The sequence below is a fragment of the Mycolicibacterium vulneris genome, from assembly GCF_002104765.1.
GTDB lineage: Bacteria > Actinomycetota > Actinomycetes > Mycobacteriales > Mycobacteriaceae > Mycobacterium > Mycobacterium vulneris.
In genome coordinates this window covers 1-54,803 of the sequence record NZ_NCXM01000019.1, presented here as the reverse complement: position 1 = coordinate 54,803, position 54,803 = coordinate 1, and the positions used below count along the sequence as shown (strand labels likewise).

61 protein-coding genes and 3 pseudogenes (1 of these 64 running past the window's edge) are annotated in these 54,803 nt (G+C 67.9%); 48 read left to right on the top strand and 16 right to left on the bottom strand.

What is annotated here, in order from left to right; genetic code table 11:
• On the top strand, positions 1-1,024 hold the 3' portion of the coding sequence (mftG, locus tag B8W69_RS18470) for a mycofactocin dehydrogenase MftG (protein WP_085291243.1). Its footprint begins 416 nt before the window's first position; only the last 1,024 of its 1,440 coding nucleotides appear in the window; its start codon lies beyond the left edge, outside the window; it ends in the stop codon at positions 1,022-1,024.
• Here mftG and B8W69_RS18465 read toward each other — a convergent pair.
• Positions 1,018-2,607 (bottom strand): MFS transporter, encoded by a 1,590-nt coding sequence (locus tag B8W69_RS18465; RefSeq protein ID WP_085291242.1) that lies wholly within the window; start codon positions 2,605-2,607, stop codon positions 1,018-1,020. The two genes, mftG and B8W69_RS18465, sit on opposite strands and share 7 nt — an antisense overlap.
• Positions 2,608-2,753: 146 nt before the next feature.
• Here B8W69_RS18465 and B8W69_RS18460 point away from each other — a divergent pair, with 146 nt between their 5' ends.
• The 14 genes from B8W69_RS18460 (at position 2,754) to B8W69_RS18390 (ending at position 12,611) form a co-directional block, all read left to right on the top strand.
• On the top strand, positions 2,754-3,353 hold the full coding sequence (locus B8W69_RS18460) for a TetR/AcrR family transcriptional regulator (RefSeq protein ID WP_181447437.1): 600 nt from the start codon (positions 2,754-2,756) through the stop codon (positions 3,351-3,353).
• A 428-nt stretch (positions 3,354-3,781) separates the two neighbouring features.
• Positions 3,782-4,087 carry a 30S ribosomal protein S10 gene (gene rpsJ, locus B8W69_RS18450; protein WP_003873519.1) on the top strand — a complete coding sequence of 102 codons (306 nt, stop codon included), beginning with the start codon at positions 3,782-3,784 and terminating at the stop codon, positions 4,085-4,087.
• Positions 4,088-4,100: 13 nt separating this feature from the next.
• A complete protein-coding gene (gene rplC, locus B8W69_RS18445; protein ID WP_007773591.1) occupies positions 4,101-4,754 on the top strand; it encodes a 50S ribosomal protein L3 in 654 nt (217 codons plus the stop codon).
• The gene (gene rplD, locus B8W69_RS18440; protein WP_085291240.1) at positions 4,754-5,434 is read left to right on the top strand and encodes a 50S ribosomal protein L4; all 681 of its coding nucleotides are present in this window, start codon (positions 4,754-4,756) and stop codon (positions 5,432-5,434) included. Before rplC ends, rplD begins: the two co-directional genes overlap by 1 nt.
• Positions 5,435-5,737, top strand: a complete 303-nt coding sequence (gene rplW / locus B8W69_RS18435) for a 50S ribosomal protein L23 (RefSeq protein ID WP_007773589.1) — start codon at positions 5,435-5,437, stop codon at positions 5,735-5,737. It begins immediately after the preceding gene.
• 27 nt (positions 5,738-5,764) lie between these two features.
• Complete coding sequence (gene rplB, locus B8W69_RS18430; protein ID WP_064950228.1) at positions 5,765-6,607, top strand: 50S ribosomal protein L2; 843 nt, start codon at positions 5,765-5,767, stop codon at positions 6,605-6,607.
• Positions 6,608-6,624: 17 nt separating this feature from the next.
• Positions 6,625-6,906: a 30S ribosomal protein S19 gene (rpsS, locus tag B8W69_RS18425; protein ID WP_007773585.1), complete on the top strand. Its 282-nt coding sequence runs from the start codon at positions 6,625-6,627 to the stop codon at positions 6,904-6,906.
• Positions 6,903-7,430, top strand: a complete 528-nt coding sequence (gene rplV, locus B8W69_RS18420; RefSeq protein WP_085291239.1) for a 50S ribosomal protein L22 — start codon at positions 6,903-6,905, stop codon at positions 7,428-7,430. The genes rpsS and rplV overlap by 4 nt, the downstream gene beginning before the upstream one ends.
• A complete protein-coding gene (gene rpsC, locus B8W69_RS18415) occupies positions 7,430-8,269 on the top strand; it encodes a 30S ribosomal protein S3 (protein ID WP_085291238.1) in 840 nt (279 codons plus the stop codon). Before rplV ends, rpsC begins: the two co-directional genes overlap by 1 nt.
• A gap of 3 nt (positions 8,270-8,272) precedes the next feature.
• Positions 8,273-8,689, top strand: coding sequence for a 50S ribosomal protein L16 (gene rplP, locus B8W69_RS18410; RefSeq protein ID WP_007773582.1), 417 nt, complete (start codon positions 8,273-8,275; stop codon positions 8,687-8,689).
• A complete protein-coding gene (gene rpmC / locus B8W69_RS18405; RefSeq protein WP_007773580.1) occupies positions 8,689-8,922 on the top strand; it encodes a 50S ribosomal protein L29 in 234 nt (77 codons plus the stop codon). The genes rplP and rpmC overlap by 1 nt, the downstream gene beginning before the upstream one ends.
• Positions 8,922-9,269 (top strand): 30S ribosomal protein S17, encoded by a 348-nt coding sequence (gene rpsQ, locus B8W69_RS18400; RefSeq protein ID WP_085291237.1) that lies wholly within the window; start codon positions 8,922-8,924, stop codon positions 9,267-9,269. The genes rpmC and rpsQ overlap by 1 nt, the downstream gene beginning before the upstream one ends.
• Positions 9,270-9,321: 52 nt before the next feature.
• A complete protein-coding gene (locus tag B8W69_RS18395) occupies positions 9,322-11,682 on the top strand; it encodes an arylsulfatase (protein ID WP_085291236.1) in 2,361 nt (786 codons plus the stop codon).
• Complete coding sequence (locus B8W69_RS18390; RefSeq protein ID WP_085291235.1) at positions 11,682-12,611, top strand: DUF4436 domain-containing protein; 930 nt, start codon at positions 11,682-11,684, stop codon at positions 12,609-12,611. The genes B8W69_RS18395 and B8W69_RS18390 overlap by 1 nt, the downstream gene beginning before the upstream one ends.
• Positions 12,612-12,617: 6 nt before the next feature.
• Here B8W69_RS18390 and B8W69_RS31480 read toward each other — a convergent pair.
• Positions 12,618-13,132 (bottom strand): annotated as a pseudogene (locus B8W69_RS31480) (substrate-binding domain-containing protein); the annotation flags it as partial.
• Here B8W69_RS31480 and B8W69_RS31475 point away from each other — a divergent pair.
• The 12 genes and pseudogenes from B8W69_RS31475 to rplO all read left to right on the top strand — a co-directional run.
• Positions 13,103-13,330, top strand: a pseudogene (locus B8W69_RS31475) (DUF8686 domain-containing protein); the annotation flags it as partial. The pseudogenes B8W69_RS31480 and B8W69_RS31475 overlap by 30 nt on opposite strands.
• Positions 13,331-13,351: 21 nt before the next feature.
• Positions 13,352-14,242 (top strand): formylglycine-generating enzyme family protein, encoded by an 891-nt coding sequence (locus B8W69_RS18380; RefSeq protein ID WP_085291234.1) that lies wholly within the window; start codon positions 13,352-13,354, stop codon positions 14,240-14,242.
• A 372-nt stretch (positions 14,243-14,614) separates the two neighbouring features.
• Positions 14,615-14,983 (top strand): 50S ribosomal protein L14, encoded by a 369-nt coding sequence (gene rplN / locus B8W69_RS18375; RefSeq protein WP_003403649.1) that lies wholly within the window; start codon positions 14,615-14,617, stop codon positions 14,981-14,983.
• Entirely contained in the window at positions 14,984-15,301 is a 318-nt protein-coding gene (gene rplX, locus B8W69_RS18370; RefSeq protein ID WP_064877073.1) for a 50S ribosomal protein L24, read from the top strand.
• Positions 15,301-15,864, top strand: coding sequence for a 50S ribosomal protein L5 (gene rplE, locus B8W69_RS18365; protein ID WP_064950238.1), 564 nt, complete (start codon positions 15,301-15,303; stop codon positions 15,862-15,864). The genes rplX and rplE overlap by 1 nt, the downstream gene beginning before the upstream one ends.
• Before the next feature lie 4 nt (positions 15,865-15,868).
• Entirely contained in the window at positions 15,869-16,054 is a 186-nt protein-coding gene (locus B8W69_RS18360) for a type Z 30S ribosomal protein S14 (RefSeq protein WP_007167851.1), read from the top strand.
• 85 nt (positions 16,055-16,139) lie between these two features.
• Positions 16,140-16,538: a 30S ribosomal protein S8 gene (gene rpsH, locus B8W69_RS18355; RefSeq protein ID WP_065056829.1), complete on the top strand. Its 399-nt coding sequence runs from the start codon at positions 16,140-16,142 to the stop codon at positions 16,536-16,538.
• A 23-nt stretch (positions 16,539-16,561) separates the two neighbouring features.
• The gene (gene rplF, locus B8W69_RS18350) at positions 16,562-17,101 is read left to right on the top strand and encodes a 50S ribosomal protein L6 (RefSeq protein ID WP_085291233.1); all 540 of its coding nucleotides are present in this window, start codon (positions 16,562-16,564) and stop codon (positions 17,099-17,101) included.
• A 2-nt stretch (positions 17,102-17,103) separates the two neighbouring features.
• On the top strand, positions 17,104-17,511 hold the full coding sequence (gene rplR, locus B8W69_RS18345) for a 50S ribosomal protein L18 (protein WP_085291232.1): 408 nt from the start codon (positions 17,104-17,106) through the stop codon (positions 17,509-17,511).
• A gap of 37 nt (positions 17,512-17,548) precedes the next feature.
• Positions 17,549-18,223 carry a 30S ribosomal protein S5 gene (gene rpsE, locus B8W69_RS18340; RefSeq protein WP_064877068.1) on the top strand — a complete coding sequence of 225 codons (675 nt, stop codon included), beginning with the start codon at positions 17,549-17,551 and terminating at the stop codon, positions 18,221-18,223.
• Positions 18,220-18,438: a 50S ribosomal protein L30 gene (gene rpmD, locus B8W69_RS18335; RefSeq protein ID WP_065029918.1), complete on the top strand. Its 219-nt coding sequence runs from the start codon at positions 18,220-18,222 to the stop codon at positions 18,436-18,438. Before rpsE ends, rpmD begins: the two co-directional genes overlap by 4 nt.
• Positions 18,435-18,878 (top strand): 50S ribosomal protein L15, encoded by a 444-nt coding sequence (gene rplO, locus B8W69_RS18330; protein ID WP_085291231.1) that lies wholly within the window; start codon positions 18,435-18,437, stop codon positions 18,876-18,878. Before rpmD ends, rplO begins: the two co-directional genes overlap by 4 nt.
• Here rplO and B8W69_RS18325 read toward each other — a convergent pair.
• On the bottom strand, positions 18,875-19,462 hold the full coding sequence (locus B8W69_RS18325) for a TetR/AcrR family transcriptional regulator (protein ID WP_085291230.1): 588 nt from the start codon (positions 19,460-19,462) through the stop codon (positions 18,875-18,877). The two genes, rplO and B8W69_RS18325, sit on opposite strands and share 4 nt — an antisense overlap.
• A gap of 88 nt (positions 19,463-19,550) precedes the next feature.
• Here B8W69_RS18325 and B8W69_RS18320 point away from each other — a divergent pair, with 88 nt between their 5' ends.
• Genes B8W69_RS18320 through B8W69_RS18310 form a run of 3 tightly spaced genes read left to right on the top strand, consistent with a single transcriptional unit; the run spans position 19,551 to position 23,610 of the window.
• Positions 19,551-21,017 (top strand): flavin-containing monooxygenase, encoded by a 1,467-nt coding sequence (locus B8W69_RS18320; RefSeq protein ID WP_085291229.1) that lies wholly within the window; start codon positions 19,551-19,553, stop codon positions 21,015-21,017.
• 23 nt (positions 21,018-21,040) lie between these two features.
• Positions 21,041-21,973, top strand: coding sequence for an alpha/beta fold hydrolase (locus tag B8W69_RS18315; RefSeq protein WP_085291228.1), 933 nt, complete (start codon positions 21,041-21,043; stop codon positions 21,971-21,973).
• A complete protein-coding gene (locus tag B8W69_RS18310; protein WP_085291227.1) occupies positions 21,970-23,610 on the top strand; it encodes a GMC family oxidoreductase in 1,641 nt (546 codons plus the stop codon). The genes B8W69_RS18315 and B8W69_RS18310 overlap by 4 nt, the downstream gene beginning before the upstream one ends.
• On the opposite strand, the gene B8W69_RS18305 is transcribed toward B8W69_RS18310, so the two are convergent.
• Positions 23,607-24,533: an LLM class flavin-dependent oxidoreductase gene (locus B8W69_RS18305; protein ID WP_085291226.1), complete on the bottom strand. Its 927-nt coding sequence runs from the start codon at positions 24,531-24,533 to the stop codon at positions 23,607-23,609. The genes B8W69_RS18310 and B8W69_RS18305 overlap by 4 nt on opposite strands.
• Positions 24,534-24,571: 38 nt before the next feature.
• Here B8W69_RS18305 and sppA point away from each other — a divergent pair, with 38 nt between their 5' ends.
• A complete protein-coding gene (sppA, locus tag B8W69_RS18300; RefSeq protein WP_085291225.1) occupies positions 24,572-26,347 on the top strand; it encodes a signal peptide peptidase SppA in 1,776 nt (591 codons plus the stop codon).
• Between the two features lie 6 nt (positions 26,348-26,353).
• Here sppA and B8W69_RS18295 read toward each other — a convergent pair whose 3' ends face one another.
• Genes B8W69_RS18295 through B8W69_RS18285 form a run of 3 tightly spaced genes read right to left on the bottom strand, consistent with a single transcriptional unit; the run spans position 26,354 to position 29,163 of the window.
• Entirely contained in the window at positions 26,354-27,265 is a 912-nt protein-coding gene (locus B8W69_RS18295) for a class I SAM-dependent methyltransferase (protein ID WP_085291224.1), read from the bottom strand.
• 22 nt (positions 27,266-27,287) lie between these two features.
• Positions 27,288-28,202, bottom strand: coding sequence for a class I SAM-dependent methyltransferase (locus B8W69_RS18290; RefSeq protein ID WP_085291223.1), 915 nt, complete (start codon positions 28,200-28,202; stop codon positions 27,288-27,290).
• A 10-nt stretch (positions 28,203-28,212) separates the two neighbouring features.
• Positions 28,213-29,163, bottom strand: coding sequence for a class I SAM-dependent methyltransferase (locus B8W69_RS18285; RefSeq protein WP_085291222.1), 951 nt, complete (start codon positions 29,161-29,163; stop codon positions 28,213-28,215).
• 121 nt (positions 29,164-29,284) lie between these two features.
• Between B8W69_RS18285 and B8W69_RS18280 the strand changes: the two genes are divergently transcribed.
• Together B8W69_RS18280 and B8W69_RS18275 are read left to right on the top strand one after the other, a co-directional pair.
• Positions 29,285-29,794, top strand: a complete 510-nt coding sequence (locus tag B8W69_RS18280; protein WP_085291295.1) for an SDR family NAD(P)-dependent oxidoreductase — start codon at positions 29,285-29,287, stop codon at positions 29,792-29,794.
• A pseudogene (locus B8W69_RS18275) lies at positions 29,791-31,040 on the top strand (zinc-dependent alcohol dehydrogenase). The gene B8W69_RS18280 and the pseudogene B8W69_RS18275 overlap by 4 nt, the downstream one beginning before the upstream one ends.
• On the opposite strand, the gene B8W69_RS18270 reads toward B8W69_RS18275, so the two are convergent.
• Together B8W69_RS18270 and B8W69_RS18265 are read right to left on the bottom strand one after the other, a co-directional pair.
• A complete protein-coding gene (locus B8W69_RS18270; RefSeq protein ID WP_085291221.1) occupies positions 31,019-31,672 on the bottom strand; it encodes an L-fuculose-phosphate aldolase in 654 nt (217 codons plus the stop codon). The pseudogene B8W69_RS18275 and the gene B8W69_RS18270 sit on opposite strands and share 22 nt — an antisense overlap.
• The gene (locus tag B8W69_RS18265) at positions 31,669-32,649 is read right to left on the bottom strand and encodes an NAD(P)-dependent oxidoreductase (RefSeq protein ID WP_085291220.1); all 981 of its coding nucleotides are present in this window, start codon (positions 32,647-32,649) and stop codon (positions 31,669-31,671) included. The genes B8W69_RS18270 and B8W69_RS18265 overlap by 4 nt, the downstream gene beginning before the upstream one ends.
• Before the next feature lie 30 nt (positions 32,650-32,679).
• Between B8W69_RS18265 and B8W69_RS18260 the strand changes: the two genes are divergently transcribed.
• Positions 32,680-34,050, top strand: a complete 1,371-nt coding sequence (locus B8W69_RS18260; RefSeq protein WP_085291294.1) for a xylulokinase — start codon at positions 32,680-32,682, stop codon at positions 34,048-34,050.
• 9 nt (positions 34,051-34,059) lie between these two features.
• Positions 34,060-34,728 carry a GNAT family N-acetyltransferase gene (locus B8W69_RS18255; protein WP_085291219.1) on the top strand — a complete coding sequence of 223 codons (669 nt, stop codon included), beginning with the start codon at positions 34,060-34,062 and terminating at the stop codon, positions 34,726-34,728.
• Here the strand turns inward: B8W69_RS18255 and B8W69_RS18250 are convergent.
• The 3 genes from B8W69_RS18250 to B8W69_RS18240 form a co-directional block, all read right to left on the bottom strand.
• A complete protein-coding gene (locus B8W69_RS18250; protein WP_085291218.1) occupies positions 34,725-35,657 on the bottom strand; it encodes a class I SAM-dependent methyltransferase in 933 nt (310 codons plus the stop codon). The two genes, B8W69_RS18255 and B8W69_RS18250, sit on opposite strands and share 4 nt — an antisense overlap.
• On the bottom strand, positions 35,654-36,586 hold the full coding sequence (locus B8W69_RS18245; RefSeq protein ID WP_085291217.1) for a class I SAM-dependent methyltransferase: 933 nt from the start codon (positions 36,584-36,586) through the stop codon (positions 35,654-35,656). Before B8W69_RS18245 ends, B8W69_RS18250 begins: the two co-directional genes overlap by 4 nt.
• A gap of 115 nt (positions 36,587-36,701) precedes the next feature.
• The gene (locus tag B8W69_RS18240) at positions 36,702-37,616 is read right to left on the bottom strand and encodes a class I SAM-dependent methyltransferase (RefSeq protein ID WP_085291216.1); all 915 of its coding nucleotides are present in this window, start codon (positions 37,614-37,616) and stop codon (positions 36,702-36,704) included.
• A 278-nt stretch (positions 37,617-37,894) separates the two neighbouring features.
• Between B8W69_RS18240 and secY the strand changes: the two genes are divergently transcribed.
• From secY to B8W69_RS18200, 8 genes are read left to right on the top strand one after another with little or no spacing between them, the layout of a single operon-like run.
• Positions 37,895-39,220 carry a preprotein translocase subunit SecY gene (gene secY, locus B8W69_RS18235; RefSeq protein ID WP_085291215.1) on the top strand — a complete coding sequence of 442 codons (1,326 nt, stop codon included), beginning with the start codon at positions 37,895-37,897 and terminating at the stop codon, positions 39,218-39,220.
• On the top strand, positions 39,217-39,762 hold the full coding sequence (locus B8W69_RS18230; protein WP_085291214.1) for an adenylate kinase: 546 nt from the start codon (positions 39,217-39,219) through the stop codon (positions 39,760-39,762). The genes secY and B8W69_RS18230 overlap by 4 nt, the downstream gene beginning before the upstream one ends.
• Before the next feature lie 2 nt (positions 39,763-39,764).
• On the top strand, positions 39,765-40,568 hold the full coding sequence (gene map, locus B8W69_RS18225) for a type I methionyl aminopeptidase (RefSeq protein WP_085291213.1): 804 nt from the start codon (positions 39,765-39,767) through the stop codon (positions 40,566-40,568).
• A 59-nt stretch (positions 40,569-40,627) separates the two neighbouring features.
• Positions 40,628-41,173, top strand: coding sequence for a sigma-70 family RNA polymerase sigma factor (locus B8W69_RS18220; RefSeq protein ID WP_085291212.1), 546 nt, complete (start codon positions 40,628-40,630; stop codon positions 41,171-41,173).
• Between the two features lie 30 nt (positions 41,174-41,203).
• The gene (locus tag B8W69_RS18215) at positions 41,204-41,923 is read left to right on the top strand and encodes an anti-sigma factor family protein (RefSeq protein ID WP_085291211.1); all 720 of its coding nucleotides are present in this window, start codon (positions 41,204-41,206) and stop codon (positions 41,921-41,923) included.
• Between the two features lie 14 nt (positions 41,924-41,937).
• On the top strand, positions 41,938-43,155 hold the full coding sequence (locus B8W69_RS18210) for an FAD-dependent oxidoreductase (RefSeq protein WP_085291210.1): 1,218 nt from the start codon (positions 41,938-41,940) through the stop codon (positions 43,153-43,155).
• 23 nt (positions 43,156-43,178) lie between these two features.
• Entirely contained in the window at positions 43,179-43,745 is a 567-nt protein-coding gene (locus tag B8W69_RS18205) for a DUF4389 domain-containing protein (RefSeq protein ID WP_085291293.1), read from the top strand.
• Positions 43,742-44,365: a class I SAM-dependent methyltransferase gene (locus B8W69_RS18200; RefSeq protein WP_085291209.1), complete on the top strand. Its 624-nt coding sequence runs from the start codon at positions 43,742-43,744 to the stop codon at positions 44,363-44,365. Before B8W69_RS18205 ends, B8W69_RS18200 begins: the two co-directional genes overlap by 4 nt.
• On the opposite strand, the gene B8W69_RS18195 is transcribed toward B8W69_RS18200, so the two are convergent.
• Together B8W69_RS18195 and B8W69_RS18190 are read right to left on the bottom strand one after the other, a co-directional pair.
• Positions 44,352-46,868, bottom strand: coding sequence for an FtsX-like permease family protein (locus B8W69_RS18195; protein WP_085291208.1), 2,517 nt, complete (start codon positions 46,866-46,868; stop codon positions 44,352-44,354). The two genes, B8W69_RS18200 and B8W69_RS18195, sit on opposite strands and share 14 nt — an antisense overlap.
• A complete protein-coding gene (locus B8W69_RS18190) occupies positions 46,865-47,560 on the bottom strand; it encodes an ABC transporter ATP-binding protein (protein ID WP_085291207.1) in 696 nt (231 codons plus the stop codon). Before B8W69_RS18190 ends, B8W69_RS18195 begins: the two co-directional genes overlap by 4 nt.
• Before the next feature lie 79 nt (positions 47,561-47,639).
• Here B8W69_RS18190 and B8W69_RS18185 point away from each other — a divergent pair, with 79 nt between their 5' ends.
• Genes B8W69_RS18185 through B8W69_RS18165 form a run of 5 tightly spaced genes read left to right on the top strand, consistent with a single transcriptional unit; the run spans position 47,640 to position 52,616 of the window.
• A complete protein-coding gene (locus B8W69_RS18185; protein WP_085291206.1) occupies positions 47,640-49,385 on the top strand; it encodes a thiamine pyrophosphate-binding protein in 1,746 nt (581 codons plus the stop codon).
• Entirely contained in the window at positions 49,366-50,013 is a 648-nt protein-coding gene (locus B8W69_RS18180) for a DUF8713 domain-containing protein (protein WP_085291205.1), read from the top strand. The genes B8W69_RS18185 and B8W69_RS18180 overlap by 20 nt, the downstream gene beginning before the upstream one ends.
• Before the next feature lie 7 nt (positions 50,014-50,020).
• Positions 50,021-51,040: a 3-oxoacyl-ACP synthase III family protein gene (locus B8W69_RS18175; protein WP_085291204.1), complete on the top strand. Its 1,020-nt coding sequence runs from the start codon at positions 50,021-50,023 to the stop codon at positions 51,038-51,040.
• The gene (locus B8W69_RS18170) at positions 51,040-52,101 is read left to right on the top strand and encodes a pyridoxal phosphate-dependent aminotransferase (protein ID WP_085291203.1); all 1,062 of its coding nucleotides are present in this window, start codon (positions 51,040-51,042) and stop codon (positions 52,099-52,101) included. Before B8W69_RS18175 ends, B8W69_RS18170 begins: the two co-directional genes overlap by 1 nt.
• 8 nt (positions 52,102-52,109) lie before the next feature.
• The gene (locus B8W69_RS18165; protein WP_065030707.1) at positions 52,110-52,616 is read left to right on the top strand and encodes a MarR family transcriptional regulator; all 507 of its coding nucleotides are present in this window, start codon (positions 52,110-52,112) and stop codon (positions 52,614-52,616) included.
• Positions 52,617-52,618: 2 nt separating this feature from the next.
• On the opposite strand, the gene mmsB is transcribed toward B8W69_RS18165, so the two are convergent.
• A complete protein-coding gene (gene mmsB / locus B8W69_RS18160; protein WP_085291202.1) occupies positions 52,619-53,503 on the bottom strand; it encodes a 3-hydroxyisobutyrate dehydrogenase in 885 nt (294 codons plus the stop codon).
• Between the two features lie 24 nt (positions 53,504-53,527).
• On the bottom strand, positions 53,528-54,694 hold the full coding sequence (locus tag B8W69_RS18155; RefSeq protein WP_085291201.1) for an acyl-CoA dehydrogenase family protein: 1,167 nt from the start codon (positions 54,692-54,694) through the stop codon (positions 53,528-53,530).
• Positions 54,695-54,803: the final 109 nt, after the last annotated feature.

Sequence of the window (54,803 nt, the reverse complement as noted above, 5' to 3'; positions counted from 1 at the left end):
CCACGGCGACAGTGGTCCCATCCGGGTGCGCCGCACCCACGAGATGACCGGGACCACCGAGCGATTCATCGCCGCCGCCGAGCGCGCCGGATTCGGCTGGATCGAAGACCTCAATGATGCTGCACCAGATCAGGTTTCGGGAATAGGCGCCGTCCCGCTCAACATCGTCGACGGGGTGCGGCGAGGTTCCGGCGCGGGATACCTGATCCCGGCGCTGGGGCGGCCGAACCTGAACCTGCACGCGCGCACCCGGGTAGCAGGGCTGCGTTTCGCCGGCACCGCCGCGGTCGGCATCGACGCGGTCGGCCCGCACGGCCGCATGACCCTGACCGCCGACCGAGTCGTGTTGTGTGCCGGTGCGATTGAAACGGCACGCCTGCTGATGCTGTCCGGTCTCGGAGAGGAAAAGATGTTGCGCGCCGCCGGCGTGCCGGTGGTGGCGCCGCTGCCGGTCGGCATGTCGTTCAGCGATCATGCCGAGTGGGTGCTGCCCACCGAATGGACGGTGGCGCCCGGACGGCCGGTGCTCGAGGTGGTGCTCAGCACGGCCGACGACCTCGAGATCAGGCCCTACACGGGAGGATTCGTGGCGATGACCGGCGACGGCACCGCCGGGCACGCCGACTGGCCACACCTGGGGGTGGCGCTGATGCAGCCGCGCGCGCGGGGGCGCATCACGCTGGTCTCGGCCGACCCCGACGTGGCGCCGCGAATCGAGCACCGCTACGACAGCGAGCCCGAGGATGTCGCGGCGCTGCGCCGAGGGAGCGAGCTGGCCCGCGAATTGGCCGGTGGCACAATCGATGCCGCGGCGGCCGTCTGGTCAACCTCGCAACACCTGTGCGGCACGGCACCTATGGGCGCCGACGGCGACCCGCGCGCCGTCGTCGACCCCCGGTGCCGGGTGCTGGGCATCGACAACCTGTGGGTGATCGACGGCTCGATCCTGCCCGCGATCACCAGCCGCGGCCCGCACGCCACGATCGTGATGATCGGGCACCGGGCCGCGGGGTTCGTTCAGTGACGCGACAGCATCCGCCGCACCGCGCGTAACTGGCGGCCGTCGCGGCCGGGGGCCCACACCGCGATCGCCACGGCAGCGAAGGCGACGATCGCGGCCATCGTGATGGTGGAGGCGTGCAGGGCCGCCAGGAACGCGGACTTGCTGATGTCGGCCAGCTGCCGCCCCTGCGGCCCGAGCCGGCCGGCGATCTCCACGGCCTTGGCCAGCGAGTCGGTGGCCTGGCCGCGGACCGGTGCCGGAAATCCCGCCAGCCTGGGCGCCAGCTCGTGCGAGTAGCGGCCGGCCAGGATGGAACCGGCCACGGCGATGCCCAGCGCGCCGCCCATCTCGCGCGACGTGTCGTTCACCGCGGAGGCCACTCCCTGCTTCTCGTCGGGAACCGCGCCCATGATCGCCGAAGTCGTTGGCGCGGTGCAGATTCCGATGCCGGTGGCGAGAATCAAGGTGGGCCAGGCGAATTCGAAGTACGTCGAGTGCAGGTCCAGCCCGTACATGCAGCCGAAGCCGACCGCCATCAGCAGTGTGCCGACGAACAACACCAGCCGCAGCCCCAGCTTGGGCACGTACCAGAATGACAGGGCCGAGAAGATGCCCAGCGGCACCATGAACGGCCCGAAGGCGATCGCCGTCGCCAGCGCGGAGTAGCCCATGATCTGCTGCACGTATTGCATGCCGATGTAGAAGAATCCGAAGGTGGCGCCGAACAGGATGACTATGGCGGTCACCCCGGTGGCGAAATTGGGGTCGGCGAATAGCCGGACGTCCAGCAGTGGTTGGCTGCCCCGCAGGGCCAGGCGCAACTCCACGGCACCGAACACCGCGGCGATCACCGCGCCGACGACGAGCCCGCCCCACACCACCGGGTCGCTCCAGCCGCGCCCGGGTGCTTCCAGGATCGCGGCCACGGCGATGGCGACCGCCGCGCCGATCAGGATCGCGCCCAGCGCATCGACCCGGGGGGCGCCCGCGTCGCGCGACGACGCGACGGTGCAGGCCAGAGCGAAGATCAGCAGGGCGGCGATCCCCAGCGACCAGAAGATGGCGTGCCAGTCCCAAAAGCGAAGCAGCAGGCCGGAACCGAGCATGCCCAGGACGCCGCCGGAGCCGGCCGTCCCGGCCCAGATGCCAACGGCCTTGGTGCGGTCGTCTTTTGGATAGGCCACCGTCAGCAGCGACAGTGTGGCGGGCATGACGAACGCGGCACCGATCCCGGCCACCGCCCGGCCGGCGATGATCTGGGCCGGATTGTGTAGCAGCGCCGGGGCCATCGAACCGATCGCGAACACCAGCAGTCCGGTCAGCAGCGCGCCGCGCCGGCCGTAGCGGTCCCCGATCGCGCCGGCCGGCAGCAGCAAGCATGCCAGAGCCACGGTGTAGCCGTCGACGACCCAGTTCAGCTGCGATGCAGTGGCCGAGGTGGCCACCGCGAGGTCGCCGAGCGCGGTGTTCAGGGCCGTCATCGAGGCCACCACCAAGGCGACGGCCATGCAGGCGACGGCCAGCGTCCAGTTTCGGGCCCGGAAGCTATCGCCGATGCCGATCCCGTCAGTACGCTGGTCGGACCGGACGAGGGTTTCGACCATGCGGTTCGCCTCCTTTGGGAGCTTGCGAGGTTTCAAGACCAATAGTCTTGTAGGTAGACCGATAGTCTCGTTCTCAAACAAGGAGGTGGGTCACAATCGACACCGGGACGTCCGACCCGCGCCCCGCGAGGTCGCGGGCCAGGCTGCTGGAAGCCGCCGTCACGCTGCTGCGTGCCGGGGGTCCCAGCGCGGTGACGGTCGACGCGGTCACCCGCACCGCCAACGTGGCCCGGGCAACCCTGTACCGCCACTTCCCGAGCGGAAACGACCTACTGGCAGCGGCTTTCAACAGCCTGATCCCGGTGTCGCCCACCCCGCCGGCCGAGGGTTCGCTGCGCGACCGGCTGGTCGCGGTGGTGCTGGCCCAGGCCGAATCCGTGGCCCAGGCGCCCACCCTCATGACCGCCATGTCGTGGCTCGCGCTGGGGCGCGACCTGGAGGGTCTGCCCGAGCCGCGGCACAGCCACAACGCCGACAGCGCGGCGATCACCACGCTGCGCGAGCGCATCGCGCAGCAGTACGCGGAGCCCTTCGACGCCATTTTCGACAGTCCGGAGGCCGCCGTGCTGGGCGAGGTGGACCGGTCGCGGGCGATCGCCCTGCTCATCGGCCCGCTGGTGCTGGGCCGGTTGTCCACGCTGCCCGATTTCGACTACCGCCAGTGCGCGCTGGCGGCCGTCGACGGCTTCTTACATGTGCAGTGCGGCAGGGCCGGCGCAGCGAACATCGAATCGGCGGGCGCCTGACGCCCGGCGCCCACCGCCTCCCAGGTCTCTGACCAGCGCAGTTACCCACCGGTGCGACCGTCTTCGAGCCGGGTGCGGCCGATTCGGCCCGAGATCGCGGCCTAATTTTGTTCGGGCCACGATCTGAGGCATACTGTTCAGGTTGCCTTGAGCCGGGTTTGCGCCTGGTCGGGCATACGACCAGCGTCCAAACGGGCGCGTCCGGTCCCATCCTTTGAGAGCGACGAATTTCGATCGCGGATGAGGCTGCGTGAGGGTGACACGCCCGACCGCGGGGGCCGGTGGACCACGACAGGTAAACAGCGGCGCAGTATCCGGCGCAACGCTCGATCGGCCCAGAGTTGGCCGGCCCGATCGGCGCGCCGGTGGCACTGAGGACTATGTGAGCCCGGATACCGGGCCCCAACAGGAGTGAGGGTAGGAGAAGCGTGGCGGGACAGAAGATCCGCATCAGGCTTAAGGCCTACGACCATGAGGCCATTGACGCGTCGGCGCGCAAGATCGTCGAGACCGTCGTCCGCACGGGTGCCAGTGTTGTAGGTCCGGTGCCGCTGCCGACTGAGAAGAACGTGTATTGCGTCATCCGCTCACCGCACAAGTACAAGGACTCGCGGGAGCACTTCGAGATGCGCACGCACAAGCGGCTGATCGACATCCTCGACCCGACGCCGAAGACCGTCGACGCGCTGATGCGCATCGACCTTCCGGCCAGTGTCGACGTCAACATCCAGTAGGAGATCCAGACTCATGGCAAGAAAAGGCATTCTGGGTACGAAGCTGGGCATGACGCAGGTGTTCGACGAGAACAACAGGGTCGTGCCGGTGACGGTCGTCAAGGCCGGCCCGAACGTGGTGACCCGGATCCGTACCCCCGAGCAGGACGGCTACAGCGCCGTGCAGCTGGCCTACGGCGAGATCAGTCCCCGCAAGGTCAACAAACCGGTGACCGGTCAGTACGCCGCCGCGGGCGTGAACCCGCGCCGGTTCCTGGCCGAGCTGCGGCTGGAAAACCCCGAGGCGGCCGCCGAGTACGAGGTCGGCCAGGAACTGACGGCGGAGATCTTCGCCGACGGCGCCTACGTCGACGTCACGGGCACCTCCAAGGGCAAGGGCTTCGCCGGCACCATGAAGCGCCACGGCTTCCGTGGTCAGGGCGCCAGCCACGGTGCCCAGGCGGTGCACCGCCGCCCGGGTTCGATCGGCGGCTGCGCCACCCCCGCCCGGGTGTTCAAGGGCACCCGGATGTCGGGCCGGATGGGTAGCGATCGCGTGACCGTCCAGAACCTGTTGGTGCACAAGGTCGATACCGAGAACGGCGTGCTGCTGATCAAGGGCGCGGTCCCCGGCCGCACCGGTGGACTCGTCGTGGTCCGCAGCGCGGTCAAACGAGGTGAGAAGTGATGGCAGAAGGCTCCAAGACGCTCAAGATTGACGTCAAGACGCCGGGCGGCAAGGTCGAGGGCTCGATCGAGCTGCCGGCCGAATTGTTCGACGCCCCGGCCAATATCGCGCTGATGCACCAGGTCGTCACCGCGCAGCGGGCGGCGGCGCGTCAGGGCACGCACTCGACCAAGACGCGTGGCGACGTCAGCGGCGGTGGCCGTAAGCCGTACCGGCAGAAGGGAACCGGCCGGGCCCGACAGGGTTCGACGCGTGCTCCGCAGTTCACCGGCGGTGGCGTCGTGCACGGCCCCAAGCCCCGCGACTACAGCCAGCGCACCCCCAAGAAGATGATCGCCGCGGCGTTGCGTGGCGCACTGTCCGACCGGGCGCGCAACGGCCGCATCCACGCGATCACCGAACTGGTGTCGGGTCAGACGCCGTCCACCAAGAACGCCAAGGCGTTCCTGGGCACGCTGACCGACCGCAAGCGGCTGCTGGTCGTGATCGGCCGCAGCGACGAGGCCGGTGCCAAGAGCGTGCGCAACCTGCCCGGTGTGCACCTCCTTACCCCCGACCAGCTCAACACCTATGACGTGCTGCGCTCCGACGACGTGGTGTTCAGCGTTGAGGCGCTCAACGCCTACATCGCCGGGGCCACCGGCGGTGCCGCCGACAAAGATGTGGAGGTTTCGGCGTAGATGGCGACCATCACTGACCCCCGCGACATCATTCTCGGCCCGGTCATCTCGGAGAAGTCCTATTCGCTGCTCGATGACAACGTGTACACGTTTGTGGTGCACCCCGATTCGAACAAGACGCAGATCAAGATCGCTATCGAGAAGATCTTCTCCGTCAAGGTCGCATCGGTGAACACCGCGAACCGGCAAGGTAAGCGGAAGCGCACCAGGACCGGATTCGGCAAGCGCAAGAGCACCAAGCGGGCCATCGTCACGCTGGCGCCGGGTAGTAAGCCGATCGATCTGTTCGGGGCACCGGCGTAGCCGCCGCGAGAGGAAACCTGATTAGACATGGCAATTCGTAAGTACAAGCCGACGAGCCCCGGCCGCCGCGGCTCGAGCGTGTCCGATTTCTCCGAGGTCACTCGTTCCACCCCGGAGAAGTCGCTGGTGCGTCCGCTGCACGGCCACGGTGGGCGAAACGCGCACGGCCGCATCACCACCCGCCACAAGGGTGGTGGCCACAAGCGCGCCTACCGGGTGGTCGACTTCCGTCGCAACGACAAGGACGGCGTCAACGCCAAGGTCGCGCACATCGAGTACGACCCCAACCGCACCGCGAACATCGCGCTGCTGCACTTCCTGGACGGCGAGAAGCGCTACATCATTGCGCCGCAGGGGCTCTCGCAGGGCGACGTGGTGGAATGCGGCCCGAACGCCGACATCAAGCCGGGCAACAACCTGCCGCTGCGCAACATCCCGGCCGGTACCGTGATTCACGCCGTGGAGCTGCGCCCGGGCGGTGGCGCCAAGCTGGCGCGGTCGGCCGGGTCCAGCATCCAGCTGCTCGGTAAAGAGGGCACCTACGCGTCGCTGCGTATGCCCAGCGGTGAGATCCGCCGGGTCGACGTGCGCTGCCGCGCCACGGTCGGCGAGGTCGGCAACGCCGAGCAGGCGAACATCAACTGGGGCAAGGCCGGCCGGATGCGGTGGAAGGGCAAGCGCCCTTCGGTCCGTGGTGTCGTCATGAACCCGGTGGACCACCCGCACGGTGGTGGTGAGGGTAAGACCTCCGGTGGTCGCCACCCGGTGAGCCCGTGGGGCAAGCCCGAGGGCCGCACCCGCCACCCGAACAAGGCCAGTAACAAGCTCATTGTCCGACGCCGGCGCACCGGCAAGAAGCACGGTCGCTAGGAAGTCAGGAGTAGCACATGCCACGCAGCCTGAAGAAGGGCCCGTTCGTCGATGGCCACCTGCTCAAGAAGGTGGACACGCAGAACGAGAAGAACACCAAACAGGTGATCAAGACATGGTCGCGGCGTTCGACGATCATTCCTGACTTCATCGGCCACACCTTCGCCGTCCACGACGGACGCAAGCACGTCCCGGTGTTCGTCACCGAGGCGATGGTCGGCCACAAGCTTGGTGAATTCGCGCCCACCCGCACCTTCAAGGGACACATCAAGGACGACCGGAAGGCCAAACGGCGATGACCACAACGGAATTCCCCTCGGCGGTGGCCAAAGCACGTTTCGTGCGGGTGTCGCCGAGAAAGGCGCGCCGGGTGATCGACCTGGTGCGCGGCCGCACGGTGGCCGACGCGCTGGACATCCTGCGCTGGGCGCCGCAGGCCGCCAGTGAGCCGGTGGCCAAGGTGATCGCCAGCGCCGCGGCCAACGCGCAGAACAACAACGGGCTGGACCCGGCGACACTCGTGGTCGCCACCGTCTACGCCGACGAGGGCCCCACCGCCAAGCGCATCCGTCCGCGCGCCCAGGGCCGCGCGTTCCGGATCCGCAAGCGCACCAGCCACATCACGGTCGTGGTGGAAAGCCGGCCGGGCAAGGACCAGGGATCGGCGAAGTCGACCCGGGCCCGCCGCGCCGAGGCCAGCAAGGCCGCCGCGAAGGCACCCGCCAAGAAAGCGCCGGCCAACAAGGCGCCCGCGAAGAAGGCCGCTGCGAAAGCCGAAGCCAAGACGTCTGAGACCTCTGACGCGAAGGGAGGCTCAGACTAGTGGGCCAGAAGATCAATCCGCACGGCTTCCGGCTGGGCATCACCACCGACTGGAAGTCACGCTGGTACGCCGACAAGCAGTACGCGGACTACGTCAAGGAAGACGTCGCGATCCGGCGGCTGCTCTCGACCGGCCTGGAGCGGGCCGGGATCGCCGACGTGGAGATCGAGCGCACCCGCGACCGGGTGCGGGTCGACATCCACACCGCGCGTCCCGGCATCGTCATCGGCCGTCGCGGCACCGAGGCCGACCGGATCCGTGCCGACCTGGAGAAGCTGACCGGCAAGCAGGTGCAGCTCAACATCCTCGAGGTCCGCAACCCGGAGTCGCAGGCACAATTGGTGGCCCAGGGCGTCGCCGAGCAGCTGAGCAACCGTGTGGCGTTCCGCCGCGCGATGCGTAAGGCCATCCAGTCGGCGATGCGCCAGCCCAACGTCAAGGGCATCCGGGTGCAGTGCTCCGGCCGCCTCGGGGGCGCCGAGATGAGCCGCTCGGAGTTCTACCGCGAGGGCCGGGTGCCGCTGCACACGCTGCGCGCCGACATCGACTACGGCCTGTACGAAGCCAAGACCACCTTCGGCCGGATCGGCGTGAAGGTGTGGATCTACAAGGGCGACGTCGTCGGTGGGAAGCGCGAATTGGCCGCAGCCGCTCCGGCGGGCGCCGACCGTCCGCGCCGCGAGCGTCCGTCGGGCACTCGTCCGCGCCGCAGTGGCGCGTCGGGCACCACGGCCACCGGCACCGAGGCCGGCCGCGCGGCCGCGAGCGCCGAAGAGGGTGCGGCAGCCGCCGCGACTCAGTCCGCACCCGCTGCAGAACCACAAAGCACGGAGAGCTGAATCATGTTGATTCCCCGCAGGGTTAAACACCGTAAGCAGCACCACCCCCGCCAGCGCGGCATCGCCAGTGGCGGCACGGCGGTGAACTTCGGTGACTACGGCATCCAGGCTCTGGAGCACGCCTACGTCACCAACCGGCAGATCGAGTCCGCTCGTATCGCCATCAACCGGCACATCAAGCGTGGCGGCAAGGTGTGGATCAACGTCTTCCCCGACCGCCCGCTGACCAAGAAGCCCGCCGAAACGCGCATGGGTTCGGGTAAGGGTTCGCCGGAGTGGTGGGTCGTCAACGTCAAGCCGGGCCGGGTGCTGTTCGAACTCAGCTACCCCAACGAGCAGACCGCCCGGGCGGCGCTGACCCGCGCAATCCACAAGCTGCCGATCAAGGCACGCATCGTGACTCGAGAGGATCAGTTCTGATGGCCGTGGGAATTTCGCCTGGCGAACTGCGCGAGCTCACCGAAGAGGAGCTGGCCGAGCGGTTGCGCGAATCCAAGGAAGAGCTTTTCAATCTGCGTTTCCAGATGGCGACCGGACAGCTCACCAACAACCGCCGCCTCCGCACGGTGCGTCAGGAGATCGCGCGCGTCTACACCGTGCTGCGCGAACGAGAACTGGGCTTGGCTTCCGGGCCCGACGGTAAGGAATCGTGATGGCAGAAGCCGAGAAGGTTGCCCCCAGCAAGGCCGCCAAAACCGAGGCCGCGTCGAAAGACAAGGGCCCCAAGAACACTCCCGCCAACCCGAAGGTGCGGGGCCGCCGCAAGGTCCGCATCGGCTACGTGGTGAGCGACAAGATGCAGAAGACCATCGTGGTCGAGCTCGAAGACCGCGTGCGTCACCCGCTGTACGGCAAGATCATCCGGACCACTACGAAGGTCAAGGCGCACGACGAGAACAGCACCGCCGGGATCGGCGACCGCGTCTCGCTGATGGAGACCCGCCCGACGTCGGCGACCAAGCGTTGGCGGCTCGTCGAAATTCTGGAAAAGGCGAAGTAAGCCCTTCTGGATAGCGGCAGCGAACGCCCGGTCCCGGGTGTAGTCTTCGGCGATGGCGACTGGGTCGAGGCACTTTAACGGCAAGATCGAGCTCGACATCCGGGACTCCGAACCGGACTGGGGGCCCTACGCCGCGCCGACCGCACCCGAGAACGCGCCCAACGTGCTGTACCTGGTGTGGGACGACACGGGCATCGCGACCTGGGACTGCTTCGGCGGTCTGGTGGAGATGCCCGCCATGTCGCGCATCGCCGAGCGCGGCATCCGTCTCTCGCAGTTCCACACCACCGCGCTGTGCTCGCCCACCCGGGCGTCGTTGCTCACCGGCCGCAACGCCACGACCGTCGGCATGGCCACCGTCGAGGAGTTCACCGAAGGCTTCCCTAACGCCAACGGCCGCATCCCGTTCGAAACCGGCCTGCTCTCCGAGACTCTCGCCGAACGGGGATACAACACCTACTGCGTGGGCAAGTGGCACCTGACGCCCCTCGAGGAATCGAACCTCGCCTCCACGAAGCGGCACTGGCCGACCTCGCGCGGCTTCGAGCGGTTCTACGGGTTCCTGGGCGGGGAGACCGACCAGTGGTATCCCGACCTGGTGTACGACAACCACCCGGTCACTCCGCCGGGCACCCCGGAGGACGGCTACCACCTCTCGAAGGACATCGCCGACAAGACGATCGAATTCATCCGCGACGCCAAAGTCATTGCGCCCGAGAAGCCTTGGTTCTCCTACGTGTGCCCCGGCGCCGGGCACGCGCCGCATCACGTCTTCAAGGAATGGGCGGACCGCTATGCCGGCAAGTTCGACATGGGCTACGAGCGCTACCGCGAGGTGGTGCTGGAGCGGCAGAAGTCGCTGGGGATCGTGCCGCCCGAGACCGAATTGTCGCCGGTCAATCCGTATCTCGACGTGAAGGGGCCGAGCGGCGAACCGTGGCCGCTGCAGGACACGGTGCGGCCCTGGGAATCGCTGAACGACGAGGAGAAGAGGCTGTTCTCCCGGATGGCCGAGGTGTTCGCCGGGTTCCTGAGCTACACCGACGCCCAGATCGGCCGGATCCTGGACTATCTCGAGGAATCGGGTCAGCTGGACAACACCATCATCGTGGTCATCTCCGACAACGGCGCCAGCGGTGAGGGCGGCCCGAACGGATCGGTCAACGAGGGCAAGTTCTTCAACGGCTACATCGACACCGTCGAAGAAAGCATGAAGCTGTTCGAACACCTCGGCGGCCCGGAGACCTACAACCATTACCCGATCGGATGGGCGATGGCGTTCAACACGCCCTACAAGCTGTACAAGCGCTACGCCTCGCATGAGGGCGGCATCGCCGACACGGCAATCATCTCGTGGCCCAATGGAATTGCCGCACACGGGGAAGTCCGCGACAACTACGTCAACGTCTGCGATATCACCCCGACCGTCTACGACCTGCTGGGCATGACGCCGCCGGAAACGGTCAAGGGCATCGCCCAGAAGCCGCTCGACGGCGTGAGCTTCAAAGCGGCCCTTGCTGATTCGGGTGCCGACACCGGCAAGGGCACCCAGTTCTACACCATGCTGGGTACCCGGGGCATCTGGCATCAGGGCTGGTTCGCCAACACCGTGCACGCGGCGACACCGGCGGGCTGGTCGCACTTCGACGCCGACCGGTGGGAACTTTTCCACATCGAGGCCGACCGCAGCCAGTGCCACGACCTGGCGGCCGAAAACCCGGACAAACTCGAAGAACTGAAGGCGCTGTGGTTCTCGGAGGCGGCCAAATACAACGGGCTGCCGCTGTCGGACCTGAACATCCTGGAGACGCTGGGGCGGTCGCGGCCGTATCTGGTCAGCGACCGGAACAGCTACATCTACTATCCCGATTGCGCCGATGTCAGCATCGGTGCCGCCGCCGAACTCCGCGGCCGGTCGTTCTCGGTGCTGGCCGAGGTGACCGTGGACACCACCGGCGCCGAGGGGGTGCTGTTCAAGCAGGGCGGCGCACACGGCGGCCATGTGCTGTTCATTCAGGACGGGCGGCTGCATTACGTGTACAACTTCCTCGGCGAGCGCCAGCAGGAGGTGTCCTCGTCCGATGCCGTGCCCCTGGGCAGGCATCTGTTCGGCGCCAGCTATTCACGCACCGGAACGGTCGAGAACAGTCACACGCCGCTGGGCGACGTCACGCTGTTCGTCGACGACAAGGTCGTCGGCACGCTGGCCGGGGTGACCACCCACCCCGGCACCTTCGGGCTGGCCGGTGCGGGTATCACGGTCGGGCGCAACGGCGGATCGGGGGTGTCCAGCCGCTACAAGGCGCCGTTCACGTTCACCGGCGGCACCATCACCCAGGTCACCGTCGACCTGTCCGGCCGGCCCTACGTGGATGTGGAAACCGAGATCGCGCTTGCCTTTTCGCGGGACTGATGGGTACCCCAATGATCGCCGGGCCGTCGGCACCGGCCGGCGTACGAGGGCGGCAAATGGCGATCGCGTTCGGGATCGTCGCCTCCGTGATCGTCATCTACGTGCTGTCGCTGATCGCCGTGCACCTGCTGGCGAAATCGGCGCCCCCGCTGCCCGCGGTGGACCTGAGCAAGGTCGAGGCCGAGGACAGCGTCGTACAGGTGCGGCTGGAGAAACTGGACACCGTCGCGAACCGGTTGACCGTCAATGTGCTCGTCTACCCCAAAGACACGTTGTACGACAAGAACTTCGGCGTGCTGACGACCGACGCGGCGGTGCGGCTGTATCCCGACAACGACCTGGGCGACCTGCAGTACCCGGTCGGTAAGGCGCCCGCACAGGTGACCACGACCATCGAGGCGCACGGTGATCCCGCGAACTGGCCGTTCGATTCGTACCGAACCGGGGTCATCTCGGCCGACGTGTTCACCGGCTCCGGCGCCAACAAGGAGAAGACCGCCGCCCGCGTCGAAGCCACCGGCGGGCTGGACGGGTGGGATGCCACCGTCACCCGCGTCCACGACGCCGAAGACAACAACCCAGATCTCAAGGACGACTTGGTGATTACGTTGCACCGGGCCAAGGGGCAACTGATCTTCGACGTCGGCATCTGCCTGGTCTTGATCTCGCTGCCCGTTCTGGCGCTCTGGGTGGCCATTCCCGTGGCGTTGGGAAGGACGTCGTTCCTGCCGCCGCTCACCACGTGGTACGGCGCAATGCTTTTCGCCATCGTCCCGCTGCGTAACATCCTGCCGGGCAGCCCACCGTATGGCTCGTGGGTCGACCAGGCCATCGTGCTGTGGGTGTTGATCGGGCTGGTCGCCGCGCTGACGCTGTTCCTGGTCGGCTGGTGGCGACAGCGCGATCGAAAAGCGCCTACCAAGACCTGAATTCGCTCATTCGGGTTTCGGTGCGTCCACGGAGCTGATCGCGTCGACCGCGCTGGAGACCCGCGCCTGGAAGCCGGCCGACAACGGGATGTAGCCGCTTCTGGCCAGTTCGATCTGGCCGGGGCCGATGGCCGCCTGCAGAAAAGCCTTGACCGCCTTGGTCACGTTTTGCCGACCGTGTCGGTGCCGATCCTGACCGGGCGCAACGACCTGCGGCTGGCCGGCGTCTTGATCTCGGCGGCGAACGGGCCCTGCTGGAGCGCGAACGAGAGTTCGTTGTAGCCGATCGCCCCCTCGGTGCCCTTCACGGCGGCCGCGATGCCGGTGTTGCCGATGGCGCCGGTACCCACGCCGCCGTTGAAGGTCTTGCCCGCACCCTTGCCCCAGGCCCCGCCGGACGCGGACTGCAGGTAGGCCTGGAAGTTGTCGGTGGTGCCCGAGCCGTCGCTGCGGTAGATGCCGACAACGTCATCATCACGTTGCACCGGTAGAAGAGCACGCTGATCTTCGATGCGGGGATCTGCCTCGTCCTCGTCGCCTCGCCGGCCTTGGCATTGACCATCGCCGTGCTGTTCGCCGTCATCCCCATCCGCAATTTCCTGCCCGGCTCGCCGCCGGCGGGAGCCTGGGTCGACCAGGCGCTGGTGCTCTGGGTGCTGATAGCACTGGTGGTGGCGATGGTCATCTTCTTTGTCACGTGGTACCGACAAGCGGATTGAGTCGCGACATAGCCTGAAGGGGTGCGCAGCGAACTGGTCGACCTTCCGGGCGGGTCTTTCCGCATGGGGTCGACCGGCTTCTACCCTGAAGAGGCACCGATCCACACCGTGACGGTGGGGCCGATCGCGGTGGAACGCCACCCGGTGACCAACGTGCAGTTCGCCGCATTCGTCGCCGCCACCGGCTATGTGACGGTGGCCGAGCAGCCGATCGACCCGGCGCTGTACCCGGGAGTGAACGCAGACGATTTGTGCCCGGGCGCAATGGTTTTCCGGCCGACACCGGGGCCGGTCGACCTGCGCGACTGGCGGCAGTGGTGGCAGTGGATGCCGGGGGCGAGCTGGCGCCATCCGTTCGGGCCCGACAGCGATGTCGTGGACCGCGGCGATCATCCCGTGGTGCAGGTGGCGTACCCGGACGCGGCGGCCTATGCGAGCTGGGCCGGGCGGCGGCTGCCGACCGAGGCCGAGTGGGAGTACGCGGCCCGGGCCGGGTCCACGACGACGTACCCGTGGGGTGACGAGGCCACGAGCGGTGGGCGGTTGATGGCCAACACCTGGCAGGGCAGCTTCCCGTACCGCAATGACGGCGCGCTCGGCTGGGTAGGGACGTCACCCGTTGGCACCTTCGCCCCCAACGCTTTTGGGCTTGTCGACATGATCGGCAACGTGTGGGAGTGGACGGCCACCGAGTTCGCCGCGCACCACCGGCTCGACGCGCCGCCCAAGTCCTGCTGCAGCCCGTCGGGCCCGGCCGATCCGTCGGTCAACCAGACGTTGAAGGGCGGCAGCCACCTGTGCGCGCCGGAGTATTGCCACCGCTACCGTCCGGCGGCCCGGTCACCGCAATCGCAGGACTCCGCGACGACACACATCGGGTTTCGCTGCGTGGCGGACTCGTCGTCGGCATAGCAAATCCGTAGCAACGCGCCGGCCGGTTGCGCCGTCGTGTGGCGGCCACACCGGTCGAGACCGCGGGCCGCTCAGCAGAACGTTTCCGCTGTTCAAAAGGGTTCCGCTGACATGTTCTATGGCGATTCGACGCCATCGTCTGACGACGACGGGGCCGATCTCGATGGGCTTCGCGCAGAATTTGGCTCTGAGCTGGTCGTCCCCTAGACTCTAGGGGTTGCCTTGGGCAGACCTCGGCCGGTGCGAATCGGCCCCGCGTGCCCTTCGGTGACACAGACCGCGCACGTCAGGTTTTTGGTGGGTCATGCCCGCCGAATGCCCACCCCGGTGGGTTCTCCTGCCGTGCACACGCAACCCAGGTCAGGAGATCGAGTGATTCAGCAGGAATCGCGACTGAAGGTCGCCGACAACACCGGCGCCAAGGAGATCTTGTGCATCCGTGTGCTCGGCGGTTCGTCGCGACGCTACGCCGGCATCGGTGATGTCATCGTCGCCACCGTCAAGGACGCCATCCCCGGCGGCAACGTCAAGCGTGGGGACGTCGTCAAGGCCGTCGTGGTGCGCACGGTCAAGGAGCGCCGCCGTCCCGACGGCAGCTACATCAAGTTCGACGAGAACGCCGCGGTGATCATCAAGCCCGACAACGACCCGCGCGGGACGCGCATCTTCGGGCCGGTGGGCCGCGAACTGCGCGAGAAGCGGTTCATGAAGATCATCTCGCTGGCCCCGGAGGTTTTGTAAATGAAGGTCAAGAAGGACGACACCGTCCTGGTGATCGCCGGTAAGGACAAGGGCGCCAAAGGCAAGGTGCTCAAGGTCTACCCGGAGCGCGACCGCGTGCTGGTCGAGGGCGTCAACGCAATCAAGAAGCACACCGCGGTTTCGACCAACCAGCGCGGCGCACAGTCGGGCGGCATCGTCACCCAGGAAGCGCCGATCCACATCTCCAACGTGATGGTGGTCGACTCGGACGGAAAGCCCACGCGCGTCGGTTACCGGGTCGACGAGGAGACCGGCAAGCGGGTTCGTATCTCCAAGCGCAACGGCAAGGACATCTGATGAGTACTGCAGAAAAGGTTCAGCCGCGCCTGAAAGAGCGCTACCGCAGCGAGATTCGCGATTCGTTGCAGCAGCAGTTCGGCTACGCCAACGTAATGCAGATCCCGACGGTGACCAAGGTCGTCGTCAACATGGGTGTCGGCGATGCGGCGCGCGATGCGAAACTGATCAACGGCGCGGTCAACGACCTGGGCCTGATCACCGGGCAGCGCCCCGAGATCCGTCGCGCGCGCAAGTCCATCGCGCAGTTCAAGCTGCGTGAGGGCATGCCGATCGGTGCGCGGGTCACCCTGCGCGGCGACCGGATGTGGGAGTTCCTGGACCGCCTCACCTCGATCGCGCTGCCCCGTATCCGCGACTTCCGCGGGCTTTCGCCCAAGCAGTTCGACGGTGTCGGCAACTACACCTTCGGGCTCGCCGAGCAGTCGGTGTTCCACGAGATCGACGTGGACAAGATCGACCGGGTCCGCGGCATGGACATCAACGTCGTCACCTCGGCGACGAATGACGACGAAGGACGAGCGCTGTTGCGGGCCCTCGGCTTTCCCTTCAAGGAGAACTGAGTACATGGCAAAGAAGGCACTGGTCAACAAGGCCGCACGCAAGCCGAAGTTCGCGGTGCGCGGCTACACGCGTTGCAACAGGTGCGGCCGTCCGCGCGCGGTCTTCCGCAAATTCGGCCTGTGCCGGATCTGCCTGCGCGAGATGGCGCACGCGGGCGAACTGCCCGGCGTGCAGAAGAGCAGCTGGTAACAGCCCTAACCCCCAAGACCAACCCAGAAAAGGTGCGCGACAGGCCCCGACCGGGAACCATCGCGAGGAAGGTACCAACGCTGTCATGACGATGACGGACCCGATCGCAGACTTCTTGACACGTCTGCGCAACGCCAATTCGGCGTATCACGACGAGGTGACGTTGCCGCACTCCAAGATCAAGGCGAACATCGCCCAGATCCTCAAGAGCGAGGGCTACATCACCGATTACCGGACCGAGGATGCTCGGGTCGGCAAGTCGCTGATCGTTCAGCTCAAGTACGGGCCGAGCCGGGAGCGAAGCATCGCCGGCCTGCGCCGCGTGTCCAAGCCCGGTCTGCGGGTGTACGCGAAATCGACGAATCTGCCGCGCGTGCTCGGTGGCCTGGGTGTGGCGATCATCTCCACCTCCTCGGGCCTGCTGACCGACCGCCAGGCAGCCCGGCAGGGCGTGGGCGGCGAAGTCCTCGCGTACGTCTGGTAAGGGCGGGGAGGTAACGAAAGACTATGTCTCGCATTGGTAAGCAGCCGGTTCCGGTCCCGTCCGGAGTCGACGTGACGATCGATGGCCAGAAGGTGTCGGTGAAGGGGCCCAAGGGCGTCCTGGATCTGACGGTGGCCGAGCCGATCACCGTGTCGCGCAGCGAAGATGGCGCGATCGTGGTCGCCCGTCCGAACGACGAGCGACGCAACCGCTCGCTGCACGGACTGTCGCGCACCCTGGTGTCCAACCTGGTCACCGGCGTGACGCAGGGATACACGGTCAAGATGGAGATCTTCGGCGTCGGTTACCGGGTGCAGCTCAAGGGCTCCAACCTCGAGTTCGCGCTGGGCTACAGCCACCCCGTGGTGATCGAGGCTCCGGATGGCATCACGTTCGCGGTGCAGTCGCCGACGAAGTTCTCCATCACCGGGATCGACAAGCAGAAGGTCGGCCAGGTCTCGGCGAACATCCGCCGTCTGCGCCGCCCCGACCCGTACAAGGGCAAGGGCGTGCGCTACGAGGGTGAGCAGATCCGCCGCAAGGTCGGAAAGACAGGTAAGTAATCATGGCGCAAACAAAAGCTGACACCGCCACGCGAAAGCCGGTGGGGCAGAGCGTTTCCGCGACTCGGCGCGTCTCTCGGCTGCGTAGGCACGCACGTCTGCGCAAGAAGATCGCCGGCACCCCGGAGCGTCCGCGGCTGGTGATCAACCGGTCCGCGCGACACATTCACGTGCAGCTGGTCAACGACGAGAACGGCACCACGGTGGCCGCCGCGTCGTCCATCGAGGACGACGTGCGCAGCCTGCAGGGCGACAAGAAAGCCCGCAGCGTGCGGGTGGGCCAGCTGATCGCCGAGCGCGCCAAGGCCGCCGGCATCGACAGCGTGGTCTTCGACCGTGGTGGATACACCTATGGCGGACGGATCGCGGCGCTGGCCGATGCCGCACGCGAGAACGGATTGCAATTCTGATGGACAAGAGCTTGAACACGACTGGAAGGACCGCATAATGGCGGAGCAGCCGGCCGGCGGACAAGGCGCCGGCGACAGCCGTGACTCGCGCGGTGACCGCGACAGCCGCGGTCGTCGTGGCGACGGCGGTCGTGGAGGCCGCGACCGCGACGGCGACAAGAGCAACTACCTGGAGCGGGTTGTCGCGATCAACCGTGTCTCCAAGGTGGTCAAGGGTGGTCGGCGATTCAGCTTCACCGCGCTGGTGATCGTCGGCGACGGCAACGGCATGGTCGGTGTCGGCTACGGCAAGGCCAAGGAAGTTCCCGCGGCTATCGCCAAGGGCGTCGAGGAGGCCCGCAAGGGCTTTTTCAGGGTGCCGCTGATCCGCGGGACCATCACCCACCCGGTGCAGGGTGAGGCGGCCGCCGGCGTGGTGCTGCTGCGCCCGGCCAGCCCCGGTACCGGTGTGATCGCCGGCGGCGCCGCCCGTGCGGTGCTGGAATGCGCTGGCGTGCACGACATCCTGGCCAAGTCGCTGGGTAGTGACAACGCGATCAACGTGGTGCACGCGACCGTCGCCGCGCTCAAGCTGCTGCAGCGCCCCGAGGAGGTGGCCGCTCGCCGTGGCCTGCCCATCGAGGACGTTGCGCCGGCCGGAATGCTCAAGGCGCGCCGCGAAAGTGACGCGATGGCCAGTGCGGCGGCACGAGAGGCAACGGCACAACCATGAGTAGTCAACTGAAGATCACCCAGGTGCGCAGCACCATCGGGGCCCGCTGGAAGCAGCGCGAGTCCCTGCGCACCCTGGGCCTGCGGCGGATCCGCCACTCGGTGATCCGCGAGGACAACGCGCAGACCCGCGGCCTGATCGCGGTGGTCAGCCACCTCGTCGAGGTGGAGCCGGCCGAGGCGACGGCCACGGGCACCGGAGGTAGCAAGAAATGACGATCAAGCTGCACGATCTCAAGCCGGCGCGCGGGTCGAAGACCGCCCGCACCCGGGTCGGTCGCGGTGAGGGCTCCAAGGGCAAGACCGCCGGCCGCGGTACGAAGGGCACCAAGGCGCGCAAGAACGTGCCGGTGACCTTCGAGGGTGGCCAGATGCCGATCCACATGCGGCTGCCCAAGCTCAAGGGCTTCCGCAACCGGTTCCGCACCGAGTACGAGATCGTCAACGTCGGCGACCTCAATCGGCTTTTCCCGCAGGGCGGTTCGATCGGCGTCGACGAGCTGGTGGCCAAGGGCGCGGTTCGCCGCAACTCGCTGGTCAAGGTCCTCGGCGACGGCAAGCTGACGGTCAAGGTCGAGGTGACCGCGCACAAGTTCAGCGGCAGCGCCCGCGAGAAGATCACCGCCGCAGGCGGTTCGGCGACCGAGCTGTCCTAGCTCTCCTCCGCGATCAACGCCGATGCCGTGGTGAGCGCGGAATCCAGTGGCGCGGTTCGTGTTTCGGCGTCCTCGGGCATGCCCCGTGAGATGACGATTGACCCCACCATCAGGGCGACGATGCTCCATGCCCGCCGCCGGCGCTCGGCTGGCTCCCCGTCGAGAAACTCGGCAATGCGCTCGACCAGCGCGGTCATCTTGCGCTGGTAGGCGTCTTTGACGGCCGGCTCGGCGCGGGCGACGTCCGCGCTCAAGGCCGGCATCACGCACCCCTGCGCCGGATCCAGGCTGTGATCGGCACTGATGTATTCGGAGATAAAGTCGACCAGGCGTTCCCGCCCCTCCGTGCGCGTCGTCGAATCGGTGTCCGACAGAAACGGTTCGCCCACCCCTGCGTCGATGATCGCCCCGAGCATCGCCTGCTTATTCGGGAAGTTTGAATAGAACGCGCCCGACGTCACGCCGGCAGCAGCCGCCAGGCCGTCCACGCCGACGCCGTTGAAACCGCTTGTTTTCAGGGTCCGTGCGCCGGCATCCAGCAGCGCCCTGCGTGCGCGTTCTTTCTGATCGGGCGGGTATCTCACTGCTCCTCCTTGACGCCTATTTCATCATAGGATAGCGTTCGTTACTATAACGATCGTTATCCTATGATTCAGGCGACGGGAGCGATTCATGGATCGTTCGGCGCGACATGTCTCAGTCGCGATCATCGGCAGCGGTTTTTCGGGTTTGGGCGCGGCGATCCGACTCGACAGGGCGGGGCATCGCGATTTCGTGGTGCTCGAACGCGGCAACGACGTCGGTGGCACTTGGCGCGATAACAGCTATCCAGGCGCGGCCTGTGATGTGCCGTCCCACCTCTACTCATATTCGTTTGCGCTCAACCCGAATTGGTCACGATGGTTGCCCAGCCAATCCGAAATCCAAGACTATATCCGCAATGTCGCGCGCGACACCGGCGTCCTCGACCGCCACGTCTTCGGCTGCGAGGTCACGAGCGCAAGGTGGAACGACGGCCACCGGCGATGGGAGCTGGTGACGGGCCAGGGTGAGCTCACCGCCGACTTTGTTGTCGCGGCGTTCGGGGCGCTGGCCGAGCCGTCGCTGCCCGACATTCCGGGCATAGACACCTTCGGCGGCGAGCTGTTCCACTCCGCGCGGTGGAACCACGACGCCGATATGAGGGGTAAGCGGGTTGCAGTCATCGGCACCGGCGCGTCGGCGGTCCAGATCGTGCCGGCGATCGCCGAGATCGCCGCTCGCCTCGATGTTTACCAACGCACCGCGCAGTGGCTGTTATCACGGCACAAACGTTCCTTCACATCCCTTGAGCGTTGGGCATTTCGCACGATCCCCGGCACTGCGCGCCTCCTGCGGGCCGGCATCTACGCCAACCGGGAAACTTTGATCCTTGGGTTGGCCAAGTCGCCGAGCCTGATGAAGCCCCTCGAGCTGACTCTGCGCGCCAGGATCCACGCCCAGATCAAAGATCCCGAACTGCGGCGAAAAGTCACCCCGGATTTCCGGCTCGGCTGCAAGCGCATGCTGCTGTCCAACGACTGGTACCCCACGCTCGGCCGCGACCATGTGGAGCTCGTCACCGAGGGCATTCGTGAGGTCGACGGCAACCGCATCGTCACCGCCGACGGCACCGCCCGCGAGATCGACGCCATCGTCCTGGCAACCGGCTTTCATGTCACCGGCTCGCCCATGTTCGAGATCGTCCGCGGCGGCGACGGACGCACGCTGGCCCAAAGCTACGCGGACAAGGGAAGGCAGGCCTACAAGGGAACCACCGTCGCCGGTTTCCCCAACATGTTCCTGTTGCTCGGCCCGAACACCGCGTTGGCCCACACCTCGATGATTTTCATGATCGAGTCTCAACTCAATTACGTCGTCGACGGCATCGGCGCCATGAAAGCCCAGGGCCTCAAGACATTCGAGGTCCGCCGCGAAGCGCAAGACACCTACAACGAGAGGCTGCAACGCAAACTAGCTCCGTCGGTGTGGAATACCGGCGGCTGTCTGTCGTGGTACCTCGATGCGCACGGCAACAACACCACCCTGTGGCCTGACTTCACCTTCCGGTTCCGAAGCCAAACAAAGCGTTTCGACATCGGCGCCTACATCACCACCTGAAAAATTCAACGAAAGGCACTTTGATGGCAAGCAAGCAGGCAGAGCAGTTCGCAGAGTTCTTGGGCGTGCTGAGCGCTCGATCCTCCAATCCCGACCTCGACCTGGCGGCGGTACGAGACATCATCGAGACGATGCATCTGGCGGCCAAAGAACCGGAGGGCGTCAGCTACCGAGAGGTGAACGCGGGTGGGGTGGAGGCACTTTGGTGCATTCCGGCCGAGAGCGACCCGGAGGCTGTGCTGCTGCACAGTCATCTGGGCGGCAGCGTGTTCGCCTCAATGCACTCCGATCGAAAGGCCGCGGCACACCTCGCCCGCGCAGCGGGGGTGCGATCCCTCGTGATCAATTACCGTCGCTCGCCGGAGCATAAGTTCCCCGCCCAGCTGGACGACATGCACAGCGCCTACGACTGGCTGCTGCGACAGGGCCGACGGCCCGAACGCATTGTCAGCGTTGGTCACTCGGTGGGCGGCAACCTCGCGGTGAGCCTTGTCCAGCGGCTACGCGACGAAGGCGCCGCGCTGCCAGCGGCGATCGTGTCGATTTCGCCGTGGGTGGACTTGGCCCTGACGAACGAGACGCTCACCAGCAACGCCGATCGGGATAAGCTACTTTCGCGTCCACTGCTCGAGTTCTTCCGGTCGGCCTGGCTCGACGGAACGGCTGTGGGCTGGGAAGACCCGCGGGTGAACCTGCTCGCCGCCGATCTGTCCGGGTTGCCACCGATGGCGGTGTTCTGGGGGACAGACGAGCTACTCGCCGGCGAGGCGGCGGAATTCGCCCGTCGTGCCCAGGCGGCGGGTAATGACGTGTTGGCACGAGCCGTCCCGGATGCTCAGCATTCTTTCATCGTCGCCGCCGGCAGGGTGCCCGAAGTAGACGCCGCGATCACCGAGATCGGCGCGTGGCTGCGATCCAAGCTCGGTCTCGCGGCGTTGCTGGGCGTCGCGAAATGAACTACGCCGCAGACTATTTCACTAATAGCAACAGCCAGGAGGCCGACTTCGCTGGGCAAGTGCGTCGCAACCAGCAAGAACTCGCGTCACGACTCAAGCCGGACTACGACTTCATCGTCTGCGGATCGGGCTCCTCGGGATCGGTAGTGGCGCGTCGGCTGGCCGAGAACCCCAGTGTGAGCGTGTTACTCCTCGAAGCCGGTGGCCACGACGACGTGCCGGCCGTGATGAGGGCGGAACAATGGCCACTCAACCTCGGTAGTGAACGGGACTGGGGCTTTTTCTCGCAGCCCAGCGAGGAGCTCAACGGTCGCTCCATTCCCATGTCGATGGGAAAGGTCGTCGGCGGTGGCTCGAGCATCAACGTGATGATTTGGGCACGCGGACATAAGAGGGACTGGGATTTCTTCGCGACCGAAGCCGGCGATCCGGCATGGAACTACGATTCGGTGCTCGAGATCTACCGCGCCGTTGAGGACTGGCACGGTGCACCGGATCCGGACTATCGGGGAACCGGCGGGCCGGTCTTCGTTCAACCCGCACCCGATCCCAGCCCAATCGCGCAGGCCATGGTCGAAGGCGCGCAATCCGTGGGAATCCCGTCGTTCGAGAACCAGAACGGCCGGATGATGGAAGGACCTGGGGGCGCCGCGATCACCGACCTTATCCTCCACGACGGGTACCGCCAATCCGTGTTCCGGTCCTACGTCTTTCCCTACATGCACCGGCCGAACCTCACAGTGCTCACCGCTGCGTTGGTGACCCGGGTGATCTTCGATGGCCACACCGCGACCGGTGTGGAATTCACTCACAGTGGCAGCCTGCACCGCGTCGCCGCCGCGAGCGAGGTGGTGCTATCCCTCGGTGCGATCAACACTCCCAAAGTGCTGATGCAATCGGGCGTCGGCGACGAAGCCGAATTGCGGCGACATGGCATCCCCGTCGTGCAGCATTTGCCCGGCGTGGGCCGAAACCTGCAGGACCACGTCGGGTTCGACTGCGTCTGGGAATATCGACAGCCACTGCCGCCGCGCAATAACGGCGTCGAGGCGACGTATTTCTGGACCAGCATCACGGGCCTGGACTCTCCCGACCTGCAGACCTGTCAAGCGGAGTTCCCAAAGTCGTCCAGCGCCGAGAACACCGCCAGATTCCGCCCGCCCGAAACAGGCTGGAATCTGTTCGGTGGTCTGGTGCAACCCAAGAGTCGCGGCGAGATACGCCTGACGGGGCCGAGTCCGCTCGACCCGGTCGAGATCCACGCCAACATGCTGTCTCACCCTGATGATGTCAAGGCGGCGATCGCATGCGTGGAACTTTGCCGCGCAGTTGCGAACTCAGCTGAGCTGCGGGCGTTCACCAAACGCGAAGTCATGCCCGGCAATCTCAAACGTGCCGAACTGGAGCGGTTTGTCCGCGATGCCGCCTCCAGCTACTGGCACCAAAGCGGATCGGCCAAGATGGGACAAGACGCCATGTCCGTCGTCGACGGCGCACTGAAAGTGTATGGGATGCAACGCCTGCGCATCGCCGACGGCTCCATCATGCCGCGCGTGACGACCGGTAACACCCAGGCGCCGTGCGTCATCATCGGTGAGCGCGCCGCGGCGATGCTGCGAGCCGAGCATCACGCTTAGCTCAGCTGCGGAATCACTTCTGCTGCAAGGCGTTCCATCTGCTCGTGGTTCTCGGCGGTGTCGGTGCCGACGGGGTTCAACAGCACCATCTGCGCCCCGGCGTCGATGACCTCACGCAACCCGCGCGCCACGTCGTCGGGTGTGCCGGACACCGGTACGTCCTGCACACCGGGCATCTCTCCGTAGATGCGGTCGAGCCCGGCGAGCACACGCTCACGGGCCCTGGCCGCGTCGTCGTCGACCATCAGATACACCCGTTTGCCGATGGTGAAATTCGCGGGGTCCTTCTGCTGCTCGTCGAGCTCGCGGCGCACGACGGTGACGGCCCCGGCGAACGCCTCGGTGGTCGACGAACCGGCGCCCATGAACGAGTCGCCGTGCCGCACCGCGCGGGCCAGCGCCTTGGGCGCGAGGCCGCCGAACCAGATCGGCGGGTGCGGCCGCTGCACCGGCTTGGGCTGGATCGGCAGGTCGTCGACGTCGCGGAACCGACCGTGAAACGTCACCCGCGGCTCGTCGGACCAGGCCGCCTTCATCAGCTTTAGGCCCTCGGTGAAATACGAGATGTAGGTGTCTTTGTCCACGCCGAAGGCCGCGAATTGCCGCCTGCCGCCACCCGGCGCGACACCAAGGTCCAGCCGGCCGTGGCTGAGCCGGTCGACGGCGGTGGCGGCCGAGGCCAACTGCAGCGGGTCGTGCAACGACGTAACCAGGACCGCGACGCCCAGGCGCAGCCGCTCGGTGCAGGCCGCGCAGTACGCCAGCAGCTCCAGCGGTGCCAGCAGCGGTGCGGGCCCGATGATCTGCTCGAGCAGCCAGCCGCCCTCGAACCCGAGCTCTTCGGCGCGCGCGAGAAATGCGCGCAACCCGGCTCCGTCGAAGCCCTCGTAGTCGAACTGCGGGATCGCGATGGAGAACCTCACCCGACCACCGTACGGCCATGCATCGGTAGTCTGCAGACATGTTCGCTTTCCTGCCCTCGATCCCCGGCGTCGGCGAGGTTCGGGCCCTTGCCGGCCGGGTCGACACCGCCCGCCATCACGGCGTGCCCAACGGCTGCGTGCTCGAATTGGACCTGCGCTCGGTGCCGCCGGAGACGTCGGGCTTCGATCCGCTGGCGATCATCACCGGGGGCAGCCGGCCCGTCGCGCTACGCGACATGGTCGCCGCCATCTACCGGGCGGCCGAAGACCCGCGGGTGGCCGGGCTGATCGCCCGGGTCCAACTCAGCGCGTCCCCGTCGGCCGCGGTGCAGGAGCTGCGCGAGGCCATCGTCGCGTTCACCGCCGTCAAGCCGTCACTGGCCTGGGCCGAGACCTACCCGGGCACGCTGTCGTACTACCTGGCTTCGGCGTTCGGTGAGGTTTGGATGCAGCCCGCCGGAAGCGTCGGGCTGATCGGCTTCGCCAGCAATGCCACCTTCCTGCGCGACGCGTTCGACAAGGCCGGCATCGAAGCCCAATTCGTCGCGCGCGGCGAATACAAATCGGCCGCAAACCGTTTCACCGAGCACGGCTTCACCGAGGCCCACCGCGAGGCCGTCACCCGGATGCTGGAAAGCCTGCAGGAACAGGTGTGGGAAGCGGTGGCGCACTCGCGCAAGCTCGACGCCGGTGTGCTCGACGCGCTGGCCGACCGGGCCCCGCTATTGCGCGAGGAGGCCGTGTCGTCGGGACTGGTCGACCGGATCGGGTTCCGGGACGAAGCCTATGACCACATTGCGGAACTGGTTGGTGTGCAAGATGTTTCCGAGGAGAACACGCCACCGCGGCTGTACCTGTCGCGCTACGCCGGCGCGGACCGGTCCCGGCTGACCCCGCCGGTGCCCTCGGTTCCCGGACGCCGCCCCAAGCCGAAGGTGGCCGTCATCAACATCGACGGCACGATCGTCGACGGGCGCGGGGGACCACAGTTCTTGCCGTTCGGCGCCTCCACCGTCGGAAGCGACACCATCGCCCCGGCGTTGCGGGAGGCCGCCGCCGACGAATCGGTGTCCGCGATCGTGCTGCGGGTGAACAGCCCCGGGGGCTCGGTGACCGCATCGGAAACCCTTTGGCGCGAAGTGAAAAGGGCTCGCAAACGCGGCAAGCCGGTGGTGGCGTCGATGGGTGCGGTCGCCGCGTCCGGCGGCTATTACATCGCGGTGGCCGCCGACGCGATCGTGGCCAGCCCGGCGACCATCACCGGTTCGATCGGGGTGATCACCGGCAAGCTGGTGATTCGCGATCTGCTGGAGCGCCTCGGCGTCGGGCTGGATAGCGTGCGCACCAACGCCAATGCCGATGCCTGGTCGATCGAGACGCCCTTCACACCCGAGCAGCGTGCCCACCGGGAGGCCGAGGCCGACCTGGTGTACGCCGACTTCCTGGAGCGGGTCGCCGACGGCCGCAACCTGACCACCGAGGCCGTCGATCGCGTCGCCCGGGGCCGAGTGTGGACCGGCGCCGACGCGCGCGAGCGCGGCCTGGTCGACGAATTGGGCGGCTTCCGCACCGCGCTGCGACGCGCGAAAATCCTTGCCGGACTTGACGAGGACACCGACGTGCGCGTCGTGACCTACCCGGGTGGCTCGCTGCTGGACATGCTGCGCCCACGGGCCTCCTCGCAACCGGCTGCCGCTTCGGTGCCCGACGCGCTGGGCGCGCTGCTGGGCCGCACCATCGGCAGCATCCTGGACAACGCGGAGCGGTCCTACACCGGGGCCAGCGCGTTGTGGCCGGGCCCCTGGCGGCTCTAAGCGGCTCTAGTGCAGCTTGGCGCTGATGAAGATGATCTCGCCGAGCGGGTCGTCGTTTTCCGGGGCGGGCGCCTGGATGCCGTTGCGCTCGAACAGTTCCGTCCGGGTGATGCCCTCGGGTCGCCAACCGATGCTGGACAGGTAGTCGACGACGTGGTTGCGTTCGCCGGCGTAGACGAGCGACGCCATGTCGATGTCGACGCCGTGCTCCCGGAATGACCCGGACATCTCGCGCACCCGTTCCGCATCGAAATCCACTATGCCGGGCACGAATTCGGTGGCGATGGTGCTGCCCGGAACGCTGAGCGCGGTGATGTTGTCGAACAGCCGGTCCTGGGCCTCGGGCGGCAGGTAGATCAGCAGGCCCTCGGCCAGCCAGGCCGTGGGCGCCGTCGTGTCGAATCCCGCCGCCTTCAGCGCGGCGGGCCAGTCGGCGCGCAGATCGATGGGGATGGTGCGCCGCGACGCGGTCGGCTCGGCGCCGACCTCGACCAGGGTGCTGCTCTTGAACTCGATCACCCGCGGCTGGTCGATCTCGTAAACCACCGTGCCCGCCGGCCAGGGCAGCCGGAAGGCGCGCGAGTCCAGCCCGGAGGCCAGGATCACCACCTGACGCACCCCACCGCCGGTCGAGTCGATGAAGTAGTCGTCAAAGTACTTGGTGCGCACGGCCATTCCGTCGACCATCGACTGGATGCGCACCGGCGAGGCGTTCTCGATCGCGTCCACATCGAGGTCACCGTCCATCATCTTGGTGAAGAAGTCCACCCCGACCGCGCGCACCAGAGGTTCGGCGAACGGATCGTTGATCAAACCGCGGGGATCCTTGGTCGCCATCGCGCGCCCGGCCGCGACCATGGTCGCGGTCGCACCGACACTAGACGCCAGATCCCACTCATCGTCATGAGTGCGTGACATAGTCGACAACCCTAACCGAGCGTCACTTGAGGGCGGCGGCGACGTAGCTCATCTCACCGAAGGTGGCCGCCATCTCGTCCTCGGGGAATTGGAAACCGTTGCGGGCGTACAACTCCCGGGCGGGAGACGGCGTGACCTGCCACCCGCTACGGGTCAGGTAGTCGACCACGACGTTGCGCTCGCCCCGGTAGAACAGGTCGGCGGCGTTGAGGTTGAACCCGAAGCGCTGCCAGCGTTCGGAGATGCGCGCCAGGCGCTCGTCGGAGAACGCGTTGGGGTCGGGGACGTGTTCGGTCGCTAGCCGGCTGCCCGGGGCGCTGAGCGCGGTGATGTTGTCGAACAGCCGGTCCTGGGCCTCGGGCGGCAGGTAGGGCAGCAGCCCTTCGGCGCTCCACGCGGTCGGCTGGGTGACGTCAAACCCGCCCTCGCGCAGCGCCGCCGGCCAGTCGTCGCGCAGGTCGATGCTGATGGTGCGGCGCTCGGCGGTGGGAGCCGCGCCGAGCCCGGCGAGCGTGTCCGTCTTGAACGCGATGACCTCCGGCTGGTCGATCTCGTAGACCACGGTGCCCGCCGGCCACGCCAACCGGTAGGCCCTGGTGTCCAGTCCGGAAGCCAGGATCACCGCCTGCCGCACACCGTCTTTGGTGGCGCCGATGAAGAAGTCGTCGAAAAACCTGGTGCGCACCGTGATCTGCTCTGCCCGCGACTTGCGGTTGAACAGCGGGTCGTCCTCGAAGTCGATCTCGCCGTCGACGATGCGGATGAACGGGTCCAGCCCGACGGCGCGCACCAGCGGGTCGGCCAGCGGATCGTCAAGCAGGGCGTCGGGTCCCTGCGACGCCACGGCGCGGGACGCGGCGACCATGGTGGCCGTCGCTCCCACGCTGTGTGCCGGTCCCCAGCTGTCGCCGTCGGTGCGTCCCGCGTCGGTGGTCATCCTCTGGCTCCTATTTCTCGCCGAGCGTGCCGCTGGTGTACAGCATCTCGCCCATGCGCATGTCGTTGTCGGTGAGGGGGTCAAGTCCGTTGGCCGCGAACAGTTCTCTGATGCTGGCGCTGTTCAGCCGCCAGCCGCGGTCCGCCAGGTAGGGAGCCGCCTCGTTGCGGTCACCGAAGTAGACCAGGCCCGCCAAGTCCAGCTCGAAACCGTGGGCACGCCAGCGCTCGGAGATCGTCTGCATGCGCTCCTTCATCTTCTCCTCGTCGCCGGGCTCGGGGTTGGGCGCGCTTTCGGTGGCCAGCCGGCTGCCCGGCGCGCTGAGCGCGGTAATGGTGTCCAGCAGGCGATCCTGCGCCTCGGGCGGCAGGTAGCCGAGCAGGCCCTCGGCGCTCCACGCGGTCGGCCGGCCCGGGTCGAACCCGGCGTTGCGCAGCGCGGTGGGCCAGTCGTCACGCAGGTCGACGGGCACGGCCCGCCGCTCGGCGGTGGGGGCGGCGCCCAGGTCGGCCAGCGATCGCGTCTTGAATTCGATGACCTGCGGCTGGTCCACCTCGTAGACCACGGTGCCTGCCGGCCACGCCAACCGGTACGGGCGGGCGTCCAGGCCGGAAGCCAGGATCACCGCCTGCTTGATGCCCGCGTTCGTGGCGTCCAGGAAGAACTCGTCGAAGAACTTGGTGCGGACCGCCATGTTGTCCGCCATCCGCGACATCGCCCCGGCCGACCCCGCGGCACCGTCGTGCACGTCGTTCAGCTCGGCGGGGTCCAGCTCGCCGCTGGCCAGCCGGGAGAGCAGGTCGACGCCGACCAGCTTGACCAGCGGCTCGGCGAAGGGATCGTTGATCAGCGGTTTGTCGGCGCGGGCGGCCATGGCGCGGGCCGCCGCGACCATGGTCGCGGTCACGCCGACGCTGGACGCCAGGTCCCAGGTGTCGCCTTCGTACCTGGTGGAAGTCATTCGTGTGCCCCTATCGGAGGTAGTCAATCTAATATTTAGCCGATATAACAAGCTTCTCCCACTGTACGCTTCCCGCGATTCGCGGCAACCTTTACTGATGGCGTACGCAACGCCCTCCGGAATGGCGGCTAAACGGGTGCTCGTCACGGGTGCCCCGTCGGGATTGGGGGCGGCCCTGGCCGACCTGGCGCTGCGTGCCTGGGATGCGCTCGGCGGCGTCGATGTGCTGATCAACAACGCCGCGATGCCCAAGCGGCGCAGCGTCATCGCGCTGAAGCCGGACGAGGCCGAAGAGGTCATGCGGGTCAACTTCTTCGCCCCGATGCGCCTGACGCTCGCGCTGTTGCCGCGAATGCTGGCACGCGGATCGGGCACCATCGTCAACGTGTCCAGCGTTGGCGGCAGGCTTGGGATCATCCACGAAAGTGTCTATTGCGCAAGCAAAGTCGCGCTGTGCGGCTGGAGCGAGGCGATGGCCGTGGACCTGCACGACACGCCGATCTCGGTGAAGCTGCCCGAGCCGGGGCCGGTCGATACCGAGATCTGGGACCACCCGGAAAAGGTAGTCGACGCCAAAAACGCCGACCTGGACGCGTTCATCACCGGCGCCGCGGGGATGGCGCCGCGATGAAGGCATTGGTCTACGGCGTGCCACCGGAGCCCTTCGAGGTCGCCGACGACGCCAACCCGTTGACCCAGAACCTGGCGCGCACCCCGACCGCTTTGCGCGACCTGCCGGATCCAGAACTGCCGCACGAGGACTGGGTGATCACCCGGCCGCGGTTGACCGGCATCTGCGGGTCTGACTCCAAGCAGATCCTGATGGACTTCGGCGAGGGTGACACCGACAACGCCATGGCCGCGTTCTGTTCGTTCCCGCAAGTCATGGGCCACGAGGTGGTCGCCGACGTGGTGGCGCTGGGCCCCAAGGCCCGGGGGCTGAGCGTGGGGGAGCGGGTGGTGCTCAACCCGTGGCTGTCCTGCGGGCCGCGCGGCATCCAACCGCTTTGTCCCGCTTGCGAAGCCGGCGACTACAGCCTGTGCTGGAGCTTCACCGACGGCGACATCAAGCCGGGCATCCACACCGGGGTCTCGGCCGACGTCACGGGCGGCTACGCCGAACTGATGCCGGCGCACGACAGCATGCTGTTCGCCGTGCCGGACTCGATTCCCGACGAGATGGCCGTGTTCGCCGACCCGTTCTCGGTGTCGCTGCATTCGATCACCCGCCACCCGCCGCCGCGTTCGGGCGCCGCACTGGTGTACGGGGCCGGCTCGCTGGGATTGTGTGCGGTCGCGCTCCTGCGGGCGTTGTATCCCGACGTGGCCGTCGCGGTGGTGGCGCGCTTCGCCGCGCAGGCCGAGCTGGCCCGACAGTTCGGCGCCGCGAAAGTCCTTGCGCACGAACCGTGTACGGACATCATCGAAGAGCTCGTCGCGTGGGGCGGTGGCCGGCTGCGCCGGCCGCTGCAGGGCCTGCCGATGGCCCACCCCGGGGCCGTCGACGTCGTCTACGACACCGTCGGCAAGCCCGAGACCTTCGAGGTCGGCGTCCGGGTGCTGCGTTCGCGAGGAACGCTGGTGAAGGCAGGCGTTCACGCCCCGGGCCGGTGGGAGGACAGCCCGCTCTACTTCAAAGAGCTTTCGTTCGTCGGCTCGAACGCCTTCGGCGTCGAGGAGGTGGACGGGCAGCGCAAGCACGCCATCGCCCACTACCTCGACCTGGCCGCCGCGGGCCGAATGGACCTGCGCCCCATGCTCACCACACCTTCGGCCTGCGGGAGTGGCGCGACGCCTTTCTGGCGATCGCCAATCAGGGCGACAGCGGCGCGGTGAAGGTGGGCATCGACCAGCGTCAGGTGTTGGCGCGCAGGTAGCCGTAGACCGAGGCGAAGTTGCGGTTGACGTCCTCGGGGATCGGCACCGGACCGCCGAGAGCGCGAGCGCCCCAAACGATTTGGGCGGTGCGCTCGACCAGCGCGGTGATGTGCAGGACCTTGTCCGGCCGCGGCCCCACCGCCACCAGGCCGTGGTTGGCGATCAGGGCGGCGCCGCGGCCCTCGAGCGCGGAGACCGCGTTGGCGCCGACCTCCGGGGTGCCGGACGCCGCGTACTCGGTGCAGCGGACGTCGCCGCCGCAGTACACCGCGAACTCGTCGATGCACGCCGGGATCGATTCGTGGGCGATGGCGAACATGGTCGCCCACACCGGATGGCTGTGGATGACACTGCCGACGTCGTCGAAGGCCCGATAGCAGGCCAGGTGCAGCTGCATCTCCGACGACGGGGAGCGGCCCTCGGCCGCCTGCAGCACCGAGCCGTCCGCGTCGACGAGCACCAGATCATCGAGCTGCATGTCGTGGTAGTCCACCGACGACGGGGTGATGACGACGTTGCCGTCGGCGCGCCGCGCCGAGATGTTGCCGGCCGTCCCCTCCACGAGGCCGCGGCGCAGCATGTCCTTGGCGGCGTCCAGCACCGCGGCCTCGGGGTCGTCGACGAACTTCATGGCACCAGCACCTCCGGGTTGACGATGTGAGCGGGCGTGTTGCCGGCCAGCAGCGCCTCCAGGTCGTCGGCCACCATCTGCGCCTGTCGCGCCTCGGTGTCGAAGGTGGCGCCCCCGATGTGCGGCGTCAGCACGACGTTTCGCATCCCCACCAGCGGGTGATCGGCAGGCAGCCGTTCGCCGGCGAAGTGGTCCAGGCCCGCGGCGCCCACCTTGCCCGCGACCAGGGCGTCGACCAGGGCGTCGGTGTCGTGCAGCTGGGCGCGGGCGGTGTTGAGGAAGACCACGCCGTCGCGCATGGCGGCGAACTCCCGGGCGCCGATCATGCCGGCCGTGTCGTCGGTGACCAGGGCGTGCAGCGAGACCACGTCGGCCTCGCTCAGCAGCTCGTCGAGGCTGTGCCGCGCTTCGGGGTTGTAGGGGTCGTGCGCGATCACTCGCAGCCCCAGCCCGGACAACCGCCACCGCGTTGCGCGGCCGACGGCGCCGAGGCCCACCAGCCCGGCGGTGAGCCCCGCGATCTCGGCGGCACGGAACCGCTGATACGGGATGCTGCCATCGCGAAAGATGTTGCCGCTGCGCACATCCGCGTCCGCGGTCAGCACGTGACGGGTGGCGGCCAGCAGCAGGGCCACCGTCATCTCGGCGACCGCATCGGCATTGCGGGCCGGGGTGTTCAGCACCGGGATGCCGGCCGCGGTGGCCCCGGCGATGTCGACGTTGTTGGGGTCGCCGCGGGTGGACGCGATCACCCGCACGCCCTGCTCGAACACCGGGCCGCGCACCGAATCGCCTTCCACCACCACGATTTCGGCGGCTTCGCCGGCGATCCGATCGGCCAGCTGCTCGGGGCTGTAGATGCGCAGCGGGGTCTGCTCGATCCAGGGGTCGTACACCACGTCGGCCAGCTCTCGCAGTTTGGCGAAGCCCGGCCCCCGCATCGGGGCGGTCACCAACGCGCGTGGTTTGGACGTCACGAGTGCCAATGCTGGCGTACGGTGACGCCCGTGTCACGCAAAGACGTCACAATCGGCATCGACGTCGGCAGCACCGCGGTCAAGGCGATCTCCGCCGACGCCGACGGCAACGTGACGGCCCGCGTGCGCATCCCCCATGAGCTGCGGGTACCGGCGCCCGACCGGCTGGAGCACGACGCCGAGGCAGCGTGGCGGCGTGGGCCGTCGGCCGCCTTGAACGAACTGGCCCACCAACCCCGCATCGCCGCGGCGGCCGTCTCGGCGATGGTGCCGTCGATGACCGCCGTCGACGACACCGGTGCGCCCATCACGCCCGGACTGCTCTACGGCGACGGCCGGGGCCGCACCCCCGGCGGCCCGGAACAACAAGCGCAGCCGCTGCCCGCGCTCGGCGAGGCCGCAGAGTTCTTGCGCTGGACGGCCGAGCAGGCGCCGGGCGCCGCCGGCTACTGGCCCGCGCCGGCGGTGGCCAATCACGCGCTGTCGGGTCAGCCGGTGATCGACATCGCCACCGCCGCCACCGCGTTCCCCTTGTTCGACGGGACCGGCTGGAATCCCGAGGCGTGCGCGGAACGCGGCGCGGCCGTCGAGCAGCTGCCGCGGGTGGAGAGCATGGGAGCCGTCGTCGGGCAGTTGCGCGGCACCGACGCCGCGCTGGCCACCGGCGCCATCGACGCGCTGTGCGAACAGATCGTCGCCGGCGCCGACCACGACGGCGACGTCCTGGTGATGTGCGGCACCACCCTGATCGTGTGGACCACCATCGCCGAGGCCCGCCAGATGCCCGGCCTGTGGACCATTCCGCACACCGCGCCCGGCAAGAGCCAGATCGGCGGGGCCAGCAACGCCGGCGGGCTGTTCCTGGGCTGGGTGGATCGCGTTGTGGCACCGGCGGACCCGACCACCGTCGAACCCGGGCGCGTCCCGGTGTGGGCGCCCTATCTGCGCGGCGAACGCACGCCGTTCCACGATCGGGACCGCCGGGGCGTGCTCGAGGCGCTGGATCTGACCCACGACGCCGCCGCGCTGCGCCGCGCCGCCTACGAGGCGTCCGGGTTCGTGGTCCGCCGGCTCATCGAACTCGGCGGGGCGCCGGTGTCGCGCATCGTGGCCACCGGCGGCGGCACCCGGCTGGGGCCGTGGCTGCAGGCCATCGCGGACGCCACCGGGCGGCCGGTCGAGGTGTCCGGGGTGGCGGAAGGGGCCGCGCTGGGGGCGGCGTTTCTGGCGCGCATGGCGGTCGGCCTGGAGACGACGATCGCCGACGCCTCCCGATGGGCGCGCATCGAGCGCGTCGTCGAGCCCGATCCGGCCTGGGCGAGCGCTGTCGAGGATCGCTACCAGCGCTTCCAGGAGCTGGAAAACCGCAGATGTAGCGCGGTGGCCCCACCGGCGTTCTAGGCTGGTGCAATGACCGACCAGGACCGCAAAGCCGCCCGCCGCGAAATCGCCGATGCTCTGTTGAAAGCCCTCGAACGACGGCACGAAATAGCCGACGTCGTCGTGGAATCGGAGAACAAGGCGGCCGCGGTGGAGGCGATCGTTCGCCTGCTCGACACGTCGCACGTCGCCGCCGAAGCGGTGATGGGCATGTCGTTCGATCAGCTCACCATCGACTCGCGCCGCAAGATCCTCGCCGAACTCGAAGACCTGAACAAGCAGCTCAGCTTCACCCTGGGCGAGCGTCCGGCGAGCCTGGGGGAGACGCTGGAGCTGCGTCCCTTCTCCGCCGCGGCCGACCGCGACATCTTCGCCGTGCGCACCGAGGACATCGGCTTTGCCGGCGACGGCTCCGGTGGACCGGCCGGCAACGTGGACGACGAGATCAGCGCCGCGCTGGGCCGCGTCGACGACGAAGAAGCCGCGTGGTTCGTGGCCGTCGACGGCGGCGAGAAGGTCGGCATGGTGTTCGGCGAGCTGGTCCGTGGCGAGGTCGACGTCCGGATCTGGATTCACCCCGATCACCGCAAGCGGGGTTACGGCACCGCCGCGCTGCGCAAGTCGCGCTCGGAGATGGCGTGGTGTTTCCCCGCGGTGCCGATGGTGGTGCGCGCACCGGCGGCCAATCCCGACCGTTAGCGCAGAACGGCGTCGACCGCGATGCTGTTGCGCATCGCCTCCATGCTGTCACCCGGTGGGATGTGCAGCCCGGCCTCGGCGAACATGTCCGCGCGGGTGCGCCTGGACACCTGCCAGCCGCGTGCGGTCAGATACGCCGCCGCCGGCGTGCGCTCGCCGCGGTAGACCAGCGTCGACACGTCGACATCGAAGCCGAACTGGCCCCACCGCCTGGCCATCGCCTTCGCGCGTTTTTCCAGCAGGTGCGGCGTGCCGCCGTCGTGGTATTCGGTTGCCAGCCGGCTACCCGGGGCGCTCAGCGTGGTGATGGCGTCGAACAGCCTGTCCTGCGCCTCCGGCGGCAAATACATCAACAGACCCTCGGCGCTCCACGCGCTGGGCCTTGACTCGTCGAAACCCTTGTCCCGCAAAGCATTAAGCCAGTCATCGCGCAGGTCGACCGACACGGTGCGGCGCTCCGCAGTGGGCCGGGCCCCCAGCTTCGCCAGCGTCGTGGACTTGAAGTCGATGACGGCCGGCTGATCGATTTCGTACACCACGGTGCCCGCCGGCCAGGCCAGGCGGTACGGGCGTGAGTCCAGGCCGGACGCCAGGATCACCGCCTGGCGGACGCCGGAAGCGGTTGCATCGGTGAAGAAGTCGTCGAAGTAGCGGGTGCGCACGGCCATGATGTCGACCATGCGTTGCAGGTTGAACTCCGCATCGGGGTCGGCATCGGCATCGAGACCGCCCGTCTCGTCGGTGATCTCACCGTCGAGCACCCGGGTGAAGAACTCGGCACCGACCGCACGGACTAGCGGGTCGGCGAACGGATCGTCGATCAGCGCGTCAGGCCGGTTACCGGCCAGCGCCCGGCACGCGGCGACCCAGGTCGCCGTGGCGCCCACGCTCGAGGCCAGGTCCCAGCTGTCTTGATCGGTGCGTGTCACGCCGCCCCCTTGGTGAATGTCGCGGTGACGTATCTGATGTCGCCGAAGGCGGCCATCGAGGGTTGCTCGGGGAAATCAAAACCGTTGGCCGCGTAGAGTTCCGGGGTGGTGTGCACCGACGAGTCCCAGCCGTGCCCGGACAGGTAGGTCACCACGTCGTTGCGTTCGCCGGGGTAGACCAGATCGGCCCAGTTGAGGTCCAGCCCCATGCGCCGCCAGCGCTCGCTGATCTCGCGGCCGCGTTTCTCGATGCGGCCCCGCATGTCTGGCACGTAGCCGGTGCCGATCCTGCTGCCGTTGGCGGACAGCGCGGTGATGTTGTCGAACAGGCGGTCCTGTGCGTCCGGCGGCAGATAACCCAGCAGCCCCTCGGCGCTCCACGCCGCGGGTGCGCCCGGGTCGAACCCACTGTCGGCCAACGCGCCCGGCCAGTCGTCGCGCAGGTCGACGCCCACCGCCCGCCGGTCGGCGCTCGGCGTCGCGCCCAGATCGGCCAGGGTGCGGGTCTTGAACTCGATCACCCTGGGCTGGTCGATCTCGTAGACCACCGTCCCGGGCGGCCAGGCCAGCCGATAGGCGCGGGTGTCCAGCCCCGAGGCCAGGATGACGGCCTGGCGGATACCGGAGTCGGCGGCGTCGAGGAAGAAGGAATCGAAGAACCGGGTGCGGACCGCCATGCCCTCACCGAGTCGGCGCGGGGTGAACGCCGGATCGTCCTCGGGTGTCTCGATGTCTCCGTTCATCATCCGGATGAAGGCCTCGACGCCGACGGCGCGAACCAATGGCTCGGCGAAGGGATCGTCGATCAACGGCTCGGGGCCTTTGGAGGCCAGCGCCCGCCGGGCGGCCACCGCGGTGGCGGTGGCACCTACGCTGGACGCCAGATCCCAACTGTCGCCCTCTGATCGCTTGCTGTCGGTCTCTGGCATGGCAGCCTCCTAACTTGATGGTGTCGGCCCGCTGCGCCCGGCTTGGACTATGCGGCGACCCGCTCGCCCGGCTACGCCGCGCTTGCGATCGCCGCGGCCGCGCTTGCGATCGCCACTAGCGCAGGGTGGCGGTGACGGCGACGATGTTGCGGAACTGCGCCATCGCCTCGTCGTCGTGGAATTGCAGCCCGTAGTCGCCGAACAGTTCGCGGCGCGGTCGCGAGGCCACCTCCCAGCCCTTGGCCGTGAGGTAGTCGACGACGTTGCTGCGCTCGCCGTCGAAGAACAGTCCCGACAGGTCGATGTCGCAGCCGACCTTGGCCCAGCGGTCGTTGAACTCCTGGGCGCGTTGCGACATCGTCGTGCCGGCGGTGTCGGGGTGATACTCGGTGGCCAGCTTGCTGCCGGGCGCGCTGAGCCCGGTGATGTTGTCGAAGAGCCGGTCCTGGGCGTCGGGCGGCAGGTACATCAACAGGCCCTCGGCGCTCCACGACGTCGGCTGCGTCACGTCAAAGCCGTTGGCGCGCAACGCGGCCGGCCAGTCCTCGCGCAGGTCGATGCTGACCGTGCGCCGCTCGGCCGTCGGGGCGGCACCCAGGCTGGACATGGTGGTGCTCTTGAACTCGATGACGGCGGGTTGATCGACCTCGTAGACCACGCTTCCAGACGGCCAGCTCAGCCGATAGGCGCGGGCGTCCAGGCCGGCCGCCAGGATCACCGCCTGGCGAACCCCGTCGCGGGCGGCGTTGAGGAAGAAGTCGTCGAAGAAGCGGGTGCGCACGGCGATGGAGTCGGTCTCCAGCGCCAGATCCTTGCCGCTGCCCTCGTATCCCTCCGAGTCGGCGACCTCACCGTCGACCAGTCGCCGGAAGAAATCCAGGCCGACGGCGCGCACCAGGGGTGCGGCGAACGGGTCGTTGATGATGGGCTTGGTGGCCTCGCTGGCCAGTGCGCGGGCCGCGGCGACCATCGTGGCCGTGGCACCGACGCTCGAGGCCAAGTCCCAGCTGTCTTGGTCAGTGCGCGTCATGCTGCTCCCAAGTTATTTAGCAAATGCAACGAGTCAGGGGAACTCTACGCCTCACGGCTTACGGCTTCCTGTGTTTTTCGGGCGCGTTGCGGCGGCGGCACAAACAGCCGGTGAACGGCGCCGCGAGGGGTCGCAGGAAAGGCCCTGACCAGACCTGGTCGGACCAGCTGTTAGTCTCGTACACGGTTTGACGCGCTGCAATTAAGGCGGCCGTACGTCCTGGCCTGCGGGTGTTGGGCGCGTGATGCAGGAAACCCCCGGCTGCGCAGGAGGAAGAGTTGCTTTCGGCTTTCATCTCATCGCTGCGGACAGTCGACCTGAGACGGAAGATCCTCTTCACGCTTGGCATCGTCGTCTTATATCGGGTCGGCGCCGCGCTACCGTCCCCTGGCGTCAACTTTCCGAACGTCCAGCAGTGCATCAAAGAGGCCAGCGGCGGCGCGGCCGGACAGATCTATTCGCTGATCAACCTGTTCTCGGGTGGCGCGCTGCTCAAACTCACCGTGTTCGCGGTGGGGGTGATGCCCTACATCACCGCCAGCATCATCGTGCAGCTGCTCACGGTGGTCATACCGCGGTTCGAGGAGCTGCGCAAGGAAGGCCAGTCCGGCCAGGCCAAGATGACGCAGTACACGCGTTATCTGGCCATCGCGCTGGCCGTCCTGCAGGCCACCAGCATCGTGGCCCTGGCGGCCAACGGCGGGCTGCTGCAGGGCTGCTCGCTGGACATCATCGCCGACCAGAGCATCTTCACCCTGGTCGTCATCGTGCTGGTGATGACCAGCGGCGCGGCGCTGGTGATGTGGATGGGTGAACTGATCACCGAGCGCGGCATCGGCAACGGCATGTCCCTGCTGATCTTCGTCGGCATCGCGGCCCGCATCCCCGCCGAGGGCAAGACGATCCTGGACAGCCGCGGCGGGATGATCTTCGCCGCCGTCCTGATCGCCGCGCTGGTCATCATCGTCGGCGTGGTCTTCGTCGAGCAGGGCCAGCGCCGGATCCCGGTCCAGTACGCCAAGCGCATGGTCGGCCGTCGCATGTACGGCGGAACGTCGACGTACCTGCCGCTCAAGGTCAACCAGGCCGGCGTTATCCCGGTGATCTTCGCGTCCTCGCTGATCTACATCCCGCACCTGATCACCCAGCTGATCCGCAGCGGCGCCGGCGGCGTGGGCAACAGCTGGTGGGACAAGTTCGTCGGCACGTACCTGTCCGACCCGAGCGACCCGGTCTACATCGCCATCTACTTCGGCCTCATCATCTTCTTCACGTACTTCTACGTGTCGATCACGTTCAATCCCGACGAGCGCGCCGACGAGATGAAGAAGTTCGGCGGCTTCATTCCCGGCATCCGGCCGGGCAAGCCCACCGCCGATTACCTGCGTTATGTGCTGAGCCGGATTACCCTGCCGGGATCGATCTACCTCGGCGCGATCTCCGTGCTGCCCAACTTGTTCTTGCAAATCGGCAATGGCGGAGCTGTCCAGAATTTGCCGTTCGGCGGTACTGCGGTTTTGATCATGATTGGGGTTGGCTTGGATACGGTCAAACAGATCGAGAGCCAGCTCATGCAGCGCAACTATGAAGGGTTCCTCAAGTGAGAGTCGTTTTGCTGGGGCCGCCGGGGGCCGGTAAGGGAACGCAGGCCCAGAAGCTCTCCGAGAAGCTGGGGATTCCGCAGATTTCCACCGGCGAACTGTTCCGCAGCAATATCGAGAACGGGACCAAACTCGGCCTGGAGGCCAAGCGCTACCTGGACGCCGGCGACCTGGTGCCCTCGGAGCTGACCAACCAGCTCGTCGACGACCGGCTGAACGAGCCCGACGCGGCGAACGGTTTCATCCTGGACGGCTACCCGCGCTCGATCGAGCAGGCCAAGGCCCTGCACGACATGCTGGGACGCCGGGGAACCGACATCGACGCGGTGCTGGAATTCCGGGTCTCGGAGGACGAGCTGCTGCAGCGGCTGAAGGGCCGCGGCCGCGCCGACGACACCGAAGACATCATCCTGAACCGGATGAAGATCTACCGCGACGAGACGGCGCCGCTGCTGGATTACTACAGCCACGAGCTCAAGACGGTCGACGCCATCGGCACCTTGGACGAAGTGTTCGCCCGCGCGCTGCAGGCGCTGGGCAAGTAGGGATGAACCCGCTGGCGCGGCTGCGGAGTCGCAAGGTGGTGCCGCAGCGCAGTGCCGGCGAACTCGACGCCATGGCCGCGGCGGGCGCGGTGGTCGCGGCCGCGTTGCAGGCGGTGCGCGCGGCCGCGGTTTCCGGGGTGTCGACGCTGACCCTGGACGAAATCGCCGAATCGGTGATCCGCGACGCCGGCGCGGTGCCGTCGTTCCTGGGCTACCACGGCTACCCCGCGTCCATCTGCGCGTCGGTCAACGAGCGGGTGGTGCACGGGATCCCGTCGGCCGCCGAGATCCTCGCACCCGGTGACCTGGTGTCGATCGACTGCGGCGCGGTGCTGGACGGCTGGCACGGCGACGCCGCGATCACCTTCGGGGTCGGGACGCTGGACGCGGCCGACGAGGCGCTGTCCCAGGCGACCAGGGAATCGCTGGAGGCCGGGATCGCGGCGATGGTGCCCGGTAACCGGCTGACCGACGTGTCGCACGCCATCGAGATGGGCACGCGCGACGCCGCGGCCCGCCATTCGCGTGCCTTCGGGATCGTCGAGGGTTACGGCGGCCACGGCATCGGCCGCCAGATGCACATGGATCCGTTCCTGCCCAACGAGGGCTCGCCTGGGCGCGGCCCCCTGTTGGCCGCCGGCTCGGTGCTGGCCATCGAACCCATGCTGACGCTGGGAACCGGCAAGACCGTGGTGCTCGACGACCAGTGGACGGTCACCACCACCGACGGATCACGCGCGGCACACTGGGAGCACACCGTCGCGGTCACCGACGGCGGTCCGCGCATCCTGACTTTGCCCTCGTAGCAGGGCTAGCGTTGAACTAAACGCCGACTCGCCTCGTTTCAGTAGTCGGAGGTGATCGAGTGGCTCGGGTTGCTGGCACTGGGAAGGCGTCCGGGGCTGCCGAGGCCGCTCTGATGAAGGCGCTGTACGACGAACACGCCGCGGTTCTGTGGCGTTACGCGTTGCGGCTGACGGGGGACGCCAGCCAGTCCGAGGACGTGGTCCAGGAGACGCTGCTGCGGGCATGGCAGCACCCCGAGGTCGTCGGCGACACCGAGCGCTCGGCGCGGGCGTGGTTGTTTACCGTGGCCCGCAACATGATCATCGACGATCGGCGCAGCGCGCGGTTTCGCAACGTCGTCGGCTCCACGGACGTATCGGGGGCACCCGAGCAGTCCACGCCGGATGAGGTCAATGCGGCGCTGGACCGGTTGCTGATAGCGGACGCGATGGCCCAGCTGTCCGCCGAGCACCGAGCGGTGATCGAGCGGTCCTACTACCGCGGTTGGACCACCACACAGACTGCTGCAGACCTCGGCATCGCCGAGGGAACGGTGAAGTCGCGACTACACTATGCCGTGCGGGCGTTGCGACTCACTCTGCAGGAACTCGGGGTTACCCGATGAGGGCCTCCGAATGCTTGAGGGGTGAGAAGAATGGATGAAATGAGGACGCCGGTGCAGGATCTCGGCCCTCCCGAAGACCGCTACGCGATGTGGGATGCCGCATACGTGTTGGGCTCCTTGTCGGCCGCGCAACGCCGCGAATTCGAGACGCACATGGCACACTGCCCGCCCTGCCGGGAGGCCGTCGCCGACCTCAGTGGCGTTCCGGCGCTGCTGTCCCAGCTCGACGGCGACGAAGTGGCCGCCATCGACCAGTCCGGTCCGGCCCCGGAGATGTCTCCAAAATTGCTCCCGTCCCTGCTGGCGACGGTTCGTTGGCGCCGGCGCCGCACCCGGGTAGTGACCTGGGTGGCGTCGGCGGCCGCGGCCGCGGTGCTGGCCATCGGGGTGTTCGTCGGTCTTGAGGGGTGGTCGTCGACTCCGTCCCAGCAGGTGACTGCATCGTCGGAGCCGATGGCTCAGGTGGGCACCAGCCTGCTGACGTCGACGGTCGCCGTCAGCAGCCAGCACTGGGGGACGTCGATCGACCTGCGCTGCGTGTGCCTGGCCCCGCTGACCGCGCACCACGACACGCTGGCGATGGTCGTGGTGGGGCGTGACGGCAGCCAGACCCGGCTGGCGACCTGGGTGGCCCTGCCCGGCCACACCGCGACGCCCGCGGGCGCGATCTCTACCCCGATCGATCAGATCGCCGCCGTGCAGGTGGTGGCCGCCGATAGTGGCCAGTTGCTGCTGCAACGCTCGCTGTAGGGATCGGAGCCAGCGTGTCCGGCTACGCGCGTGCGCTGCGGGTGCTCGTTGTGGGCGCCGGCGTTGCCGGCATCTCCGCCGCCCGCGGATTGCTGCGCGACGGACACGACGTCACCGTGTTCGAGCGGCGCCCCGATGTGCGGGCCGCCGGCGGTGCGGTGACCATCTGGTCCAACGGTGATTCGGTCCTGGGCCAGCTGGGTGTCGACATGGACGGTGCCGGCCGGCGGCTGGCCAGCGTGCGGGCCGTGACGTCCACCGGGCGCAGGCTCGCCACCCTGGACGTGACCACGATGGCGCGGCGACTGGGCGCCCCCGTCCGAATGGTTCCGCGTCGCGTTCTGCTGGACCGGCTGCTGGACGGGTTTCCGACCGAGCGCATCCGGTGCAACTCCCGGGTTATCGCGTTGGCCGGCACGGGCGACGGCGTCCGCGTCGACTTCGGCGACGGCTCCACGGTCGAGGGCGACGTGTTGATCGGCGCCGACGGGCTGCACTCGGTGGTGCGCGAATGTGTTGGCGCGCAAGGCGCTCGGCCCACCGGCTGGTGCAGCTGGCAGGGGCTGGCCGCCGTCCCGGAGGTCGCGGACTCCGATGCCGGGCTCATGATCATCGGTGCGCACGGCAACCTCGGCCTGTGGCCGGCCGGCGGCACCGACGTGCAGTGGTGGTTCGACCTGCCGTGGTCGTATGACTTCGTCAGGCCGCAGCGTCCGATCGAGCTGATCCGGTCACACTTCTCCGGATGGTCCGACCCGGTCGATCGGGTGCTCGCGACGTTGACCGACGACGATCTGGCCCGCTCGCCGTTCCCACATTTTCGGCATCCGATTCCGCGCGCGGGCCGTGGCCCGGTCACGTTGCTCGGCGATGCCGCACACACGATGCCGCCCACCCTGGCGCAGGGGACCAACCAGGCCCTGCTCGACACGATGGTGCTGTGCAAGGCGCTGGCGGACGTGCGTCGCGGGACAACCGGCCGCGGCACCGATGTTTCGCGCGCGCTGCGGTGGTACGAGAAGACCCGGCGCCGCAAAGTCATGGCCGTCTCGTGGATGGCGTCGCTGCCGGTGTCACACGGAGAATCCGTGCTGAGGCCGGCCGCGCTGATCTCGGACCGGGTGCAGGCCTCGGCGCTGACGACGTTCCTGCGCGTCACGAGTCACCGCCGGATGTCAGCTCAAATCAGCCGAAACTTGGGGGTAGTGGCCAAGATCCCGTCGAGCCCGTGAACCACCCGGCCGATTCCGTAACTGTGCGAGGCGATTTAGATGCGCCCTCCCGCTGGCTGTGGCTGGTGAAGTGGTGCGTGCTGGCCCTGCCGCACTACCCGATTCTGATACTGCTCTACCTGGTGTATCCCCTCGCGACCGTCGCCGCCGGCGTGGCCATCCTGTGCACCGGGCGATATCCGCGGCCGCTCTTCGATTTCAACGTCGGGGTGCTGCGCTGGTCCTGGCGGGTGATGAACTACCGGTTCCCGATGAACAGCACCGACCAGTACCCGCCGTTCACCCTTGCGTCTCGGCCCGACTATCCCGGTGATCTCGCGGTCGAATACCCGGAGCGGCTGAAAAACGGGGCGGTGCTGGTGAAGTGGCTGCTGGCGATCCCGCAGGTGCTGCTGTGCTGGTCGATGGAGGCGCCGCTGCAGGTGCTGTGCATCGTCTCCGCGCTGACGTTGTTGTCCACCGGAACGATCCCGCAGGGCATCTTCGATCTGCTCATGGGCATGGTGCGCTGGCGGTACCGGGTGGCGGCCTACGTGTCGTTGATGCGCGACGAATATCCGCCGTTCCGCATGGATTTGGGTGGCCGATGATCCGAAATGTCCTGTTTCCATACGTCTACCGATACGGCCAGCCGATTTTCGACCGGCTGTTCTACCACCGGTATCGACGGGCCGCGCTGAGCAACGCGACCGGCCGGCTGTTGATGGTCGGCCTCGGGCCCGGGACCGACCTGACGTTTCTGCCCGCCGCGGTGACGTCGGTCGCCGCCGTGGAACCCGACGCGTCATTCCGGCGGATGGCCGCGCGGCTCGCTTTCCGCCGCGGCATCGCGGTCGACATCGTCGAGGGGACCGGTGAGTCGATTCCCTTCCCGGAGAACAGTTTCGACTCCGTACATATCGGCCTGGTGTTGTGCTCGGTCGACGACGTGGCCGCCACCCTCGGCGAGATCCGGCGGGTGCTGACGCCCGGGGGCAGGCTCGTCGTCCTCGAGCACGTGCGCGGGGATGGAGCGATGGGCCGATTCCAGGACCTCATCGCCAAGCCGTGGTCGTGGCTGGCCGGTGGTTGTGAGCCGAACCGGCGGACCCTCGACGCTATTGCCGCGGCGGGATTCGATACCACCGCGCTGCACAGCATTCCGCGAACGCCGGTGCCCTTCCCGTGCAAACCCCATCTGCAGGGATTCGCCGTCCTCACTCGACGCTGACCGCCGCGATGATGTTGAGCTGCGCCGCCCGCCGTGCCGGAGGCAGGGAGCCGAGCAGGCTGATCGCCAGAGCCCCGAGCGTGAAGGCGAGCGCCAGCGGACTCAGCCGAAAGCCGACTTCGAAATTCATCACGTCCCCGCTGATACGGCTGAACAGCCATTGGTCCGTCAGCCCCAGCGCGAGCCCCAAAACGCCACCGACAACGCCGATTCCGGCCGCCTCGGCCAGGACCATCCGCAATGCGAAGCGCCGGCTGGCGCCCATTGCGCGCAGCACACCGATTTCGCGCCTGCGTTCCATCACCGACAGCGTCAACGTGTTGAGCAGTGCGACCCCGGCCACCACCACGACGATGACCCACACCGCGTTGGCGATGAACATGCTCTGATGCAGCGGAGCTTCCAGCCCCGCCAGCGCCGCGCGACCGTCGTACACGTGATTCGGCGCCGGCACCGCCTCGCGGACGGTGGCCAGCAGCCGCTGCCGATTCACCCCCGGGGCAGCGGCGATCTGCAGCGTCGTCGCCGCCGGGCGATCGAACCAGGCCCGCAGGTGATCGAGGTCGATCCCGACCGTGCCGATGACGGTCGAGAAGAACGGCACCAGGGCCAGCACGGGCGTCTCGCGCGGGCCGTGCGGTGTCTGCAGCCGCAGTTGCTCGCCGGCCCGGACGTGCAGAATCGCGCCCAGATTCTGCGTGAGCACCACGCCCCTGCCGGCGAGCACCTCGGCGCGCACTCGCTCGCCGAGAGCCCGGAAGAGCGCATCGTGGCTGCCGGGGGAGAACCCGTCGAGCAGGACGCGGGTACCGCCGACGACGGCGAACCCGAACGCGCCTTCGGTCACCTGCGCCACGCCCGGGAGTGTGCCGACCTTGTCGGAAATGCCTTGTGGCAGAACGTCGGTGGGGTAACCGTCGGGAGGGTCTGCGCTCACCCAGACGTCGGCGTCGGCGACCGGCGACAAGATGTCCCGCGCCGATCGGATCATGTCGGCGTTCGTACCGGTGATCACGACGGTGGTGAGCACCCCGATGAGCACGGTCATCACCGTCGCCCATACCCGGCGCGGCGCACGCCGGATCGTGGCCGCCGCGAGTGCCCCGACCGATCCGAACAAACGCGCCGTCGCCGCCGTGGCCTTGACGATGGGAACGGTGAGCGCGAAGCCCAGGGCGATCTCGGCGCCCAGCAGGGCGGCCATCGCGACGACCGCGTAGCTGCCGCGCTGGCCGGTCACGATCGACGTCGACGCCGCCAACACCGCGACCGCCCCGACGCCACAGGCGATGCGCAGCCAGCGGGGCACCACGTCGGCCGCCGAGACCCCCACCGGGGCCAGCGCCTCGATCGGTGAGACCTTGTACACTTGCCGTGCTGCCATCGCCGACGCCGCCACGCTGGTGAGTGCCGTCACCGCCAGCGCCAGCGGTATCGCATAACCGGGCAGCCAATACTGGACGCGGGCTTCGAGCCCCTGTGTCACCGCCGGCGGCAGCCGGCCAATCGCGATGTGACCCGCCACAATTCCCACGCCGGACCCGATGGCTCCGCCGATCAGCCCGAGAATCGCGGCCTCGGCGAGCATGTCGCCGACGATGGTGACGCGCCGGCCGCCAATCGCGCGCAGCATCGAGATAACCGGCCGCCGCTGGGTGATCGCCATCGTCATCGTGGTGTAGATCAAAAACGCGCCGACCACCAACGCGACCGCGGCGCCCAGCAGGGCCATGTAGTTCATCAGCCTGACACCGTCGCCGGCCCGGGCCGCCCGGAAGCTGGGAGCCGCGACGATCGCCCGGCCGTGCACGGCGCCGCTGACCGCCGCGCGCACCGCGCCGAGGTCGGCACCGGCCTTCGTGGCGATCAGGATCGAGTCGAGTTGGCCGGTGCGGCCGGCGGCGTTCTGCGCCAAGGCTAGCGGCGCCAGCACGTAGTGCCCGCCGTTGAGGTCCGCGTATTGCTTGCCCGCGAGCACGTCGGTGACCGTGACCGATGCCGAACCCAGTTGGAATTCCTGGCCTTTCGCATAGCCGACGCGCGGTCCGACCCGAACTCCCGCCGGCGTCGAGGGCGACGCCTGCAGGGGCTGGGCGCCCCCCTGTTGTAGCGCGTCCCTGAGGGCGCCACCCAGAACGGCGGTGCTCGCATCCGCGCCCAGCAGCAGCACCGGCCCCGACGGGGTGGATGCCGACGTCCGGATCATCGGCGCCGCGGTGGCGACGCCCGGGACCGCGGCCACCTCGGCCAGCATCGAGTCGGGAAATCCGGCGTCGGTGATGCCGGAGACCTCGAGCGCGGCGACGCCGGCGATCCCGTCGGCCAGCCGGCTGACCGATCCGGTGATCGACCCGAAGATTCCGAACACCGAAACCAAATACGTTGCCGAGACGGCCATTACCGCGATCGACGCGAACGTGCGGCGGCGATGGGTGGCGAGCTCACGCAGGCTGAACCCCCGCAGCCTGCTCGCCGTGGCCGTGATCGCCGGCCCTGCTTTCACCCGGCGACCGCCATGACGTCCGAACCGACCCGGCCGTCCTGCAGCGTGATCACCCGATCGGTGGCCGCGGCCGCATCGGAGTTGTGGGTCACCATCACCACCAGCCGGCCCGGGCCGTCCTCGTGCGCGACCTCGGCAAGTAACGCCAAAATGGATGCGCCGGTGGTGGAATCGAGGTTTCCGGTGGGCTCGTCGGCCAGAATCAACGGCGGGTTCATCATCAGCGCGCGCGCCACAGCGACCCGCTGCATCTGGCCGCCGGACAGCTCCGCCGGCCGGTGCTGGGTCCGGTTGCCGAGCCCGACCCGATCCAGCAGCCGGATGGCGTCCGGTCTGGCCCTGCCCAGCCGGACACCGTCGAGCAGTCTCGGGATCGCCACGTTCTCCCACGCCGACAGGGTCGGCAACAGGTTGAAGAACTGGAAAATGAAACCCACCCGGTGATGACGGAACCGCGACTGCTCTTCGTCGCTGAGGCGGCCGATCTCTTCGCCGTCGAACGCGATCGACCCGGAATCGGGGGAATCCAGGGCGCCGAGCAGGTGTAGCAGCGTGCTCTTGCCCGCCCCGGACGGCCCGACGACCGACACGAACTGCCCGTCCGCCAGCCGCAGGCTGACCTCGTCGAGTGCCCGCACCGATTGACCGCCGACCGTGTACTCGCGCACCACGTCGCGCAGTTCGATGGTCATCTAGACACCACGAGGGCGACCGGTAAACGGTTCACGGACGACAATGAACCGACCGGGCTGCTACCTCGTTTCTTCAGGCATGCCCGGCAGGTACCGGGTGGTCGACCACATCGTCGAGCACCTAGCGGCAATCGGAGTCGACCACGTCTTCGGTGTGGACGGCGCCAACATCGAGGACGTGTACGACGCCGCGCACTTTCACCCCGACATCAACGCGGTGCTGGCCAAGCACGAGTTCTCCGCGGCCACCATGGCCGACGGGTACAGCCGGAGCGGGGCCGGCCTGGGGGTGGTCGCCGCGACCTCGGGCGGGGGAGCGCTGAATCTCGTCGCCGGCCTGGGTGAGTCGTTTACGAGCCGGGTCCCGGTGTTGGCGCTGGTCGGTCAGCCCGCCAGCACGATGGACGGCCAGGGCAGCTTCCAGGACACCAGCGGCGCGAACGGATCGCTGAACGCCGAGACGCTGTTCTCGGCGGTATCGGTGTTCTGCGAGCGGCTGCGCAGGCCGGCCGACATCGTCTCGGTTCTGCCCCGGGCCATCGCAGCGGCGCTTACCGGCGGCCCGGCGGTGTTGTTGTTGCCCAAGGACATTCAGCAGGAATTCATTGACGCCGGGCATCACCATCGTGATGTGGGAGGCGGGCGGTCGCCGACCGGCGACCCGCGTCCGATCGCCCGGGAACTGCGCCGGGCCCGGGGCTCGATCACCATCATCGCCGGCGAGCAGGTGGCCCGCGACGATGCCCGTGCCGAGCTCGAGGAGCTGCGGGCGCTGCTGCACGCCGGGGTCGCCACGGTCCCGGACGCGAAGGACGTCGCCGGTGCGCCGGGCGTCGGGTCCGCATCGTTGCTGGGGGTGACCGGTGTGATGGGCCACCGCAACGTGGCCGAGGAGGTGGCCGCCAGCGCGGTGTGCCTGATCGTCGGCACGCGATTGGCGGTGACCGCGCGCGGCGGCCTGGACGACGCACTCGCGGCGGTGCGTACGATCTCGATCGGATCGGCGCCGCCGTATCTCGTTTGCACGCACGTGCATTCCGATGATCTGCGCGCCTCGCTGCGCGCGCTGAGCCGGGCGCTTCGGGGCCGCGCGCGTCCTACCGGTCCGCGCATCGCCGGCACTGCCCGCCCCGTCGAGATGACGCCGCCGCCCTGCGCCGGGCCGGGTCTGCGGTACCGCGACGCGATGGCGGTGCTGGACGGTGTCCTGCCCGACGGCGCCGACATCGTGGTCGACGCCGGCAACACCGGCGCTTCTGCGATCCACTACCTCCCGGCGCGCTGCGGCGGCAGGTTCGTCGTCGCGCTCGGCATGGGCGGCATGGGCTACAGCTTCGGCGCCGGGATCGGAATGTCGTTCGGGCGCGCCAACAGTGGCCGGCCCGGCGGCCGCACCGTGGTGATCGCCGGCGACGGCGCGTTCTTCATGCACGGCATGGAGGTGCACACCGCCCTGCAATACCGGCTACCGATGACGTTCGTACTGTTCAACAACAACGCGCACGCCATGTGTGTGACCCGCGAGCAGTTGTTCTACGACGACGTATACAGCTACAACCGTTTTCGTCCCAGCCGGCTCGGTGCCGGCCTGGCGGCGATGTTCCCGAGCCTGACGTCGGTGGACGTCAGTGACGCCGCTGGGCTTGCCGCGGCGATGGACACCGCACTCGGCATCGACGGCCCGGCGGTGATCAGCGTCGAGTGCGCCGCTGACGAGATCCCCCCGTTCGCCCCATTTCTCGCCGCGTTTGCCTCGAAAGACGGCGCTGTGAGCCAGGTTTCATTCGACAAGGAGATTCAGAATAATGTCGCTGCCAGCGCTTGAGGACATCCCCGACCTCATCGACGGGGTCACCCGCATCGAAACCAGCCCCAGGGAGAAGGCCACGCCGATCATCATGGACATGATGCGCTCGGTGTACCCGCACGATGAGGTCTTCGGGCAGTACTGCACCGTCAACGACTACGTCGACTGTCCGCCCGACGAGTTGTTCGAGTACATGGCCGACACCCGCAGCCTGGAGGAGTGGACCTACAGCCTGCGCGGCTTCACCCCCACGAACGAACCCGGGCTGTGGCTGGCCCGCGACCGGCTCGGCTCGGAAACCGAGATCTACACCCGCACCGTCGCCAACGCGCAGGCGCGGACCGTCGATTACCACTGCGCCTGGGATCAGGGCAAGCACCTGTGGATGATCTACCTGATGCGCGTCATCGACGCCCAGACCGTCCTGGACAGGCCGGGATCGGTTGTGCTGTGGACCAATTGCCGCCACCCGTTCTATGACCACAACCCGTATCCGGAGACCGCGCCGGCCCAGCGACCGGTATGGGTCGGCGACTTCTGGGACATGTTCGGCGCCGGCCACCTGCTGGAGATGCGCAACCTCAAGGCGATCGCCGAGTACCGGCACCGCAACGGGCTGCCGGTGACGCCGGTATGGATGAGGTGAGTGCGGCATGGGTAAGCCGAGCGTCAGCCTGATCGACGTCGCCACCTATCTGCCGGGCGAGCCGATCCCGGCCGACTACTACGCGCAATTCGCCGAATCCGACGACCTGCGTGACAACGTGATGTTTCGCGCCCCCAAGTTTCGCCATCACGTCGCCGCGGACGAGAGTTCCATCGACATGATCGAACGCGCGGCCCAGGGCCTGATCGAGCGGCATGGCCATGGCGTGGTCGAGGGCGCCGATGTGCTGATCACCCACACCCAGGTGCCCGACATGGCGTTCTACGGCCAAGGCGGTGGCGTCGCGCACCGACTGGGCATGCGGCCGTCCTGGGTGCTCGACCTGAACAACGGCGGCTGCGCCGCATTTGTGTTGGCGCTCAACGTGGCCCGTAAGCTACTGGCGGCGGGTGAGGGACGCACCGCGCTCATCGCCATCGCGCAGAATGCGGCCGGCCAATTCTTCGATCAACCGACGATTCGCCGCAAGGCGCAGTCGGCGGTGCCCGGCGACGGCGCCGCGGTGGGCCTTGTCACGCTGGGCGAGCAGTCGCCCATCCTGGATGTCGAGTGCCGCACCTTCGGCGAGTACGCGGGTGAGATGACGCTTTCCTACGACCCGCCGCGCAAATGGTGGCAGGCCGGTGTCGGCGAGGGCAGCATCGGCTTCACCGAAAGCAAGATCACCAAGGTGCTGGCCCGAGGCAACCGGCAGGTTCCCGAGGTGACGCTGGCGGTGTGCGATCGAATCGGGCTGGCCGCCAAGGATATCGACCTGCTGGTCACCAACCAGCCGAACCGGGCCTTTCTGCGCAATTGGCGTGACGCGCTCGAGTTGCCCGCGCACCGCCATCGCGACACCTTTGATGAGTGCGGCAACCTGTTCGGCGCCGGGATTCCGATCAACCTGGACCGCGCGATATCCGACGGGCAGATCCAGGCCGGGCAGGTGGTCATGATGGCGGCGTTCGCGCACGCCGGTGACTTCGCGGGCGCCGCCGCGGTGCGCTGGGGCGGGCGAGGCTGATGCAACCCGCTTCACCGCTGATGTCCGGCGAGATCTGCGATGCGCTGCCCAACGCGGTGGATCCGTTCGCCTTGTCGCTCAACGAGAATCCCTTTCCGCCGCTGCCGGCGGTGCGTTCGGCGTTGATTCGGTCGGTCTGCGCGGCGAACCGGTATCCGGAGTTCCTGCCGGAGCGGTTACGGCAGGTGATCGCGGCGCATATCGGTGTGCCCGCCGACCGGGTGGTGCTGGGCGCCGGGGCGACGGGGGTCGTGTTGCAAGCCCTGCAGGCATTGACCACGCCGGGGGACACGATGGCGATGGCCTCGCCGACTTTCGACGGTTATCCAATCGTCGCGCAGATGGCGCGGCTGAATCCGTCGCTCGTTCCGCTGGACGAAAGCGGCCACAATGACCTCGGCGCGCTGTCCGACGCGGCCGCGCAGGCCCGTGTGGTGGTGCTGTGCCGGCCGCACAACCCGACCGGCACGCTGGAGCCCACGGCCGCTGTCCTTCGGTTTCTCCACCGGGTACCGCGCGACACCGTCGTGCTGCTCGACGAGGCCTACGTCGAGTTCGCCGCCGCCGAACGCCGTTTCGACGTGGCGGCATTGGTCACGCAATTTCCCAATGTGGTGGTGGTGCGCACCTTCTCCAAAGCCTACGGCCTGGCCGGGCTGCGGATCGGGTACGCGGTGGCCTCGCGCGAGCTGGCCGCGATGCTGTGGTCCCAGCAGCTGCCGTTCGGCATCGCGATCACCAGCCTGCTTGCCGTCGCGGCGTCCTATGGCGCCGAAGACGAACTCCTGCGGCGGGTCCGGCTGATCACCGCCGAACGCCGCTATCTCCGGATGCACCTGAGCGCGATGGGGATTTACACCACCGACGCCCACGCGAATTTCACGTATCTGCCGTCCAGCGGGAGGCAGTCTCGGCCCTGGCGTGAGGTTTTCGGCGACAGCGGGCCGCGGGTGCGGTACTACGCGGACGGTGGCGCGCGGATCACCGTGGGCGGCCGCGCGTCGACGACGGCGGTGCTGTCGGCGTTGGGAAAGGCTCCGCTCGGGCGCCAAGTGCGGTAAGAAGGGGCGTGGCGCAATCACAACCGGAGAAGCGTGATCCGATCGCGGCGGCGCGCGCCAATTGGGAGCGCGCCGGGTGGGGCGACGTGGCACCGGGCATGGTGGCGGTGACCTCGGTGATGCGCGCGCACCAGATCCTGCTGGCCCGTGTCGAGACGGCCCTGCGCCCCTACGACCTGAGCTTCTCGCGGTACGAATTGCTGCGGCTGCTGGCCTTCAGCCGGACCGGGGCGTTGCCCATCACCAAGGCCTCCGATCGGTTGCAGGTCCACGTCACCAGCGTGACCCACGCGATCCGCCGGCTGGAGGCCGACGGGCTGGTGCAGCGGGTGCCGCACCCCACTGACGGGCGCACCACGCTGGTGCAGATCACCGAGCTGGGCCGCTCCACGGTCGAGGACGCCACCGTCACCCTCAACAAGCAGGTCTTCGCCGACATCGGGATGACCGACGCCGAATCGCAGGACCTGGCGTCGACGATCGAGACGTTGCGGCGCAACGCCGGTGACTTCTGAGCTCAGCTGCCGCGCAGCATCTCGATGACGGCGCTGAAGTCCTTATCGGCATGCTCGGCGGCGAATTCCGCGTAGATCTCGGCGGCGTGTGTACCCAGGGGCGCCGCGGCACCACTGGAGGACACCGCGTCCATCGCCAGGCCGAGGTCCTTGTTCATCAGCGCGGTGGCAAAGCCGGGCTTGAAGTCGTTGTTGGCCGGGGACGTCGGGACCGGGCCCGGCACAGGGCAGTTGGTGTGCACCGCCCAGCAGTTGCCGGTCGCCCCGGTGATGACGTCGAACAGGGACTGGGCGGACACCCCGAGCTTCTCGGCCAGGATGAACGCCTCGCCGATCGCGATCTGCTGCACCGCCAGCACCATGTTGTTGCACACCTTCGCGGCCTGTCCAGCTCCGGCCGCGCCGCAGTGAATGATCTTGCCCGCCATGGGTTCCAGCACCGGCCGCGCCCGTAGCAAAGCATCCTCGTCGCCGCCCACCATGAACGCCAGCGTCCCCGCGACGGCGCCCTTCACCCCACCCGAGACGGGGGCGTCCAGCTGTGCGACGCCACTCGATTCGGCCAGCGCGTGCACCTCGCGGGCATCGTCGACCGAGATCGTGGAGCTGTCGATGAACAGCGCGCCGGGTCGCGCGGCGGGCAGGATCTCCGCGTAGCAGCGTTTGACCAGCTCCCCGTTGGGCAGCATGGTGATCACCACGTCAGACCCGGCCACTGCGTCGCTGGCGCTGTCGAATCCGGTGACGCCGGCCTCGGCCGCCGCGGACAGCGCGGCGGGGACGGGATCGAATCCGCGCACCGCATGTTTGGCCGCAACGAGATTGGTCGCCATGGGACCGCCCATGTGGCCCAGGCCCAGGAAGGCCACCGTCAGGTGCTCGGTCATCTGGAGACCTTTCTATGCGGTTGTCTATGCGGTTGCGCGGACCCGTGCGGCTTCGGCCCGGCCGATGACCACCCGCATGATTTCGTTGGTGCCTTCCAGGATTCGGTGCACCCGCAGGTCGCGGACGATCTTTTCCAGACCATACTCGCGCAGGTAGCCGTAGCCACCGTGCAGCTGCAGGGCTTTGTCGGCGACCTCGAAGCAGGTGTCGGTGACGTAGCGCTTGGCCATCGCACACAACTCGACTTTGTCGGGATCGTCGGCGTCGAGCGCATTGGCCGCCCGCCACAACATCATTCGCGACGTTTCGAGTCCGGTGGCCATGTCGGCCAGGGTGAACCGGATGGTCGGCTCGTCGAGCAGGGACGACCCGAACGCCTGCCGATCGCGAACATAGGCCCCGGCCTTGTCCGCGGCGGCCTGGGCGCCGCCGAGTGAGCACGCGGCGATGTTGAGCCGACCGCCGTTGAGGCCGTTCATCGCGATGCCGAATCCGGCGCCCTCGCCGTCGGCGCCGCCCAGCATCGCGTCGGCCGGCACTCGGACCCCTTCCAGGATCACCTGCGCGGTGGGTTGGGCGTGCCAGCCCATCTTCTCCTCGAGGGAGCCGAAACTCAGCCCCGCGGTGCCCTTTTCGACCACGAAGGCCGAGATGCCGCGCGGTCCCTGGCTTCCCGTCCTTGCCATCACCACGTAGACGTCCGAGGCGCCCGCGCCGGAGATGAACTGCTTGACGCCGTCCAGCACATAGTCGCCGCCCTGCTTGACGGCGCGGGTGCTCAACGCGCTGGCGTCGGACCCGGCGCCCGGCTCGGTGAGGCAGTAGCTGGCGATGACGTCCATCGACGCCAGCCGCGGGACCCACTCCTTGCGCTGCTCGGCGGTGCCGAAGGTGTCGATCATCCACGCGCACATGTTGTGAATGGACAGGAACGCGGCGGTGGTGGGGTCGGCGATGGCCAGCTGCTCGAAGATGCGGACGCCGTCGAGCCGTCGCAGCCCGCTGCCGCCGACGTCCTCGCGGCAGTAGATCGCCGCCATGCCGAGCTCGGCGGATTCGCGCAGCACGTCGAGCGGGAAATGTTTGGCCGCATCCCATTCCAGGGCGAACGGGGCCAGGCGCTTGGCGGCGAACGCGGCGGCCGTCTCGGTGATCACCCGCTCGTCGTCGTCGAGGGTAAATGAAGCCATAAGCAGCGAACCTAATCCATTGTGGGAATGACGAATTCGGCGCCGTCCTTGATGCCGGACGGCCACCGCGACGTCACGGTTTTGGTCTTGGTGTAGAAGGTGATCGACG

Bases quoted from the DNA above. Each gene is read 5' to 3' on its own strand.
- B8W69_RS18310 (WP_085291227.1), top strand. From the start codon at position 21,970: ATGAACTACGCCGCAGACTATTTCACTAATAGCAACAGCCAGGAGGCC.
- rplR (WP_085291232.1), top strand. From the start codon at position 17,104: ATGGCGCAAACAAAAGCTGACACCGCCACGCGAAAGCCGGTGGGGCAG.
- mmsB (WP_085291202.1), bottom strand. From the start codon at position 53,503: ATGACCGAGCACCTGACGGTGGCCTTCCTGGGCCTGGGCCACATGGGC.
- sppA (WP_085291225.1), top strand. From the start codon at position 24,572: ATGTTCGCTTTCCTGCCCTCGATCCCCGGCGTCGGCGAGGTTCGGGCC.
- B8W69_RS18155 (WP_085291201.1), bottom strand. From the start codon at position 54,694: ATGGCTTCATTTACCCTCGACGACGACGAGCGGGTGATCACCGAGACG.
- B8W69_RS18190 (WP_085291207.1), bottom strand. From the start codon at position 47,560: ATGACCATCGAACTGCGCGACGTGGTGCGCGAGTACACGGTCGGCGGT.
- B8W69_RS18295 (WP_085291224.1), bottom strand. From the start codon at position 27,265: ATGTCACGCACTCATGACGATGAGTGGGATCTGGCGTCTAGTGTCGGT.
- rplD (WP_085291240.1), top strand. From the start codon at position 4,754: ATGGCAGAAGGCTCCAAGACGCTCAAGATTGACGTCAAGACGCCGGGC.
- B8W69_RS18185 (WP_085291206.1), top strand. From the start codon at position 47,640: ATGCCCGGCAGGTACCGGGTGGTCGACCACATCGTCGAGCACCTAGCG.
- rplB (WP_064950228.1), top strand. From the start codon at position 5,765: ATGGCAATTCGTAAGTACAAGCCGACGAGCCCCGGCCGCCGCGGCTCG.
- B8W69_RS18390 (WP_085291235.1), top strand. From the start codon at position 11,682: ATGGGTACCCCAATGATCGCCGGGCCGTCGGCACCGGCCGGCGTACGA.
- B8W69_RS18270 (WP_085291221.1), bottom strand. From the start codon at position 31,672: ATGAAGTTCGTCGACGACCCCGAGGCCGCGGTGCTGGACGCCGCCAAG.
- rpsH (WP_065056829.1), top strand. From the start codon at position 16,140: ATGACGATGACGGACCCGATCGCAGACTTCTTGACACGTCTGCGCAAC.
- rplO (WP_085291231.1), top strand. From the start codon at position 18,435: ATGACGATCAAGCTGCACGATCTCAAGCCGGCGCGCGGGTCGAAGACC.
- B8W69_RS18180 (WP_085291205.1), top strand. From the start codon at position 49,366: ATGTCGCTGCCAGCGCTTGAGGACATCCCCGACCTCATCGACGGGGTC.
- rplX (WP_064877073.1), top strand. From the start codon at position 14,984: ATGAAGGTCAAGAAGGACGACACCGTCCTGGTGATCGCCGGTAAGGAC.
- rplW (WP_007773589.1), top strand. From the start codon at position 5,435: ATGGCGACCATCACTGACCCCCGCGACATCATTCTCGGCCCGGTCATC.
- B8W69_RS18215 (WP_085291211.1), top strand. From the start codon at position 41,204: ATGGATGAAATGAGGACGCCGGTGCAGGATCTCGGCCCTCCCGAAGAC.
- B8W69_RS18360 (WP_007167851.1), top strand. From the start codon at position 15,869: ATGGCAAAGAAGGCACTGGTCAACAAGGCCGCACGCAAGCCGAAGTTC.
- rpsS (WP_007773585.1), top strand. From the start codon at position 6,625: ATGCCACGCAGCCTGAAGAAGGGCCCGTTCGTCGATGGCCACCTGCTC.
- B8W69_RS18465 (WP_085291242.1), bottom strand. From the start codon at position 2,607: ATGGTCGAAACCCTCGTCCGGTCCGACCAGCGTACTGACGGGATCGGC.
- rpsQ (WP_085291237.1), top strand. From the start codon at position 8,922: ATGGCAGAAGCCGAGAAGGTTGCCCCCAGCAAGGCCGCCAAAACCGAG.
- rpsE (WP_064877068.1), top strand. From the start codon at position 17,549: ATGGCGGAGCAGCCGGCCGGCGGACAAGGCGCCGGCGACAGCCGTGAC.
- rplV (WP_085291239.1), top strand. From the start codon at position 6,903: ATGACCACAACGGAATTCCCCTCGGCGGTGGCCAAAGCACGTTTCGTG.
- B8W69_RS18290 (WP_085291223.1), bottom strand. From the start codon at position 28,202: ATGACCACCGACGCGGGACGCACCGACGGCGACAGCTGGGGACCGGCA.
- rplE (WP_064950238.1), top strand. From the start codon at position 15,301: ATGAGTACTGCAGAAAAGGTTCAGCCGCGCCTGAAAGAGCGCTACCGC.
- B8W69_RS18240 (WP_085291216.1), bottom strand. From the start codon at position 37,616: ATGACGCGCACTGACCAAGACAGCTGGGACTTGGCCTCGAGCGTCGGT.
- map (WP_085291213.1), top strand. From the start codon at position 39,765: ATGAACCCGCTGGCGCGGCTGCGGAGTCGCAAGGTGGTGCCGCAGCGC.
- B8W69_RS18255 (WP_085291219.1), top strand. From the start codon at position 34,060: ATGACCGACCAGGACCGCAAAGCCGCCCGCCGCGAAATCGCCGATGCT.
- B8W69_RS18315 (WP_085291228.1), top strand. From the start codon at position 21,041: ATGGCAAGCAAGCAGGCAGAGCAGTTCGCAGAGTTCTTGGGCGTGCTG.
- rplP (WP_007773582.1), top strand. From the start codon at position 8,273: ATGTTGATTCCCCGCAGGGTTAAACACCGTAAGCAGCACCACCCCCGC.
- rplF (WP_085291233.1), top strand. From the start codon at position 16,562: ATGTCTCGCATTGGTAAGCAGCCGGTTCCGGTCCCGTCCGGAGTCGAC.
- B8W69_RS18170 (WP_085291203.1), top strand. From the start codon at position 51,040: ATGCAACCCGCTTCACCGCTGATGTCCGGCGAGATCTGCGATGCGCTG.
- B8W69_RS18320 (WP_085291229.1), top strand. From the start codon at position 19,551: ATGGATCGTTCGGCGCGACATGTCTCAGTCGCGATCATCGGCAGCGGT.
- B8W69_RS18395 (WP_085291236.1), top strand. From the start codon at position 9,322: ATGGCGACTGGGTCGAGGCACTTTAACGGCAAGATCGAGCTCGACATC.
- B8W69_RS18245 (WP_085291217.1), bottom strand. From the start codon at position 36,586: ATGCCAGAGACCGACAGCAAGCGATCAGAGGGCGACAGTTGGGATCTG.
- rpmD (WP_065029918.1), top strand. From the start codon at position 18,220: ATGAGTAGTCAACTGAAGATCACCCAGGTGCGCAGCACCATCGGGGCC.
- rplC (WP_007773591.1), top strand. From the start codon at position 4,101: ATGGCAAGAAAAGGCATTCTGGGTACGAAGCTGGGCATGACGCAGGTG.
- B8W69_RS18200 (WP_085291209.1), top strand. From the start codon at position 43,742: ATGATCCGAAATGTCCTGTTTCCATACGTCTACCGATACGGCCAGCCG.
- B8W69_RS18175 (WP_085291204.1), top strand. From the start codon at position 50,021: ATGGGTAAGCCGAGCGTCAGCCTGATCGACGTCGCCACCTATCTGCCG.
- B8W69_RS18285 (WP_085291222.1), bottom strand. From the start codon at position 29,163: ATGACTTCCACCAGGTACGAAGGCGACACCTGGGACCTGGCGTCCAGC.
- B8W69_RS18280 (WP_085291295.1), top strand. From the start codon at position 29,285: ATGGCGGCTAAACGGGTGCTCGTCACGGGTGCCCCGTCGGGATTGGGG.
- rpmC (WP_007773580.1), top strand. From the start codon at position 8,689: ATGGCCGTGGGAATTTCGCCTGGCGAACTGCGCGAGCTCACCGAAGAG.